This window comes from Faecalibacterium sp. Marseille-Q4164, assembly GCF_017377545.1.
Lineage (GTDB): Bacteria > Bacillota > Clostridia > Oscillospirales > Ruminococcaceae > Faecalibacterium > Faecalibacterium duncaniae.
Map to the genome: position 1 here is coordinate 1 of NZ_JAFREJ010000006.1, position 56,166 is coordinate 56,166.

58 protein-coding genes and 1 tRNA gene are annotated in these 56,166 nt (G+C 57.1%); 32 read left to right on the forward strand and 27 right to left on the reverse strand.

Features of this window, described 5'->3' with window-relative positions; genetic code table 11:
* The 3 genes from J3352_RS07650 to J3352_RS07660 all read right to left on the reverse strand — a co-directional run.
* Positions 1-1,050 (reverse strand): phospholipase D-like domain-containing protein (locus J3352_RS07650; RefSeq protein ID WP_207700497.1); only part of this gene is annotated, 1,050 nt, incomplete at its 3' end.
* A 381-nt stretch (positions 1,051-1,431) separates the two neighbouring features.
* A complete protein-coding gene (locus J3352_RS07655; protein WP_242821978.1) occupies positions 1,432-1,635 on the reverse strand; it encodes a helix-turn-helix transcriptional regulator in 204 nt (67 codons plus the stop codon).
* 19 nt (positions 1,636-1,654) lie between these two features.
* Positions 1,655-2,482, reverse strand: a complete 828-nt coding sequence (locus J3352_RS07660; RefSeq protein ID WP_156066563.1) for a LexA family transcriptional regulator — start codon at positions 2,480-2,482, stop codon at positions 1,655-1,657.
* 208 nt (positions 2,483-2,690) lie between these two features.
* Here J3352_RS07660 and J3352_RS07665 point away from each other — a divergent pair, with 208 nt between their 5' ends.
* The 9 genes from J3352_RS07665 (at position 2,691) to J3352_RS07705 (ending at position 9,091) form a co-directional block, all read left to right on the forward strand.
* The gene (locus tag J3352_RS07665) at positions 2,691-2,888 is read left to right on the forward strand and encodes a hypothetical protein (RefSeq protein ID WP_081027658.1); all 198 of its coding nucleotides are present in this window, start codon (positions 2,691-2,693) and stop codon (positions 2,886-2,888) included.
* Between the two features lie 43 nt (positions 2,889-2,931).
* A complete protein-coding gene (locus J3352_RS07670; RefSeq protein ID WP_156066561.1) occupies positions 2,932-3,213 on the forward strand; it encodes a hypothetical protein in 282 nt (93 codons plus the stop codon).
* A complete protein-coding gene (locus tag J3352_RS07675; protein ID WP_197036535.1) occupies positions 3,213-3,920 on the forward strand; it encodes an ImmA/IrrE family metallo-endopeptidase in 708 nt (235 codons plus the stop codon). Before J3352_RS07670 ends, J3352_RS07675 begins: the two co-directional genes overlap by 1 nt.
* Positions 3,921-4,445: 525 nt before the next feature.
* On the forward strand, positions 4,446-4,919 hold the full coding sequence (locus tag J3352_RS07680; RefSeq protein WP_156066559.1) for a sigma-70 family RNA polymerase sigma factor: 474 nt from the start codon (positions 4,446-4,448) through the stop codon (positions 4,917-4,919).
* A 404-nt stretch (positions 4,920-5,323) separates the two neighbouring features.
* Positions 5,324-5,551 (forward strand): hypothetical protein, encoded by a 228-nt coding sequence (locus tag J3352_RS07685; protein ID WP_005927345.1) that lies wholly within the window; start codon positions 5,324-5,326, stop codon positions 5,549-5,551.
* A gap of 86 nt (positions 5,552-5,637) precedes the next feature.
* Positions 5,638-6,312 carry a type II toxin-antitoxin system PemK/MazF family toxin gene (locus J3352_RS07690; protein WP_097839050.1) on the forward strand — a complete coding sequence of 225 codons (675 nt, stop codon included), beginning with the start codon at positions 5,638-5,640 and terminating at the stop codon, positions 6,310-6,312.
* On the forward strand, positions 6,303-7,112 hold the full coding sequence (locus J3352_RS07695; protein ID WP_156066557.1) for a DUF6551 family protein: 810 nt from the start codon (positions 6,303-6,305) through the stop codon (positions 7,110-7,112). The genes J3352_RS07690 and J3352_RS07695 overlap by 10 nt, the downstream gene beginning before the upstream one ends.
* Before the next feature lie 114 nt (positions 7,113-7,226).
* A complete protein-coding gene (locus J3352_RS07700; protein WP_156066555.1) occupies positions 7,227-7,592 on the forward strand; it encodes a helix-turn-helix domain-containing protein in 366 nt (121 codons plus the stop codon).
* A gap of 2 nt (positions 7,593-7,594) precedes the next feature.
* Positions 7,595-9,091: a tyrosine-type recombinase/integrase gene (locus J3352_RS07705; RefSeq protein WP_156066553.1), complete on the forward strand. Its 1,497-nt coding sequence runs from the start codon at positions 7,595-7,597 to the stop codon at positions 9,089-9,091.
* A gap of 64 nt (positions 9,092-9,155) precedes the next feature.
* Here J3352_RS07705 and J3352_RS07710 read toward each other — a convergent pair.
* A tRNA-Leu gene (locus J3352_RS07710) sits at positions 9,156-9,234 on the reverse strand.
* A gap of 328 nt (positions 9,235-9,562) precedes the next feature.
* On the opposite strand from J3352_RS07710, the gene J3352_RS07715 reads away from it, so the two are divergent.
* Both J3352_RS07715 and J3352_RS07720 read left to right on the forward strand, forming a co-directional pair.
* A complete protein-coding gene (locus J3352_RS07715; protein ID WP_099357287.1) occupies positions 9,563-10,042 on the forward strand; it encodes a hypothetical protein in 480 nt (159 codons plus the stop codon).
* Between the two features lie 185 nt (positions 10,043-10,227).
* A complete protein-coding gene (locus J3352_RS07720) occupies positions 10,228-10,560 on the forward strand; it encodes a DUF6465 family protein (RefSeq protein WP_035393739.1) in 333 nt (110 codons plus the stop codon).
* Between the two features lie 131 nt (positions 10,561-10,691).
* Here J3352_RS07720 and J3352_RS07725 read toward each other — a convergent pair whose 3' ends face one another.
* The 3 genes from J3352_RS07725 to J3352_RS07735 all read right to left on the reverse strand — a co-directional run bounded on the left by J3352_RS07725 (position 10,692) and on the right by J3352_RS07735 (position 13,289).
* Positions 10,692-11,291, reverse strand: coding sequence for an ECF transporter S component (locus tag J3352_RS07725; protein ID WP_005931752.1), 600 nt, complete (start codon positions 11,289-11,291; stop codon positions 10,692-10,694).
* A 102-nt stretch (positions 11,292-11,393) separates the two neighbouring features.
* Positions 11,394-12,377 (reverse strand): Gfo/Idh/MocA family protein, encoded by a 984-nt coding sequence (locus J3352_RS07730; protein ID WP_035393742.1) that lies wholly within the window; start codon positions 12,375-12,377, stop codon positions 11,394-11,396.
* A 24-nt stretch (positions 12,378-12,401) separates the two neighbouring features.
* Positions 12,402-13,289 carry a type III pantothenate kinase gene (locus J3352_RS07735; protein WP_005931758.1) on the reverse strand — a complete coding sequence of 296 codons (888 nt, stop codon included), beginning with the start codon at positions 13,287-13,289 and terminating at the stop codon, positions 12,402-12,404.
* A gap of 251 nt (positions 13,290-13,540) precedes the next feature.
* Between J3352_RS07735 and coaBC the strand changes: the two genes are divergently transcribed.
* The 7 genes from coaBC to J3352_RS07770 all read left to right on the forward strand — a co-directional run bounded on the left by coaBC (position 13,541) and on the right by J3352_RS07770 (position 21,998).
* Positions 13,541-14,737, forward strand: a complete 1,197-nt coding sequence (gene coaBC / locus J3352_RS07740) for a bifunctional phosphopantothenoylcysteine decarboxylase/phosphopantothenate--cysteine ligase CoaBC (RefSeq protein WP_156066551.1) — start codon at positions 13,541-13,543, stop codon at positions 14,735-14,737.
* A 207-nt stretch (positions 14,738-14,944) separates the two neighbouring features.
* Positions 14,945-15,886, forward strand: a complete 942-nt coding sequence (locus tag J3352_RS07745; RefSeq protein ID WP_005931767.1) for an ABC transporter permease — start codon at positions 14,945-14,947, stop codon at positions 15,884-15,886.
* The gene (locus tag J3352_RS07750) at positions 15,886-16,917 is read left to right on the forward strand and encodes an ABC transporter permease (RefSeq protein ID WP_005931769.1); all 1,032 of its coding nucleotides are present in this window, start codon (positions 15,886-15,888) and stop codon (positions 16,915-16,917) included. Before J3352_RS07745 ends, J3352_RS07750 begins: the two co-directional genes overlap by 1 nt.
* A gap of 13 nt (positions 16,918-16,930) precedes the next feature.
* Entirely contained in the window at positions 16,931-17,992 is a 1,062-nt protein-coding gene (locus tag J3352_RS07755) for an ABC transporter ATP-binding protein (protein ID WP_156066549.1), read from the forward strand.
* Positions 17,985-19,010: an ATP-binding cassette domain-containing protein gene (locus J3352_RS07760; protein ID WP_242699914.1), complete on the forward strand. Its 1,026-nt coding sequence runs from the start codon at positions 17,985-17,987 to the stop codon at positions 19,008-19,010. The genes J3352_RS07755 and J3352_RS07760 overlap by 8 nt, the downstream gene beginning before the upstream one ends.
* A gap of 183 nt (positions 19,011-19,193) precedes the next feature.
* Entirely contained in the window at positions 19,194-20,927 is a 1,734-nt protein-coding gene (locus J3352_RS07765) for a class I adenylate-forming enzyme family protein (RefSeq protein WP_156066547.1), read from the forward strand.
* A gap of 39 nt (positions 20,928-20,966) precedes the next feature.
* A complete protein-coding gene (locus J3352_RS07770; protein WP_156066545.1) occupies positions 20,967-21,998 on the forward strand; it encodes a GDSL-type esterase/lipase family protein in 1,032 nt (343 codons plus the stop codon).
* Between the two features lie 166 nt (positions 21,999-22,164).
* Here the strand turns inward: J3352_RS07770 and J3352_RS07775 are convergent, their stop codons facing one another.
* Entirely contained in the window at positions 22,165-23,193 is a 1,029-nt protein-coding gene (locus J3352_RS07775) for an NAD(P)H-dependent glycerol-3-phosphate dehydrogenase (protein WP_156066543.1), read from the reverse strand.
* 316 nt (positions 23,194-23,509) lie between these two features.
* Here J3352_RS07775 and J3352_RS07780 point away from each other — a divergent pair, with 316 nt between their 5' ends.
* From J3352_RS07780 to J3352_RS07790, 3 genes are read left to right on the forward strand one after another with little or no spacing between them, the layout of a single operon-like run.
* A complete protein-coding gene (locus tag J3352_RS07780; protein WP_097773419.1) occupies positions 23,510-24,193 on the forward strand; it encodes an amino acid ABC transporter permease in 684 nt (227 codons plus the stop codon).
* A gap of 16 nt (positions 24,194-24,209) precedes the next feature.
* On the forward strand, positions 24,210-25,025 hold the full coding sequence (locus J3352_RS07785; protein ID WP_097773418.1) for an amino acid ABC transporter ATP-binding protein: 816 nt from the start codon (positions 24,210-24,212) through the stop codon (positions 25,023-25,025).
* Positions 25,026-25,058: 33 nt separating this feature from the next.
* Positions 25,059-25,907 carry a transporter substrate-binding domain-containing protein gene (locus J3352_RS07790; RefSeq protein WP_156066541.1) on the forward strand — a complete coding sequence of 283 codons (849 nt, stop codon included), beginning with the start codon at positions 25,059-25,061 and terminating at the stop codon, positions 25,905-25,907.
* A gap of 54 nt (positions 25,908-25,961) precedes the next feature.
* On the opposite strand, the gene uvrC is transcribed toward J3352_RS07790, so the two are convergent.
* The 8 genes from uvrC to J3352_RS07830 form a co-directional block, all read right to left on the reverse strand.
* Positions 25,962-27,809: an excinuclease ABC subunit UvrC gene (gene uvrC / locus J3352_RS07795; protein WP_156066539.1), complete on the reverse strand. Its 1,848-nt coding sequence runs from the start codon at positions 27,807-27,809 to the stop codon at positions 25,962-25,964.
* Positions 27,810-27,878: 69 nt separating this feature from the next.
* Positions 27,879-28,142, reverse strand: coding sequence for an HPr family phosphocarrier protein (locus tag J3352_RS07800; RefSeq protein ID WP_005920365.1), 264 nt, complete (start codon positions 28,140-28,142; stop codon positions 27,879-27,881).
* Positions 28,143-28,402: 260 nt separating this feature from the next.
* Positions 28,403-29,635, reverse strand: a complete 1,233-nt coding sequence (trmD, locus tag J3352_RS07805) for a tRNA (guanosine(37)-N1)-methyltransferase TrmD (RefSeq protein ID WP_156066537.1) — start codon at positions 29,633-29,635, stop codon at positions 28,403-28,405.
* Positions 29,636-29,638: 3 nt separating this feature from the next.
* Positions 29,639-30,175: a ribosome maturation factor RimM gene (rimM, locus tag J3352_RS07810; protein WP_035393747.1), complete on the reverse strand. Its 537-nt coding sequence runs from the start codon at positions 30,173-30,175 to the stop codon at positions 29,639-29,641.
* 213 nt (positions 30,176-30,388) lie between these two features.
* Complete coding sequence (locus J3352_RS07815; RefSeq protein ID WP_005934928.1) at positions 30,389-30,622, reverse strand: KH domain-containing protein; 234 nt, start codon at positions 30,620-30,622, stop codon at positions 30,389-30,391.
* A 16-nt stretch (positions 30,623-30,638) separates the two neighbouring features.
* A complete protein-coding gene (gene rpsP / locus J3352_RS07820; RefSeq protein WP_035394752.1) occupies positions 30,639-30,881 on the reverse strand; it encodes a 30S ribosomal protein S16 in 243 nt (80 codons plus the stop codon).
* 85 nt (positions 30,882-30,966) lie between these two features.
* Positions 30,967-32,322: a signal recognition particle protein gene (gene ffh / locus J3352_RS07825; protein WP_005934930.1), complete on the reverse strand. Its 1,356-nt coding sequence runs from the start codon at positions 32,320-32,322 to the stop codon at positions 30,967-30,969.
* Positions 32,323-32,353: 31 nt separating this feature from the next.
* Complete coding sequence (locus J3352_RS07830; RefSeq protein WP_035394754.1) at positions 32,354-32,737, reverse strand: sigma factor-like helix-turn-helix DNA-binding protein; 384 nt, start codon at positions 32,735-32,737, stop codon at positions 32,354-32,356.
* Positions 32,738-33,033: 296 nt separating this feature from the next.
* On the opposite strand from J3352_RS07830, the gene J3352_RS07835 reads away from it, so the two are divergent.
* Together J3352_RS07835 and J3352_RS07840 are read left to right on the forward strand one after the other, a co-directional pair.
* Positions 33,034-33,945: a pyridoxal-phosphate dependent enzyme gene (locus tag J3352_RS07835; RefSeq protein ID WP_005934933.1), complete on the forward strand. Its 912-nt coding sequence runs from the start codon at positions 33,034-33,036 to the stop codon at positions 33,943-33,945.
* A 17-nt stretch (positions 33,946-33,962) separates the two neighbouring features.
* Positions 33,963-35,291, forward strand: a complete 1,329-nt coding sequence (locus J3352_RS07840; RefSeq protein WP_156066535.1) for an MATE family efflux transporter — start codon at positions 33,963-33,965, stop codon at positions 35,289-35,291.
* 31 nt (positions 35,292-35,322) lie between these two features.
* Here the strand turns inward: J3352_RS07840 and J3352_RS07845 are convergent, their stop codons facing one another.
* A complete protein-coding gene (locus J3352_RS07845) occupies positions 35,323-36,009 on the reverse strand; it encodes a ClpP family protease (protein WP_156059747.1) in 687 nt (228 codons plus the stop codon).
* 253 nt (positions 36,010-36,262) lie between these two features.
* Here J3352_RS07845 and J3352_RS07850 point away from each other — a divergent pair, with 253 nt between their 5' ends.
* From J3352_RS07850 to J3352_RS07870, 5 genes are all read left to right on the forward strand, one after another.
* On the forward strand, positions 36,263-36,904 hold the full coding sequence (locus J3352_RS07850; RefSeq protein WP_005934937.1) for a redox-sensing transcriptional repressor Rex: 642 nt from the start codon (positions 36,263-36,265) through the stop codon (positions 36,902-36,904).
* 92 nt (positions 36,905-36,996) lie between these two features.
* Complete coding sequence (locus tag J3352_RS07855; protein WP_005934938.1) at positions 36,997-37,605, forward strand: thymidine kinase; 609 nt, start codon at positions 36,997-36,999, stop codon at positions 37,603-37,605.
* 542 nt (positions 37,606-38,147) lie between these two features.
* Entirely contained in the window at positions 38,148-39,518 is a 1,371-nt protein-coding gene (locus J3352_RS07860) for an ABC transporter substrate-binding protein (RefSeq protein WP_005934941.1), read from the forward strand.
* Positions 39,519-39,682: 164 nt separating this feature from the next.
* The gene (locus J3352_RS07865; RefSeq protein ID WP_005934943.1) at positions 39,683-40,609 is read left to right on the forward strand and encodes a carbohydrate ABC transporter permease; all 927 of its coding nucleotides are present in this window, start codon (positions 39,683-39,685) and stop codon (positions 40,607-40,609) included.
* An 11-nt stretch (positions 40,610-40,620) separates the two neighbouring features.
* Positions 40,621-41,478, forward strand: coding sequence for a carbohydrate ABC transporter permease (locus J3352_RS07870; protein WP_005934944.1), 858 nt, complete (start codon positions 40,621-40,623; stop codon positions 41,476-41,478).
* Positions 41,479-41,557: 79 nt separating this feature from the next.
* On the opposite strand, the gene J3352_RS07875 is transcribed toward J3352_RS07870, so the two are convergent.
* Positions 41,558-42,373, reverse strand: coding sequence for a helix-turn-helix domain-containing protein (locus J3352_RS07875; RefSeq protein WP_156064903.1), 816 nt, complete (start codon positions 42,371-42,373; stop codon positions 41,558-41,560).
* 99 nt (positions 42,374-42,472) lie between these two features.
* On the opposite strand from J3352_RS07875, the gene J3352_RS07880 reads away from it, so the two are divergent.
* Positions 42,473-44,029 carry a glycoside hydrolase family 28 protein gene (locus J3352_RS07880; protein WP_156066533.1) on the forward strand — a complete coding sequence of 519 codons (1,557 nt, stop codon included), beginning with the start codon at positions 42,473-42,475 and terminating at the stop codon, positions 44,027-44,029.
* 3 nt (positions 44,030-44,032) lie between these two features.
* Complete coding sequence (locus J3352_RS07885; protein WP_156066531.1) at positions 44,033-45,178, forward strand: glycoside hydrolase family 105 protein; 1,146 nt, start codon at positions 44,033-44,035, stop codon at positions 45,176-45,178.
* 169 nt (positions 45,179-45,347) lie between these two features.
* Here the strand turns inward: J3352_RS07885 and J3352_RS07890 are convergent, their stop codons facing one another.
* The 4 genes from J3352_RS07890 to J3352_RS07905 are packed head-to-tail and all read right to left on the reverse strand — an operon-like array spanning position 45,348 to position 47,606.
* Entirely contained in the window at positions 45,348-45,842 is a 495-nt protein-coding gene (locus tag J3352_RS07890; RefSeq protein WP_156066529.1) for a hypothetical protein, read from the reverse strand.
* Positions 45,823-46,503 carry a hypothetical protein gene (locus J3352_RS07895; RefSeq protein ID WP_156066527.1) on the reverse strand — a complete coding sequence of 227 codons (681 nt, stop codon included), beginning with the start codon at positions 46,501-46,503 and terminating at the stop codon, positions 45,823-45,825. The genes J3352_RS07890 and J3352_RS07895 overlap by 20 nt, the downstream gene beginning before the upstream one ends.
* Before the next feature lie 10 nt (positions 46,504-46,513).
* Positions 46,514-47,092, reverse strand: a complete 579-nt coding sequence (locus tag J3352_RS07900) for a hypothetical protein (RefSeq protein ID WP_156066525.1) — start codon at positions 47,090-47,092, stop codon at positions 46,514-46,516.
* Complete coding sequence (locus tag J3352_RS07905; RefSeq protein WP_227612747.1) at positions 47,076-47,606, reverse strand: RNA polymerase sigma factor; 531 nt, start codon at positions 47,604-47,606, stop codon at positions 47,076-47,078. The genes J3352_RS07900 and J3352_RS07905 overlap by 17 nt, the downstream gene beginning before the upstream one ends.
* Positions 47,607-47,939: 333 nt before the next feature.
* On the opposite strand from J3352_RS07905, the gene J3352_RS07910 reads away from it, so the two are divergent.
* The gene (locus J3352_RS07910) at positions 47,940-48,902 is read left to right on the forward strand and encodes a biotin--[acetyl-CoA-carboxylase] ligase (RefSeq protein ID WP_156066523.1); all 963 of its coding nucleotides are present in this window, start codon (positions 47,940-47,942) and stop codon (positions 48,900-48,902) included.
* Positions 48,903-49,463: 561 nt separating this feature from the next.
* On the opposite strand, the gene J3352_RS07915 is transcribed toward J3352_RS07910, so the two are convergent.
* Positions 49,464-49,736, reverse strand: a complete 273-nt coding sequence (locus tag J3352_RS07915; RefSeq protein WP_156066521.1) for a hypothetical protein — start codon at positions 49,734-49,736, stop codon at positions 49,464-49,466.
* A 54-nt stretch (positions 49,737-49,790) separates the two neighbouring features.
* Between J3352_RS07915 and J3352_RS07920 the strand changes: the two genes are divergently transcribed.
* Positions 49,791-51,056: a hypothetical protein gene (locus J3352_RS07920; RefSeq protein ID WP_156066519.1), complete on the forward strand. Its 1,266-nt coding sequence runs from the start codon at positions 49,791-49,793 to the stop codon at positions 51,054-51,056.
* A 221-nt stretch (positions 51,057-51,277) separates the two neighbouring features.
* On the opposite strand, the gene J3352_RS07925 is transcribed toward J3352_RS07920, so the two are convergent.
* From J3352_RS07925 to J3352_RS07940, 4 genes are all read right to left on the reverse strand, one after another.
* Entirely contained in the window at positions 51,278-52,474 is a 1,197-nt protein-coding gene (locus J3352_RS07925) for a hypothetical protein (protein ID WP_156066517.1), read from the reverse strand.
* Positions 52,475-52,481: 7 nt separating this feature from the next.
* Complete coding sequence (locus J3352_RS07930; protein ID WP_005934955.1) at positions 52,482-52,724, reverse strand: acyl carrier protein; 243 nt, start codon at positions 52,722-52,724, stop codon at positions 52,482-52,484.
* A 182-nt stretch (positions 52,725-52,906) separates the two neighbouring features.
* Positions 52,907-54,379, reverse strand: coding sequence for a class I adenylate-forming enzyme family protein (locus J3352_RS07935; RefSeq protein ID WP_156066515.1), 1,473 nt, complete (start codon positions 54,377-54,379; stop codon positions 52,907-52,909).
* A 28-nt stretch (positions 54,380-54,407) separates the two neighbouring features.
* Positions 54,408-55,916: a class I adenylate-forming enzyme family protein gene (locus tag J3352_RS07940; RefSeq protein ID WP_097773398.1), complete on the reverse strand. Its 1,509-nt coding sequence runs from the start codon at positions 55,914-55,916 to the stop codon at positions 54,408-54,410.
* Positions 55,917-56,166: the final 250 nt, after the last annotated feature.

The following is a 56,166-nucleotide window of genomic DNA, read 5'->3' on the forward strand; positions in this document are numbered from 1 at the left end:
ATCCATAGGACTGTCTGCATAAGGCTGAACAAAACCTGTTTGCTGTGCTTTATAACCGTAATGAATAATGTATTTACTAAAATCAGTATCATTCGTAGCTTTTTCACTAACAGCATTCCACATTTCTAAAAATGTCACTGTAAGCGACTGAACAGCATCTCCTTCTAAACGAATACCTGTATCTTTCCACTGTCCATACGGGTGTGTGTAATTAAAATATTCGTTTGCTAGATTATATCCACCTGTAAATCCGACTTTTCCATCAATAACTGTTATTTTTCTATGATCACGATTGTTCAAAAACAGATTTAAACCTGGCATAAACGGATTGAATACACGGCAATGAATTCCTATTGTCTCCATTTTTTTCACAAAATCTGTGTTAATAAAGCCTATAGAACCCATATCATCGTAGAATACTCTAACTTCCACGCCTGCTTTTACTCGCTCTTCCAGAACATCTTGAATCTTATGCCATGCTTCAGCGTCTTCTATCGCATGATATTCCATAAAGATAAACTTTTGTGCTTTCTCCAAATCCTTAAGCTGTGCCTCTAATCCTTTCACTGCTTCATCAAAATACACAATATCCGTATTCTGATAGATTGGATACTGCGAATTTCTTTGTATGTAACTTGCTATATTTCCTGCTTTCGGAATTGTTTCTTTTATTCTGCTCAAACACTCCTGACTGTCCGGAAGCATTGGTAACAATTTGCTATCAATTTCTGCATACCGCTCACGCATTTTATGTGTGCCACCATTCAAACCAATCAACAAATACAGGCCTACACCCATAATTGGGAAAATTAGAATTAAGATGACCCAAGGCATTTTCATAGAGGATGTCTTATTTGATGCGTACAATCCCAAAACCAAGATCCCACTCAAAATCCTTGTAAATAAATTTATGACTTCTGCATATTCATTCAAGCGTGTTACGATAGTAATAATAAAAATCACTTCCAGAAGAATGCAGATTATGGAAAAACACAGCCGTTTTACCCCATTTTTTGTTTTTGCTTTGCCCTCTAAAGTATCTTGTTTCATATATATTCCGCCTTCCTACTTGCTCAGTTTTCTCCCTAAATTTCGTGGAACATACCAATTTTGTCTTTTATTCTCTGCATTTCATTACACCGGACTGGATAAGTTTGGTGCGGATGTCCTCATACAGTGAAATAATTTGATACTTACAAGTATATTCCAAATAGTCAGAATTGCAATAGGTAACCTGAGCTGTTTTCAACTGCCAAGGCAAATCTTATTCGGTATGCCCGAAGATCGTCGCAAATGTATTCCTTCAATGGTAACAATCATGGAGATTAGTGTTTATCTGGAGATTACCAAAGGATAAATAGAAGCAGTATTAAAGCCGTTCACCACGCAGATTTTCCAGCGTGGCGAACGGCTTTTTTGCTGCCCCTATATTTACAGGTAGGAGGAATCGAAGAAGTCTTTTAATGTAATTCCCAAACCCTGACAAATTCTTTCAATCGTCTCTACGCTTAACTGCCCTCCTCGACGGGCAGTACTTTGGATTGTGGAGTACGATATCCCGCATTTTTTTGTCAACACACATAGATTCATATCACGCTCTTGCATCAAATCCTGAACACGCTTGATCGTATCCACGAAAACCCCTCCCATCTTTTTAGTTCAAAACTTTTCCAACGATCTCAAATCTTTGCTCTGGAGATATAAGGATCGGCGAATATTTGGTGTTAAGAGAGACCAAAACCGGTTGGTTATGCGCCACGCCATAGCTGTCGGTAAGGAACTCTGCTTGGGATTTGTCTGGGGTATGTTCGTCGTATTTTTTCAGATATCCACAGTCATCATATACGAATATCCCGATATCCCCGCATTCAAGTTCTTCGCAGCGCTTCACCCATACAATCTGTCCGTTATGATAACGCGGCTCCATACTATCACCGCTAACGTATATCCCGAACTCGGCACCAGCCGGAACGCTACTGGCAGGCACTTGTATCTGCTGGAACATTTCACCCTCAAGAAAAGCTCCTAGACCTGCCGATACTGGCAACTCTGATACAGGCATCATTATGTAGTCGATTTCCGCGGGCTCTTCTGCGTCTGGCTGGTAGCGCCGGGATGCAATCAAGTCCATTTCGTACTCAGCGACTTTTTTTTGCCCGATGTCATTTAGAAGGGCGGGTTTCTGAAAGTTCTTTGTAAAGTAGGAAGGACCCTCCTTGATGTTCAATGCGTAGCAGATTGCAACTAGTTGATAGATGCTAGGAGTGGTATAGCCTTTTTCCCATTTGCTGATTCCTTTATCACTGACATCGACGCCATAGTGACGGAGAAGTTCAGAGAAAGCTACAAGTGAATAGCCATTCCTTTTTCGTGTGCCTGCGAGAATCTGACCAACCTCATTGCTATCCCTCGCAGCGACTGCATCATAGCGCACTGTGGATGGGGCTATGTGTATTTTGGTGAGCGTGGTTTTCTTTTTCATAACAAGAACACTCCTTTGTGATCCGGTAGCTCTATTATAGTATAGAAAATACAGGAAATCAATAAGAAATCTCTAAAATAGCGACAAATGCGTAATTGACATCTCCATAAAGCAGGTATATAATCGAATCAAATCCACGAATAACAGCTTTTTGGTGTTGATTCTGGACCGAAATCATATTTGTTCGGTGTTTTTAAGAGGTGATATTATGAGAAAAGAAAACGTAAGATGCCCGATGTGCGGAACCATGAACTATGATGTAGATCTTGATGCAACCGATGGCTGGACAAAATGCCGTCTGTGCAAAGCGGTAACCTGCTCTATGGATGAGTGGAAAAAGCATACAGTGTCCGTTCCTCTGTTAAACGAAAAACAGTTCGTGGCACGCAGTATGACTCGCAAGTAATGCACGCTGCATTCTGATAAATCTGCAAAAAGGAGGATTTCTGATGTATGGTGATTACAACCTTCGCCGTGAGAAAAGATACGTCGAAGTGGATGTTCGTTTTACTCCTGACGGTAAGATCCGTCCTCTTGCCATAAACTATGACAAGACTCGCACTTATGGAATTGACCGTGTTTTGGCAGTCAGGCATGGCACATCGCGCCTTGGCGGAAAAGGTCACTGCTTCACCTGTCTAATCTGCGGGCAGAAGCGAAGTCTTTGGCTTGAGCAGGGCAAGTGGTTCGTGGAAGCCTACTGTGCCACATCAGAAGGTAGGGCTTCATAATGGCAAGATACTTATCGCGTGCAGAACTTTCGTGCATGGCAGGCAAATATATTGAAATGTACTATGCACTCTTCGGAATAAGCAAAAATAACCCAGTTCCTATTAACCCAGAGCAGTTTGCAAGTTCTGTTCTTGGACTGAACCTGAAGATGTTGCCGCTGTGTAGCGATGGTCACATCCTTGGATTAACGGTTTTCCAGAGATGTAGCTTCACAGCAACCCTTGGGGATGGGACAAAGCTCCTTGAAGTATTTATGCCGAGAGACATTGTGATTGATTCCTCCCTTGCAGCAGACAGATGCACTGGATGCCGGAATTTTACGATAGCACATGAAACGGCGCACCAGATTCTGGCTGACCAGTTTCCGAATGATTACGGAAAAGCAGCCAACTGTCGCGGGCACATTGCCTATCGAGAGCGAAATGGTCAGCCCTCGTGGGAAGAATGGCAGGCAGATACCCTTGCAGCAGAGCTGCTGATGCCAACATTTCTGATCAATGCCGAAATAGAACGTGTAGCGTTGACTCTGCCAAATGGGATTCTGTACAAATCAGTGTCTGACCCTAACTATGAAAAAATTCTGGAGATGGCTCAACGGATTGGGGTTTCTTGGTCTGCGATCAGGATCAGACTGCAGCAGATGCAGGTTATAAGAGGCAAACCCATCCACTGCCATCCATTGGACATCATGCGATTTGGAGAATGAATATGATTCAGTTAAAGAACCGTCCCTTTGCCGGTAAAGCACCGACTACTACACAGCAGGCAGAATTTAGCATAGGCTGGAGATTTTGCCCTGTTTGTGGAAATAAGTTATACCAGAAAATCGAGGGGTGTTCAGGTATACTACAAGTGAAGTGCAATAGATGCAAAGAAACCCTGAGACTTGATCTGGCCTTTAGATGCCGGTGATTTTCCAGTCATTTTAACAAATACGGGTGCATTGCACCCTGAATATGGACTGTTCGCTCCGAGCAACGGGCCATTGCCGCAAGGCAATGTATGAAACGTGCTCCAAATAGCCGGGCAACAGCTGATTGAGAGATTTTCTTTGAAGATCCCTCAGTTGGTTGTTGTCCGGCTATTTTTTTAGCCTTCAGGTAGCCTGCTCCCGTAAAAAGGAGCAGGCTTTATGTTTGTCCGTTTTTCGTGGATGCCCCAAGCGGCGAAATATCCGTAGCCTTCCAAATTTTCGACTTTTCACGACTTATCGAAAATTTGGAGGTTTAACATGGGCTTTAACTACGGTTTGGAAAAGAAGAATTTTGATAGTCAATGGGCTATGACCCGCAAGCAGTATGAGGATGCTGGTATGAGCAGTGAAGCGATTCACGCAATGTACGATTACGACTGGTCTGTTTTTAACGCTAATCGTTCTTACCAGAACCATACGCAGGAAATGGCAGCGCCGTCCTTTGAACAGAGCGAAGAATCCTACTCGCCCTTGATGGACAAGTATCAGAAAGCTATTTCCGTTACGGATCACTACTGCGAAACCAAGAGCTGCTTCACATGGATCGGCGAAATTGAGAACGAGCGGCTGCTGGCTGCTCTCGAAAATTTATCGGAACTCGACCTCAAAATTCTTACGCTCTATGTCTATGCTGGGTACACCGAGTCCGAGATTGCAATGACCTTGGAATCCAAAAGGATTACGATTCATAAGCGAATCGAACGAATGACTATGTTTTTGAAGAACTTTTGAACCATTTTCTTTTTCAGGTAACAATTTGGCCTTTTTCGATGCCTACCAAGTGAAGGGACAATTTTCCAAGCGGCACTCGCCGCAGGGAAAAACGTCCGACCTCATGAACCTTGAAAACTGAATAGTTCCGTCATCTGGTACTCCGATAATGATACTTCCGTAATTCGCGGCCCGGTCACAAAGCAGACGGGGTGGCTGAAATGCCAATGAAGCGGTACAAGTCCGCTGCCAGATGTTCATGCCCCACTCGCAGGGGGCCGAGGGCGAATATGCGAGACCTTTAATCATATTGATCCGGGAACTGCCGGGTACGTTTTTGCGCATTCGGCAGTTCCCGTTTTTTACGTATCCCAATTTAATCTTTACCCGAATATCCACTTTGATACATATAGGAGGACATTTTTATGGACGAGTTGAACCCCACGGTGCGCGAGCAGGAGATCTACGAGGAGATGGAGCTGACCCCTGAGATGGTCAAGTCCATCCGCACCCTCTGCGGTACCTGTCTGCGGCACTTTGTGGATGCAAAGGCATTCAAGATCGCACTTGTACCCAGCGCAGACCGGAGCATGGACACCTGCACCGTCTGCCAGATGCGGCGCGGCTACGATTATGTGGTCATGCACCGCTGACCCAACCATACCACCATACCGTGAACGAAGCCCGCTGCGGAACATCCGTCAGCGGGCTTTGCACATAACAACATGGAGGTACAATTTTGCAGCAAAACTGGAAATTCCAACGCGGAGACATCTTCTTCACCCATTTTGGGGCGAGCACCGGCTCGGAACAGTGCGGTGACCGTCCGGCGGTCATTCTTCAGAATGACGTGGGCAACTATCACTCTCCGACCCTGATCGTTGCGACCATGACAAGCAAGGCGGAAAAGAAAGTAAACCAGCCGACCCACTGCCTGTTGGAAAACGCAGGGTTGAATATGCCGTCCGTTGTGCAGGCAGAGCAGATCTTCACCATCGACAAGAGCCGGGCGCTGAAGTATCTGGGGCATCTGACCCCAGAGGAGATGCGCAGGGTGGATGATGCAGTGCGTATCAGCCTTGCGCTGAACCCCATGGGCAGCATCCAGCAGATGGAGCCTATCCGGCGCTCTACGGCGCTTTACGCGCCGCCTGAGGTGGTGGATGGCAAACCACCTGTCTACCCCTATACGCCCATCAAATCGTCTTTTGAGAACGCCGGAAGCATCGAGGAAATGATGCTGTACACCGAGTTGCAATCCGCGGTTCATGCCATGATCCAGCGGTTGGAATACAGCTTCACCTTCAATCCCAGCCTGCTCACCAGCCCGAAGCGGAAGCAGCAGGTGGCTGAGATCTTAGAGGAAGCCGAGAAGTACATTTGGAGAATCAAGGAGGAAATGCGATGCGCCTGAACGAAAACAATACTTTCATTGGTATCAACCCGCCGTACCAGCTTTCGGTCATCCACAGCAGCAAGCTGATCTATCCCCGCGAGATCTACCAGCGGGGCGTGGAGCGCAAGCGGGTGGAGCTGATCGCCAGAGACTTCAATGAGTACATCGTTAACGAGCCGAAGGTCAGCTTCCGCAACGGCAGGTACTATGTGATGGACGGGCAGCACACCATCGAGGGCTGCATCCTCCTCAACGGTGGCGCGGACCGCCCGATCCTCTGCAAGGTCTACACCGGCCTGACGATGGAGCAGGAAGCCCTGCTCTTTGCGGAGCAGAACGGTCACGCCGCCCCCCTGTCGGCGGGCATCAAGCTGCGCGCCAAGGTAGTGGGCGGCGATGCGCCTTCCAAGGCGTTTGTCGCAGCCACCAACCGGGTGGGGCTGTCCCTCAACTACGACAGTATGCAGCTGAGCGACTACCGCATCAGCTGCGTGGGCACGGCGCTGAAGCTGTACGACCAGCTGGGCGAAGAGATCTACTGCGAAGCCCTGCGGCACATCGTGGCGGCGTGGGAGGGCAGACCGGATTCCTTCCGGGCGGCTGTCCTGCGGGGCGTGATATACTTTGTACAGCTGTACCACGGGCAGTACAGCGCGGAGCGGCTTGTCCGTGCGCTGAGCGGCGTCCATCCCATGGAGCTCTACCGTATCAGCCGGGATAACCCCGCCAAGCTTCCGGGCTGGCGGCGGTACGTTTATCCCATCTACACCACCTACAACGGCAAGTGCAGGAAAGACGCGCTGCCGATGAAGTTCTAAACTCAAATATCTCCTTTGGCAAGGGCGATGGTACCCGGAAAAGACCATCGTTCTTTACATATAGTGTTTTCTTTCAAATAATTGACATATTGAACTAGAAAGGAGAGGACAGGAATGGGCGAGATCGCAGCCTGCACTTTGATTCAGGAAGAGCCCGACCGCAAGACGGAGCGGTACATGATGATGTTCAAGGATTACCCGGATGTGGTATCCGTAGACATTCTTCAGGAAATGCTTGGCATCTGCCGGAAGAATGCGTATCTGCTGGTCAAGCAGAATAAGATCCACTCGGCGCGTGTAGGACGCAGTTATAAGATACCAAAACTCTGCGTGGTAGAGTACCTGATCGATCAGAATCGGCAACTTGGAGGGATGCGCCTATCAAACTCTCTTGCGCCATCCTTGCAAAACACCCCAGAATCTTCTAAACTTATGATGCCTAAGCAAAGGACATTTGGCTGCGAACAGAAAGGAGCATAACTATGACAAATGTGGCCGGACATTTAAGAGAACAAAACGGTATGTATCAGATGATTCTGAGCTGGAAAGACACAAATGGAAAGCGCAGAACCAAATCCATCAGCACAGGACTTCCGGTTAAAGGAAACAAAAAAAGAGCTGAATCTCTGTTGCGTAAAACACAAAAAGAGTTTAACCCGGAAACGATGCAGCAGGTTTCCGACCTGCCGGTATCGGAATATCTGAACCGCTGGCTTCGGGAAAGTGTGATGAACCTTTCGCCCGAAACCTATGGCAGATATGCTTATGATCTGGGAAGAGTAGTTGTCCCATACTTTGAAAAGAAGCGGCTGTCTTTGAAAGCACTCTCTCCGCGCGATCTGGAAACATTCTTCCGCTATGAGCGTCAGCAGGAGGAGGCCAGTGTACAGCAGCTTCTTGATTGGCACAAGGAGTTGACCGATGCCCTGCAATATGCCGTTGCCAATAATTGGCTGAAGGTCAGCCCCATCAAAGAAGTTGACCCCTGCCTTGATAACTCCCCGGTACTTTTCACCGACTTCATCACGGACTGGTTGAAAATGATGAAGTCACGAGTGGAAATCACAACCTATGCCAGCTATGAAAGAGCAATCATTCACAAGATCGTCCCATATTTTGAACCGCTCCACTATACATTACAGGATATGGAACAGCATCCCAAATACATCCAAGACTTCTACCAGCATGAGTTGGATCGTGGCCTTACGGCAAACACCGTCATTCACTATCACGCCAACATCCGCAAATGCTTACAGTATGCTTTTCAAATCGGCATGATCCGTTCCAACCCGGCAGATCGCGTTGAACGTCCTCGTAAGGAAAAGTTCAAGTCGGAGATTTACAGCGGTGAAGAACTGGAGCAACTTTTCAAGGTGATTCAAGGTGACCCTTCGGAGTTTGGCGTCATCATGGCTGCATTCTACGGGCTGCGGCGCAGTGAAATTGTTGGTTTGAAATGGGATGCCATTGACTTTGAGAACAAGAAAATCAGCATTCAGCATACGGTTGTGACCGCAAAGGTCAACGGAACGGTAACGGAAATCGCACGAGATAAGACAAAAACAAAGTCGAGCTGCCGGACACTTCCCCTAATCCCTGCCTGTGAGCAGATGCTCAATAAAATGAAAAAGGAGCAGGAGCAGAATCGGAAGGTCTGCGGCAAAAGCTATTGCACCGATTATCTTGACTATATCTATGTAGACCCGATGGGAAAGCGGATTAGGCCCGACTTTCTGAGTCAGCATTTCCCGGATTTTCTGGTCGCACACCAGATGAAGCGTATCCGCTTTCACGATCTGCGCCATAGTTGTGCCAGTCTGCTCTATGCCAATGGCGTGAGCCTGAAGGAGATTCAGGAGTGGCTCGGTCACAGTGACATCAGCACAACAAGCAACATTTATACACATCTGGATTTCTCCAGTAAGGTGTCCTCGGCGAATGCAATCGTCAACATCTTCCCAGAAAACACCAAAGTATAAGAAACTGAGCAGAAAAAGAAAAGCAGCCCAAAATCTTTCGATTCTAAGCTGTTTTATGATGGAGTGCCGATGGTGGGACTCGAACCCACATGGTTTCCCGAACGATTTTGAGTCGTTTGCGTCTGCCATTCCGCCACATCGGCTTATATTCAATTTTGGGACATTAGTACCGGTTTCTGAAGATTGGAGGGATGTTCAGGAGGGATGTAAGAAATCCTGCTTCGACAAACTCTCAAAATTCAACGAATACTCGTGAATTTCTCGCACAGACACGAAAAAACACGAAACGGATTTTGAGTCCCCCTCGTCTGCCATTCCGACACACCGGCGTATGTAGAACAGTACTATTATAGCGGATTTTCCGTCCAAAATCAAGACGCTATTCCCTTTTGCAGAAAAAAGAATTTTTCGCCTTCCCTTTCCGGGGATTCCGTGGTATCCTTACAGCAAAAAAAGAGCCTGGAGGTTCCTATGAATCACACGTTTTCTGCTCCCGTTACCGCTGCACAGCGTCAGCGGGACACTCTGCTGGGCGCGCTGGTGGGGCTGGCGCGCTCCACGGTCAATGAATCCAAAACGGAGGACACTGACCGCATACTGGCTGCCGGTCTGCGGCTGGCGGCTGACCCCAAGGCCGCCGAGAGCGCGCTGCTCCGGCTGACTGACATCGTTGAAGCCGAGAAGCACCGGGTGGCTCCCAACTGCGCTGCCTGTGCCATGCCCTGCGGAAACACCAGCAATTATGACCTTGCCCGTTTGTGGGGCGCACCCGCAGAAATTTGTGCCCTGAAAGTTCGACTGCTTTCTGCGGTCTGCGTCCTTGCCGGACAAAAAACGACGGCACAAATCCAGAAGGAGATCTGCGATGATCTATTTGTGCTGGCAGAGGACTGGGATGCTGAACTGCTGCTGTCCATCGTCACACGGGCCGAGGGACTGTGCACCCAGTAACTTTTCCAGAAACAAAAAAGCATTTCCTGCCTGAAAACGAACCTTTTTTCACAAAACCTCTTTACAAATGCGCCGCAAAAAACTATTATATAGTTATATGCTGCTGTTTGATGCAAAGTTTTTCTACCGGTGCATTCCGGTATTATTCCCACACGCAAAACTATATGAGAAAGAAGGTAGAATCCATGTCAGTGAAAAAGCCTGTCGTTCCTGCCGCTGCAGAAGCTCCCGCAGCCGAGGCAAAGCCCGCACGCAAGACCGCAAAGTCCGCTGTCAAAACGGAGAAAGCCCCCAAAACGGAAAAGACCGCCCACAAGGGCCGTCCCCCGCTTTCCCCTGAGATCTACGTTGAATTTGCCGGCAAGCAGTATAACATCACCGATCTTGTGGACCGCGCCAAGGCCGATTACCGCCTGACCCACAAGGTGGGCGTGCAGTCCTGCAAGATCTACGTCAAGCCTGAGGAAGAGGCCGCCTACTATGTCGTCAACAAGGTCGGCGGCAAGCTGCCTCTGTAAAGGCTGTGTTTCTGTTTTTCACCGCACAGAAAAAGACCAGAGCTGTTCTGCCAAGTGGCAGTTCAGTTCTGGTCTTTTGTTTTACAATGTTACAAACCCATACGCTCTTCCCTGACGCGGAACGCGGGGTCTTACTTCAGGAACTTATGCACGGCGCGGGCCACGATGCCGCCCAGGATGCCGGAGACGAGGAACTCAGCCACGCCCTGGACACCAACCAGCAGCACAACGAACATCAGGGGGTTGGCAGCGCCCTTAACGGACACCAGGTTCTGGACATAGTCGCAGTTGTAGAACGCCAGCACGATATAGCCCATGAAGAACAGAGTGTTCAGGGCCGGAGCGCACATGGCGCTGACGATATAGCTCCAGGTGCGGCTCTTATCCAGCTTGCTCAGGCCGTTGAAGATCAGGCCCACACACACGCCCATCAGCACACGCATGCCCACGCAGAGGATAAAGGTGTTGACAGGGCTGACCTGGAACAGAGCGCCGGTCATAGCGGAAGCACCGGTAATGGCATCATAGAAGCTCACCGCGCCGAACACGCCGCCCAGCACAGCACCGGCCACAGGGCCCATGGTGATGGCACCCACCGCAATGGGCAGGGTCAGGAAGCTCATGTAAAGCGGGCCCATGGGCACACTGCCCAGGCCGATGGCCTTCATTACAAGCTCGATGGCGACCAGCAGTGCCAGTCGGGTGAGAGTGCGAAGATCGTTGTTTTTCATAATTCAGTTTTCCTCCTGCTGCCGTTCCGCCCTATACGTCGGATACGGCGCAAATCTGGTTTTTTCTGTCAGGGAATCTATAAATAAGCGGGCAAGCCCACCTTATTTATCACAGGGAAATTTGATGTCGGCGCTCCGCCGGGCCACGGTCAGCACACGGCTGACGGCCACGGAGGTATCCAGCATCCGGCTGCACAGCTCCTGGTCACCGCCCTCGATGGCCCTGGCAAAGGCGTGGAACTCCGCCGCCTGCCGGGGTCTGCCGCCGTTCAGGTTGAAGTGCTCTTCCTTGCCCTGATTGGGGTGGAAGGTCACGCCACCGCACCAGTTGGCCGTGGATTTCTGCAGGATATAGCCCTTTGTGCCCTGGATGACATACCGGGCAGGCGCACCGCAGTCCTTGGCGGCCATGCTGACTGCCTTGAAGCTGTTGTACTCCATGGTCAGGATACCACTGGTGTCGATGCCGCGCTCCATGTTGGCCAGGTAGTGCACCTGGTTCGGCTCACCGAACAGGCCCACGATATAGCTGATGTTGTAGACGTTCAGATCCATCAGGGCACCGCCCGCACACTCCGGGTCAAAGGAGACCGGCGTTTCCCCGGCACAGAAGGCATCGTAGCGGCTGGAATACTGGCTGAAATTGCACTGCACCAGCTTCACCCTGCCAATGCGGGGCAGCAGCTCCCGGATCTTGTTGTAGTTTTCGAGGTACTGGGTGGTCATGGCCTCAAACAGGAACACCTTTTTGCGGCGGGCCAACGCCGCCAGCTCCTCGGTCTGGGCAGCGGTGCAGGCCATGGGCTTTTCCACAATGACATGCTTCCCCGCTTCCAGCGCCACCTTGGCATAGCGGTAATGCTGCAGGTTGGGCACGGCCAGATAGATCACGTCCACCCACTGCAATAATTCAAAATAGTTCGTGGTGTGCTGGGGAATGCCGTACTGTTCGCACATCTCGTCGGCCACCGGCGCACTGCGCTGGGTGCTGCAGAGCGCCTGCACCGTAAAGGGGCAGTCCGGCCCTGCCAGCCAGGGCAGAAACTCCCGCACGATCATCCCCGTGCCCAGGATCCCTAGTTTCATTGTTCTCTCCATCCTGTTTCGTCGTCAGCCGTTTTTGTTCTTCTCCTCGCGGCGTTCCCGGCGCTGGGAGCGGGGACGGCGGCCCCGGCGGAAATTGTTGTTCGGGTTCCGCCGCCTGCCCCCGGCGGCATAGTGCGGCTGAGGTGCGTTCATCTGGTACAGCAGTGCCAGCCCCTTCAGCAGCAGCTCCGGGTCGTAGGTCAGCGGATGGCGGCAGAGCGGCGTGACATACTTTGCCAGCCCGCCCGTGACCACCAGGGTGGCCGGACGGCCCAGCTCTTCCTCAATGCGCTGGGTGATGCCGTCCAGCAGGACTGCCGTGCCCAGCACAGAGCCCGAAAGCATACAGCTCTCAGTGTTCACACCAATGGCTGCTTTGGGGGAGCTCAGCCGCACCTGCGGCAGCTGGGCACAGCGCTCCCCCAGAGCCCGCAGGCCGGTGGAAAGCCCCGGGCAGATCACACCGCCCCGGAATACCCGGTTCTCATCCACAACATTAAATGTAGTGGCAGTGCCCAGATCCACGGTGATGACCGGCAGCGGGAAGTTCGCCGCAGCGTAAGCGGCATCCACCAGCCGGTCCTTGCCCACGGCATGGGGGTCAGGCACCCCCATGGTCAGGCCTGTGCGGATCTCCGGCGAAACGATGACCGGCTTTTTGCCGGTGTAATAGCGGGCGCACTCAGCCAGTGCCCCGGTGATCTGGGGCACTACGCTGGTCAGCACCGCGCCCTCGAACCGGATGGGCTTTTCCGGGTGGCGGCGGTGGGCAAACACCTTTTCCATTTCAATGCGGTATTCCGCGGCGGTACGGGTGCGCACCGTATCCATGTGGGCCACAAAGCATACACGTCCGTCCTTGATGCCGCCCAGGGCGACGGTGGTGTTGCCTATATCAATGGCTAAGATCATATTTTACCTTTCCTGCAAAACCTCTCAGGCGCTTTGCTCCGGCTCCCCTGCCAGAGGAGCCGGTTGGCTTGCCTCTCCCGGCAGGAGAGGCGGCAAAGACGCAGACCTTGACGGAGAGGTTTTATTCTAAGTCAAGCTATTTTACCGCATTTTTGCGCTGGATACAAGACCCAACCGAAAGATTTTGTTGTGCTGGCGGTGATTTTGGATTATACTAAAGAGGCAAACCCGCAAAACAGGAGGTTTTTTGGATGGATCTGCAGGGCAAATGCGTCCTTTTGGGCGTTACCGGCGGCATTGCCGCCTATAAAATGGCAAATGTGGCCAGCGCACTCAAAAAGCTGGGGGCGGACGTGGAGGTCATTATGACCGAGAACGCCACCCATTTCATCACCCCTCTCGTCTTTGAGACGCTGACCGGCCACAAATGCATGGTGGATACCTTCGACCGTGATTTCAAGTTCGAGGTCACTCACATCTCGCTGGCCAAAAAGGCGGATGTCGTTCTGGTGGCACCGGCCACGGCCAACGTCATTGCCAAAATGGCCCACGGCATTGCCGATGATATGCTCACCACCGTGGTGCTTGCGGCCAGGTGCCCCAAGTTGGTCAGCCCGGCCATGAACACCGGGATGCTGGAAAACCCCATCACGCAGGACAACCTCAGAACGCTGGAGCACTACGGCTTCACGGTCATCCCCTCTGAGAGCGGGGTGCTGGCCTGCAAGGATGTGGGCAGCGGCCGCCTGCCCAAGGAGGATGTGCTCATCGAGTACATCCTGCACACCATCGCCCGGCCCAAGGATCTGGCCGGTGTCCGCATCGCTGTGACCGCCGGGCCCACGCAGGAGCCGCTGGACCCCGTGCGCTACCTGACCAACCACTCCACCGGCAAGATGGGCTATGCCATCGCCCGGGCCGCCGCCATGCGGGGAGCAGAGGTCACCCTCATCCACGGCCACACCGACCTGCCGCCGGTCCGCTTCACCACCGATGTTCCCATTACCACGGCGCAGGATATGTACGATGCCGTGACCAGCCGCTTTGAGGAGATGGACGTGCTGGTGATGGCTGCCGCCGTGGCCGACTACCGCCCCATGACGGTGGCAAGCGACAAGATCAAGAAAAAGGACGGCGACCTCTCCATCCCTGTGGAGCGCACCGCCGACATTCTGGGCACCATCGGCCCGAAAAAGACCCACCAGTTCCTCTGCGGTTTTTCCATGGAGACCCGGGATATGGTGGAAAACTCCACGGCCAAGCTGACCCGGAAGAATCTGGATATGGTGGTGGCCAACAACCTGAAGGTCGCCGGAGCCGGTTTTGGGGTGGACACCAACGTGGTCACCTTCATCACCCCCGACGGTACCCGGGAGCTGCCCCTGATGAGCAAGGCTGATGTGGCCGATGCCATTCTGGATGAGATTTTGAAGCGCAGAGGTTTATAAAAACTTTTATCCCTCTCCGTCAACCCGGCGGAGAGGGTTGTTTTTGTAAGAAAAAACGTTCACTTTACCCTGCTTTTACAAAAACATTTTTCAAAATCCGGGCAAATCACTTTCCAAAAGTGCAATTTTGATGTATTCTATTCCTATCCGCTGTTCAGGTCCACTGTCCGCGGAGGAACCACAAACGAAAGAGGGGTGCGCACAGATATGCTGAAATATCTGGCAAAACGCATCGGGCGTTCCATCCTGACGCTGTTCGTCATTGTAACGCTCGTGTTCTGCCTGCTGCGGCTGATGCCGGTGGAAGGCTACTTTGCAAACTACGAAAAAATGACCGAGGCCCAGATCCAGGCGGGCCTGCAGTCCATGGGCCTGCTGGACCCGCTGCCGGTGCAGATCGGCCGCTTCTGGTGGAATGCCCTCCACGGCGACCTGGGCGTGAGCCATATTTATAAGGTAAACGCCTCGGTCACCGGCATCTTGGCCAAGAAGCTGCCCATCTCCATCCAGATGGGCGTGTTTGCCATGCTGCTGAGCCTGGTCATCGGCATTCCCATGGGCCTGCTGATGGGCCGGTTCAAGAACCGCTGGCCGGATAAGATCGGCACCGCCATCATCGTGCTCATTCAGGCTGTGCCTGCCGCCGTGTATTACCTCTATATTCAGATGTACGGCACCACCGCCCTGGGCGTGGGCCTGCTGTTTGATGCCTCCGACTGGCGGTACTGGGTGCTGCCGGTCTGCTCCATGAGCCTGGGCAACGTGGCATTCTACGCCATGTGGCTGCGCCGCTACATGGTGGACGAGAGCAACAAGGATTACGTCCGGCTGGCGCTGGCCAAGGGCGTGAGCGAGAGCAACATCGCCCTGCGCCACATCTTCCGCAATGCCATGGTGCCGCTGGTGCAGTATATTCCCTCTGCCTTCCTGAACACTGTGGTCGGCTCCATCTACATCGAGAGCCTGTATTCCATCCCCGGCATGGGCGGCCTGCTGGTCACCTGCGTCCAGCGCCACGACAACACCATGGTGCAGGGCATCGTGCTGCTGTACGCCTGCGTGGGCATCATCGGCCTGATCCTGGGCGATCTGCTCATGGTGCTCATCGATCCCCGCATCAGCTTTGGCAAGAAAGAAGGTGGCCGATAATGCTGTTCCACATGAAAGATCACAAGGCAGCTGTTCTGGAAAACGACCTGAACAAGCTGCAGAAGGACGGCCCCGCCGCTTGGGCCGACCTGCCCGAGGACGAGCTGTTCACCCCCGCCGGGTTCAGCGAGGAGCGCGCCGAGGCCACCTCCTACTCCAATTACAGCTATTGGGGCAGCACCTTCCGTGCTTTCTTCAAGAATAAGATCGCCGTGGCCCTGCTCATTGCACTGGTGTTCGTGGTGGGCTTTGCCTTTTTGCAGCCTTATCTGCCCGGTCAGGCAGATCCCAATCTCTGCCAGGTAGACTCTACCACCGGCATCCAGTTCCGCAATATCGCCCCCGGGGAAGAGGGCTTTATCTGGGGTTCCAACGCCATCGGCCAGGACCTGTGGGCCCGCATCTGGGCCGGTGCACGCACCAGTCTGACCATCGCCTTCTTCGTGGCCCTCATCGAGGCCGTGGTGGGCATCACGGTGGGCGTGCTCTGGGGCTATGTCCGCCAGCTCGATTTCTTCTTCACCGAGCTGTACAACATCTGCGATAACATCCCCTCCACCATCATCCTGATCCTGATCTCCTATGTCGCATCCCCCAGCATCCAGACCCTGATCCTGGGCATGTCCATCACGGGCTGGATTGCCATGGCGCGCTTTATCCGCAACCAGATCCTGATCATCCGCGACCGTGATTACAACGTGGCTTCTCGCTGCATCGGCACCCCCATCCGCCGCATCGTGCTGCGCAACCTGCTGCCCTATCTGGTATCGGTCATCATGCTGCGCATGGCCCTGACCATCCCCGCCGCCATCGGCAGCGAGGTGTTCATCACCTATATCGGCCTGGGCCTTTCTGTGGAAACGCCCTCTCTGGGCAACCTGATCAACGACGGCCGCAAGGTGATGATGCAGGCGGGCCTGCGGTACCAGCTGCTCTACCCCACCATCATCCTGAGCTTTGTCACCATTGCGTTCTACCTCATCGGCAACGCCTTCTCGGACGCTGCCGACCCGAAGAACCACCTGCAGTAAGGAGGGACAGAAGATGAAAAAAAATCAGCTCATCCTTTCTGTAAAGGACCTCAACATCAAATTCAACCTGCGCGGCAAGGTGCTGCATGCCATCCGCGGCATCGACCTGGACATCTACCACGGCGAAGTCCTTGCCATCGTGGGCGAATCCGGCTCCGGCAAGAGCGTGTTCACCAAGAGCTTCATGGGCCTGCTGGATGCCAACGGCTCCATCACCTCGGGCACCATTGATTATTACGGTGCCGATGACGGCAAGCCCATCCGCCTTTCCGACCTGAAAAAGGAGAAGGACTGGCTGAAGGTCCGGGGCCATGAGATCGCCATGATCATGCAGGACCCCATGACCAGCCTGAACCCCCTGAAGACCATCGGCGACCAGATCATGGAAGCCGTGGAGCTGCACCAGCATCTCAAGGGCAAGGCCGCCCGGGAAAAGACCCTTGAATACCTGCGGGACGTGGGCATTGCCGACCCCGAGGTGCGCTTTGCGCAGTATCCCCACGAGTTTTCGGGCGGTATGCGCCAGCGCGTTGTCATTGCCATTGCGGTGGCCTGCAACCCGCAGATCCTGATCTGCGACGAGCCCACCACCGCACTGGATGTAACCATTCAGGCCCAGATCCTGCAGCTGCTCAAGGAGATGCAGGTCAAGTACAACCTGACCATCGTCCTCATCACCCACGATCTGGGCGTGGTGGCCAACATCGCCGACCGGGTGGCCGTCATGTACGCAGGTGACATCGTGGAGATCGGCACCTCCGATGAGATCTACTACGATCCCCGCCACCCCTACACCTGGGCGCTGCTGTCCAGTATGCCCCAGATGGGCATCAAAGGCGAGGATCTGTTCAACATTCAGGGTACACCCCCGAACCTGTTCACCGAGATCCACGGCGATGCCTTTGCCCCCCGCAACCCCCAGGCGCTGAAGATCGACTTTGTCAAGCGCCCGCCCTACTTTACGGTCAGCCCCACCCACAAGGCCAAGACCTGGCTGCTGGACCCCCGGGCCCCCAAGGTGGAACCGCCTGCCGCCGTCAAACTGTTGAAAGAGGAGGGGATGCAGGATGCCTGAAAATCGTGACATTCGCGTTTGCGAAGCAGCGAACACCCCAGTGGAGTGTTCGAGCGAAAAAACGGTCTTGCGCCAGCAAGATGGAGAGGCCTCGCCCCGGCAGGTCCTGCTTGAGGTCAAGGACCTCGAGGTGACCTACGGCTCCGGCCGCAAGGCCTTCAAGGCCGTGAACCGTGCCAACTTTGAAATTTACAAGGGTGAGACCTTTGGTCTGGTGGGCGAATCCGGCTCCGGCAAAACCACCATCGGCCGCGCCATCATGCGCATCCTGCCCACCTCGGGCGGCGAGATCCTGTACAAGGGTCAGAAGATCAACGGCAAGATTTCCCGCCAGCTGGACCAGCAGGTCATCAAGGAGATCCAGATGATCTTCCAGGACCCGCAGTCCTCCCTGAACGAGCGTGCCAAGGTCAGCTACATCGTGGGCGAGGGCCTGCAGAATGTCCGGCCCGACCTGACCGCCGCCCAGCGGGAGGAGAAGGTCCGGCAGGCACTGCTGGATGTGGGCCTGCTGCCTGAATTCGCTTCCCGTTTCCCGCATGAGTTCTCCGGCGGCCAGCGCCAGCGCATCGGCATTGCCCGTGCCCTGATCGTGGAGCCAGAGTTCATCATTGCCGACGAACCCATCTCGGCTCTGGATATGTCCATCCGCGCCCAGGTGCTCAACCTGCTGCGCCATCTGCAGAAGGAGCGCGGCATCACCTACCTGTTCATCGCCCACGACCTCTCGGTCATGCGGTACATTTCGGACCGCATCGCCGTCATCCACAAGGGCGATATCGTGGAGCTGGCCGATGCGGAAGAGCTGGTGACCCATGCCATCCACCCCTACACCCGCAGCCTGCTTTCCGCCATCCCCATGCCCAACCCCAGGCTGGAGCGGAAGAAAAAGCTGCTGGTCTACGACCCCGCCATGCACGATTACACGCAGGAGGCTCCCCAGTGGCGGGAGCTGCGCCCCAGCCACTGGGTGCTCTGCAGCGAGCAGGAGGCCAAAGACTGGCTGGCTGAAATGTAAACTTTCTCTTGCGTTTTTTGACAAAGTTCGCCCTTTGTTTCTTGACATTTCCACCCTGCTCTACTACAATAGCTCTTGTACGTATTGTGTTGTTTTTGACAAACGGACGAAATTTAAGACCCCATTGAATCCAGCTGCCCCGGCTGCGGGTGCAGTGACTGCTCAAAGGACAAAGGACAATTTATGACAACATCCAACACCCCGATCTATGCTTCCCAGGCACGTCCCTGGCTGAAATTCTACGATCAGAAGTACATTGACCAGACCATGCCCGCCTGCACGGCGTTTGAGCTCGTCTGCCGGCAGAACAAGAACCGGCTGGGCGAGACCGCACTGGAATACTATGGCCGCAAGTTCACCTACGCTGATTTTATTGTCAACGTCAAAAAGACGGCAGCAGCCCTGCGGGCCGCGGGCCTGAAAAAGGGCGATATCGCCACGGTGGTCAGCGTGATGACCCCGGAGATCATCTTTGCGTTCTATGCCGCCGACATGATCGGCGCGACTCTGAACCTGGTGGATCCCCGTTACAGTGTGGAGGGCATCCGCGAGTACATTGAAGAGGTGGATTCCCACCTGCTGATCTGCCTGAATGTGGTGTATGAGCGCTGCCATCAGGCTGCCAAGCGCACCCATGTGGAGCATGTGGTGGTGCTCTCCCCGGCCGATTCCTTGCCGCTGCCTCTGGCGCTGGGCTACAAGGTCAAGAATCTCGACAAGAACAAGTATCACTCCAATGTCATCCACTGGAAGCAGTTCCTTGCTGCCGGGAAGGACGAGAGCATTGCCGCGGAGCCCTATGACCCGGAGCACGCCTGCGTGGTGGTGCACACCGGCGGCACCACTGGCTCCCCCAAGGGCGTGATGCTGACCGATAACAACTTCAACGGCATCGCCATGCAGTTCTCTGCCTGCGACACGCTGTTCTCCAAGGGCCAGTCCCTGCTGAACATCATGCCCCCCTTCATTGCCTACGGCTTTGCCTGCGGCGTACATCTGCCGCTGACGCTGGGCATCAAGGTGGTCATCATCCCCAACCTCGACCCCAATAAGCTGGGCAGCCTGATCTGGAAGTACAAGCCCGAACACATGTTCGGTGTGCCCTCCCACTACCAGCAGCTGGCTGTTGACCCCAAGCTGCAGAACAAGGATCTCTCCTTCATCCGCAACTATGCCGCGGGCGGCGATGCCATCGCCCGGGGTGCCGAGCAGACGGTCAACGACTTCCTGGCCGCTCACAACGTGGAATTCCCCATCGCCAAGGGCTACGGCATGACCGAGGCATCCTCTGCTGCCACCGCTGCTGCCGGCCGGAACAACAAGCCCGGCAGCGTGGGCCTGCCACTGGTCAACACGCTGGTGTCCGCCTTTGAGCCGGGCACCGACACGGAGCTGCCCATCGGCCAGCGGGGCGAGCTGTGCATCTCCGGCCCCGGCGTTATGAAGGGTTACTACAACAAGCCTGCCGAGACCGCCGCCATCCTGCGCACCCATGCAGATGGCCGGGTCTGGGTGCATACCGGTGACATCGGCTATCTGGACGAGGACGGCTTTGTCTATCTGGACAGCCGGATCAAGCGGCTCATCATCCGCCACGATGGCTTCAAGGTGTTCCCCTCCATGATCGAAAATGTGGTCAGCCAGCATCCCGCCGTGCATCAGTGCTCTGTGGTGGGCTGCGCCGACAAAGAGCATGTGCAGGGCCGCCTGCCTTTTGTCTATCTGGTGCTTGACCCTGCGGTTCCCGCCGCCAAGCGCAAGCAGATCATCAAGGAGCTGCGCCAGCTCTGCATCGAAGAGCTGCCCGAATATGTCCAGCCCGTGGGGTACAAGATCATCCCCGAAATGCCCCTGACACTGGCCGCTAAATTTGATTATCGCAAGCTGGAAGAAGAGATCACTCCCCGCGATTATTAAGCAGAATAATACACATTGGAAAGGATTCGTGACGACACCATGAAAAAGAAACTGATTGGCCTGGCCCTTTCGGCCGCCATGCTGTTCTCTGTCCTGAGCGTTCCGGCCTTTGCAGCCGCCCCGGAAGAGAGCGCAGACCCCGCTCCGGCCACTGAACAGACCGCCGCAGAGGAGGAGAACTGTTTCTTCACCTCCAGCAGCACCGAAGAAGAGAAGGAGCCCAACTCCATCACCTATGTTGCCCTGGGCGACAGCATCTGCGCCGGTATCGGCTTGACTACCGTTCAATATGCACATAACTTGATGGGCGTGGACGTTTCCTTCAACTTCAAGGGTTACCCCGAGGCCTGCTATGTGGGTCAGGTGGGCAAAAGCCTGAATCTCGACCGGGATCATGCCATCAACCTTGGCCTGCCCGGCGTGATGAGCAAGGATATGCTGGAGCTGGTCAAGACCGGCACCATGGCCGAGATGAACACCCTCTCCGGCTGCCAGTACAATTACCCCGAGTTTGTAGATTACATCAAAAGTGCCGATGTTATCTCCATCCAGCTGGGCTCCAATGATGCTTTTGTGCCCACCGTGGTCTCTTTTGGTGAGGCCACCAACTGGAAAAGTGAGGACCTGGCTTCCATCGTGCTCAGCGGCAACCTGCGCGGCAGCAGCAAGGAAACCGAGGACGCACTGAACGAGAGCCTGAAAAAGCTCAGCCTGACCCGCAGCGAGAAGGATGCCGTCTGGAACCTGTTCTTCTCTGGCATGAACAAGATCTGCGAGAACGCTTATCCTGAAAGCAGCAGCAACCTGCGCCAGATCGTGGCGACTGTCAAGGAACTGAACCCTGATGCTCAGATCCTGATCATCGGTGCCACCAACCCTGTGCCCCTGCTGCCCAGCTGGAGCAACTACTTCAGCAAGCTGAACAACTACGAAAAGCAGCTGGCCGATGTTTACGGTGCCACCTACGTTTCCATCCCCTTTGCTCAGACTGAGCTGGATGGCCACCCCACCGTCTCCGGCCACAAGTACATCGCCGACAAGATCGTCAAGGCAATCGAAGCCCAGCAGTAAAATGAAAGAGGAACAACCCTCTCAGTCAAAGCCTGCGGCTTTGCCAGCTCCCCCAAAAGGGGGAGCTTTTTTGATGCCGTAAAGTACAGCACCAAACCTCTCCCCTCGGGAGAGGTGGCATTGCGAGGCAATGACGGAGAGGGTCGTCCCTCTCGATGAAAAAATATTACTTTTCGTAACTCTGGGGCAGTTCGTTCTTGGGGTCCCGGTCCATCAGGGAGCGCACCGCCTCGGCGGCGCTCATGCCCTTGTTCACAACAGCGTTCACGGTCTGGACGATGGGCATTTCCACCTGATACTTGGCGGCAAGCTCCAGCGCGGCGGGCAGGGCGTTCATGCCCTCGACCACCATACCCACCTCCTTCACGGCCTGCTCCGGGGTCTCACCCTTGCCGATGAGGATGCCGACCCGGTTGTTGCGGCTGTGCATACTGGTGGCGGTCACGATCAGGTCACCGATGCCGGCCAGACCGGCAAAGGTATGGACATTGCAGCCCATGGCCACGCCCAGCCGGGCAAGCTCGGCAATGCCGCGGGTGATGAGGGCGGCACGGGCGTTGTCGCCATAGCCCAGGCCGTTGGAGATGCCCACGCCCAGCGCAATGACATTCTTCATGGCACCGCTGAGTTCCACGCCCTTGATGTCCTCATTGGTGTACACACGCATGACGTTGTTGGTGAACACCGTCTGCACGAATCTGGCCGCTTCCATATCCTTGCTGGCCGAAACGATGGTGGTGGGCAGGTCGATCGCCACCTCCTCAGCGTGGGTGGGACCGCTCAGGGCCACCAGACGCACCCCCTTGGGGCCGCCCTCTTTGCCCAGCTCATCGGCCAGGATCTCCGTCATGGTGAACAGGGTATCCTTTTCAATGCCCTTGGCAACGTCCACAATGATCTGACCGTCCGGCACAAAGGGCCGGGCCTTGGCGGCGGTGGAGCGCACGAACACCGACGGCACCGCGAACAGCAGGATCTCCTTGTCCGTGCACACCTCTTCCACGCTCTTGGTGAACTTCATCTCTGCCGGAATGGTCATGCCGGGCAGATTGGGGTGGACCCGGGTGGTGGAAAGGTTGTCGATCTCCTGTTCCAGCGCCGACCACACGGTCACGTCATTGCCGCTCACCGTCAGCATCCGCGCCAGAGCCATGCCCCAGGTGCCTGCACCCAGAATACCAATTTTATGCTTCATTGTGTTTTGTCCTCCGTATGCGCCGGGCTGCTTGTGTGCCCGGCCTGTTCCCCGCGCTTCCTGCACGGGGCCTGTCTGATTCCATTTTACACGAAACATCGTACCGCGTCAACTCCTTGCCAGTCTGCACAAAGTTAACCGGTGTTTTCTTTTGTTTTTGGCCAGAGTGAAAGATTTTCGCCAATGGATTGCACTTGTCGCCATTTCATGCTATAGTATTTTGGTAGGAATTGTAGGATATGCTCTTGACCTGAACCATAGTTTAAGGTGTATCCTAAAGATATTCCACCGTTTTTTATCAATAAGGAAGAAAAATATGTTTGAAGCACTTCTTACCAACCGCACGGTCAGCGTGCTGTGGGAGGCCCTGCCCCGCATCCTGACGGCAGGCTTGACCATGACCATTCCCCTGACCCTGATCTCCTTCAACCTTGCCATGGTCATTGCAGTGGCTGTTGCGCTGGTGCAGTACGCCAATGTTCCGGTGCTGCGCCAGATCGCCCGGTTTTACATCTGGGTCATCCGGGGCACGCCGCTGCTGGTGCAGCTGTTCATCATCTTCTACGGCCTGCCCAGCCTAGGCATCATGCTGGATGCTTTTCCGGCAGCCGTCATCGCCTTTGCTTTCAACGAGGGTGCCTACTGCGCCGAGACCATGCGCGGCGCGCTGGAAAGCGTGCCCCAGGGCCAGCTGGAGGCCGGTTCCTGCGTGGGCATGACCTGGTGGCAGATCATGCGCCGCATCGTTCTGCCGCAGGCCCTGCGCACCGCCGTGCCCTCCCTGTCCAACTCCCTCATCAGCATGATCAAGGACACCTCTCTGGCCTCCAACATCACGGTGGCAGAGTTGTTCATGGCAGGCCAGCGTGTGGCAGCCCGCACCTACATTTTCCTGCCCATCTACTGCGAGGTGGCTGTGGTCTACCTGCTGTTCTGCACCATCATCACCAAGCTGCAGGCGCTGGTGGAGCGGCAGCTGAACGCACACGGCTTCCAGTGAGAAAGGGGTGGACGGTATGGCCATGTTAGAGATCAAAGACATCCACAAAACATTTTACACCTATGATGACAAGCCCCGCTTCCACATCGGGCCTTTCCCGCGCGGCAATGCCCGCCGGGTGCGCAGCGCACTGCACGTCCTGAACGGCGTGGACCTGAATGTGGAAAAGGGAGATGTTGTTGCCATTCTGGGCCCTTCCGGCTCCGGCAAGACCACCCTGCTGCGTTGCCTGAACTTTCTGGAGACCGCTGACAGCGGCACTCTGGTGTTCGACGGCGAATCCTTCGATCTTGGCAGGATCTCCCGGGCCGACATTGCCCGCCTGCGCAAAAAAACGGCCTTTGTGTTCCAGAACTACAACCTGTTCCGGAACAAGACCGCCCTGCAGAATGTGACCGAGGGCCTGATCGTTGCCCGCAGGATGCCCAAAGAGCAGGCGGATGAGATCGGCAGACGGATGCTGGAAAAGGTCGGTCTGGCCGACCGGGCCGACTACTATCCCCGCCAGCTTTCCGGCGGACAGCAGCAGCGCGTTGCCATTGCCCGCGCCCTTGCCACCGACCCGGAGATCATTTACTTTGACGAGCCCACCAGTGCCCTTGACCCGGAGCTGACCGGCGAGGTGCTCTCGGTCATGCGGAAGCTGGCCGAAGAGGGCATGACCATGCTGGTGGTCACCCACGAGATGGGCTTTGCCCGCAACGTCTCCTCCAAGACGGTATTCATGGAGAACGGCGTGGTGGTGGAGCAGGCCCCTTCCCACGAATTCTTTGCCCACCCCCGCGAGGAGCGGACCCGGGAGTTCCTGCGGAAGATCGAGCACACAGCATAAGGATACAGCTTTTTCTATGAAAGGATCTTAACTATGAAGCGCAGAACTTTTATTTCGATGATGAGTGTCATGGCCGCCGCCGGCGTTCTGACCCTGTCCGGCTGCTCCAACAGCAGCACCTCCACCGCCGCAAGCTCCGGTGCATCCTCTGCTGCCGGTTCCTCTGCTGACCAGTTGGCTGCCATTCAGGCCAGTGGCAAGCTGATCGTGGCACTGGAGGGCGCATGGCAGCCCTGGAGCTACCATGACGAGAGCGACACTCTGGTGGGCTACGACGTAGAGGTGTCCCGCGCCATTGCCGAAAAGCTGGGCGTGGAGCCGGAGTACGTGGAGAGCGACTGGGACAGCCTGTTCGCCGGTCTGGACGCTGGACGCTTTGACATGGTCTGCAACGGCGTGGAGGTCACCGACGAGCGCGCCCTGACTTATGATTTCACCACCCCCTACGGTTACATCCACACCGCTCTGGCCGTCCGCAAGGACAACGACGAGATCAAGACCTTTGAGGACCTGAAGGGCAAGACCACTGCCAACAGCCTGGCTTCCACCTACATGGAGCTGGCTGAGAGCTACGGTGCCACCGTGCAGGGCATCGACACCCTGGAGGAGACCATCCAGCTGCTGACCGCAGGCCGCATTGATGCCACCCTGAATGCGGATGTCTCCTTCTACGATTACCTGAACGTCCATCCGGATGCCGACTTTAAGATCGTGGCCCAGACTGAGGATGCCTCTCACGTTGCCATCCCCCTGCGCAAGGGCGACAACAGCGCCACCCTGCTGGAAGCCGTCAACAACGCCATCGATGAGCTGCGCGCCGACGGCACCCTGAAGGAGCTGAGCGAGAAGTACTTCGGTCAGGATATCTCCTCCGAGAATTGATTTTTCCCTGAATACGCCAGGAGGGCGGCTGCCGATGCAGCCGCCCTCCTTTTGTTATGCGTGAAAATAATCATAGATGGTCTGTGCCAGCTGGGGGCCAACGCCGGGGGTATTTTCCAGCTGGTCGGGGGTGGCCTCCCGCACAGCACCCACGCTCTTGAACTGTGTCATCAGGGCCTTGGCCGTTTTGGGGCCCACGCCGGGCACCTCGGTCAGGGTGGAGGAATAGCTCTTCTTCCGCATCTGCTGCTTGCGGTAAGCATTGGCAAAGCGGTGGGTCTCGTCCTGGATGGCCGTGATAAAGGTGAATGTCCCCCGGTTCATATTGATGGCGATCTCCCGGCCCTCACTGTCCACGATGGCTCGGGTGCGGTGATGGTCATCCTTGACCATGCCGTAAAGGGGCACATCGGCCAGCGAAGTGCCTGCCAGTGCCTCCTTGGCCGCGCTGACCTGTCCCCGGCCGCCGTCCATCAGCAGCAGGTCCGGCTTCTGCCCGAAATAATTATCGCTGCCCTGCCCCTGTGCGGCCAGCGCGGCGTATTTCTCATACTCTGCCGCCCGCCGGGACACCGTCTCGGCCAGCGAAGCGTAGTCGTCCGTCCCCAGCACGGTCTTCATCCGGAACTTCCGATATCCGGCTTTGTAGGGCTTGCCATCCCGGAAGGTGACCATGCCGCAGACGCTGGTGCCATCGCCCCAGTTGGAGATATCGTAGCTCTCAATGGTGCGCGGCGGCTTGGAAAGCCCCAGCACCTGCGCCATCTCATCCAGCAGCTTTTCCTCACGGGCGTAGCGGCCGCTCTCCCGGGCCAGCCGTTCCACCGCGTTGGTGTGGGCCATCTCCACCAGATGGGCCTTATCGCCCCGCTGGGGCACATAGAGCTGCACCTCATTGCCCCGCTTTTCGTTCAAGGCCTGTTGCAGCGCTTCGCTGTCCGGCGGCAGCTCGTCCACGGCAATGATCTTTGGGATCTGCTCATCATCCAGGTAGTACCGGGGCAGAAACTCCTCCCGCACGGCAGCAATATCCGCCGTATCGTGGAAAAGGAACTCCCGCTTATCGGTCAGCCGCCCCTCCCGGAAGCGCAGGACTGCCGCGCAGACACTGCTGGGGGTACCGGCCAGCGCCACCACATCCATCTCCACCTCCGGGTCCACCACGACCTTCTGGCCCGCTGTCACCTTGGTGATGGCGTTGATCTGGTCCCGGAGGAGGGCCGCTGTCTCAAATTCCAGCCGGTCAGAGGCTTCCAGCATCCGCTCGTTCAGGGTCTTGAGAATGTCCTTTTTGCCGTACCGGATCAGATGCACCGCGTTTTTCACGGCCTGATTGTAGTCCTCGCAGCTGATCTTGCCGCTGCACACGGCCATGCACTTGCCGATATGGGCATTCAGGCAGGGCCGCCCCTTGCCGATATCCTGGGGGAACCGCTTGCTGCACCGGGGCAGCAAAAAGGCATCCAGCGCAGTCTCGGCCATCTGCCGGGCCGCAAAGGATGAGGTATAGGGGCCGATGTATTCGGCATCGTCCTCCTCCTTTTGCAGCACGAAGGAAAGGCGGGGCCAGGCTTCCCGGGTCACCTTGATATAGCTGTAACCCTTGTCATCCTTCAGCAGGATATTGTATTTGGGGGTGTGCGCCTTGATCTGGCTGGCTTCCAGCACCAGCGCCTCGAACTCGCTCTGGCAGACGATAACATCAAACGCATAGGCGTGGGCGATCATCTGGCTGACCTTGTTGTCGTGGGGCACCCCCTCGCGGAAATACTGGCTCACCCGGATGCGCAAGCGCTTGGCTTTGCCGATATAAATGATGGTATCGCTTTTGTCCCGGATGATATACACACCGGGCAAAAGCGGCAGCATACAGGCTTTCTGATACAGTTCTGCTTTGGTCATGGCAGCTCCTTGGTAAAACAAAAAGCGGCAGGAAAAACATCCCGCCGCCTCAAAAATCAAAGGCTCGAATTACTCTGCAAAGCCAGACTCGACCAGCTTGATCAGGCCATCAACAGCAGCCTGCTCGTCTGCGCCGTCAGCGATGATGCGGATGGTGGTGCCGCCCACGATGCCCAGAGACAGAACGCCCAGCAGGCTCTTAGCGTTCACGCGGCGCTCTTCCTTCTCGACCCAGATGGAAGACTTGAACTCGTTAGCCTTCTGGATAAAGAAGGTAGCCGGACGAGCGTGCAGACCAACCTGATTTTCAACGGTAACTTCTTTGACGTACATAGTAAAACGCTCCTATCTATTATCGTTCTCGGGAATTCGATTTGTTTCTTGCCTGTTGCGTTGTACCTATTTTAGCGCAAGCCGAAACCAATGTACAGCCCCAGAACGCATTTTTGGCGGTTTTCCCAATGATGAGGGGGGTCTTTTTCACCTTTTATACAAAGATAACAAAATTATTCCCCCAGTGTTGGCCGGGTAATACAAAAGTTTTCAACATTTTTTCGACCTTCGACAGTTTCCCGGCCCGTTCGACCCTGTTTTCAGCCCTGATAGCGCATTTCCAGCACCTGACTGGGGCGCACCACCAGCGGGTCTTTGGCCGGGTCGAATTTCTCCTTTGCGCCCACTACCTGCCAGCCCATGCGGCAGTAAAGGGCCAGTGCCCGGGTGTTGGTGTTCAGCACCGTAAGCACCGGGTGCTCATGCTCCGGCAGCTTCTTCCGGGCGAAATCCAACATCTTCTGGCCGATGCCCCTGCCCCGGGCGCTCTCCGTCACAAAAAGGTGCTCCACCTGCCCGGTCTTATGGTGTACGCTGACCGTGGCATCCGGCACATCCTTGGTATAGTGGAGGTAGCAGACCCAGCCTTCCTGCTTTTCCTGCTGCAGCTGCGGCAGGAACATCTCCGGGGTCAGGGCATCCAGCGCTTCCTGCACCCAGCCCCCGGCACAAATGCTCCGGCGGCCCTCCGCAAACAGCTTTGCGGCAGCCTCCATCTGCTCGGCGGTCTTGACCAGCCGGACATTCTCGCCCCGCTTCCACTTGGGGATCTCGGTCAGGGGATGGGTCTCACACCACTGCTCGTAGAGCTCCGGGCGGCGCAGACGGGTGCGCTCCCGGCTCTGCTGCCCCCGCCAGGCATCGATCTTCTGGTGGTTGCCCTCCAGCAGGACAGGCGGCACAGCACGGCCCTCCCAGACCTCGGGCCGGGTGTACTGGGGGTACTCCAGCAGGCCGTCCCAGTAGCTCTCCTCCTCGTAGCCCTTCTGCTCAGCCAGAACGCCGGGTTTCAGGCGGAGGACGCTGTCTGCCACCACCAGGCTGGCCAGCTCGCCGCCGGTGAGGATATAATCGCCGATGGAGATCTCCTCGTCCGCAAAGGCATCGATCACGCGCTCATCAATGCCCTCGTAGTGGCCGCAGACCAGGGTCAGGTTGTCGTACTGGGCCAGCCGCCGGGCGTGCTCCTCGGTATAGCGCTGCCCACCTGCCGTCAGGAATACTATATGCGGCGCAGGCCGTCCCTGTTCCTGCACTTCCTTCTGGACTGCCCGCAGGCAGTCGGCAATGGGCTGGGCATAGAGCACCATGCCGCAGCCGCCGCCATAGGGATAGTCGTCGGTCTGCTTCTGCTTATTCAGGGTGTAGTCCCGGATCTGGTGGCAGTGGGTCTCAATATATCCCTTTTTGGCAGCGCGGCCGATGATGCTGGAATCCAGCACCTGCTGGCACATCTCCGGAAAAAGGGTCACGATGTCCACACGCATCCCCATGGCTCACTCCTCCTCCCGCTCACTGTCAAAATCGTCATCCAGCAGGCCCGGGATGGGGGTGACAAGGAGATAGCCCTCCGGCGGGTTGCGCTCTTTCAAAAAGGCATCCACCCCGGGGAACATATATTCCTTGCCGCTGGGGGCCTTAACGGTGTAGATATCCTGTGCGCCGGGGTGGTCCACGCTGGTCACCACGCCGTACACCTTGCCGGTATCGGCATCCCGCACTTCGCACCCGATGAGGTCGGCCACATACCACTTGCCCGCAGGCAGGGTGGCATCATCACGGTCAAAGTAGAACACCTGCCCCCGCAGGGCACGGGCGGCATCCATGTCGCTGACCCCTTCCAGCTGGAGCAGGGCCATCTGCCCCTGGGGGCGGATGGAGGTGATCTTGTAGCACCTGCCGCCCTGGGGGGTGGTGTACAGGCGGCCCACCTTTTTCAGAAAGGCCACGCCGTCACACCACAGCTCCAGCTTCATCTCGCCGCGCACACCGTGGGTGGTCACCACCTTGCCGGCTTCCAAGTATTTCTGCATTGCTTTTACTCCTTTAGCATCCTCACCCTCTCCGTCATTGCTACGCAATGCCACCTCTCCCGAGGGGAGAGGCCTTGGCAGTCACCACAAAGTTTCTGGTTTTGCCAAGGGCTCCCCCTTTGGGGGAGCTGGACGCGAAGCGGCCTGAGAGGGCGAGCTGCCTAATAAATACAAAAAGGCCCCTTGCCTTGCGGCAAAGGGCCCGTAGGGTGCTCAGTCGATCTCAACAAGGACCTTTTCATCGACCCGCACAGCAGCCGCGCGCATCACCACACGAATGGCTTTTGCGATCCGGCCCTGCTTGCCGATGACACGGCCCATATCTCCCTCTGCCACACTCAGGTGGTAGACGATGGTGCCGTCCTCGCGGGGCTCGTCCACCGTGACCTTGACGGCTTCCTTGTCCTCCACGAGACCGCGGGCAACTGCCAGCAACAGCTCCTGCATGAGTCAGCCCTCCTACTTACAGAATGTTGGACTTCTTCAGCAGAACGCGGACGGTATCGGTGGGCTGTGCGCCGTTGGCGATCCAAGCCTTGGCCTTCTCAGCGTCGATCTTCACCTCAGAGGGCTCCTGGTTGGGATCGTAGGTGCCGATCTCCTCGATGAAACGGCCGTCGCGGGGGAAGCGGCTGTCAGCAACAACAACACGATAGAAGGGAGCCTTCTTAGCGCCAACGCGGCGCAGACGAATCTTAACTGCCATGGTAAATATCCTCCAAAAATGTTTGTGCCCCGTTTGGGGTTTGATTAAATCTATCTGTACAACCCCTGCGGGGTGTATACCATTGTTATTTGAAGCCGCGGAAGGCATTGGGGTTGCCCATCATGCCGCCCAGGCGGCGGGCAAAGCCCTTGGGGCTCTTCTTGAACTGCTTCATCATCTTCTGCATCATCTCAAACTGCTTGAGCAGCTTGTTGACATCCTCCACCCGGGTGCCGCTGCCCGCTGCAATGCGGCGCTTGCGCTTGGGGTTGATGATGGAGGGCTTTTCACGCTCTTCCTTGGTCATGGAATAGATCATGGCCTCGATGCGGTCAAAGGCTTTTTCGTCGATCTGGCTGGCATCAATGCCGGACATGCCGGGCATCATGCTCAGCATGGCACCTGCACCGCCCATCTTGCGGATCTGCGCAAACTGGGCCAGCATGTCGTTCATATCGAACTTGTTTTCCATCATCCGCCGGGCGGTCTCTTCTGCGGCCTTTTCATCGGCGGCATCCTGCGCCTTCTCAATGAGGCTCAGCACATCGCCCATGCCCAGGATGCGGCTGGCCATGCGGGAGGGATGGAACACTTCCAGATCGTCCAGCTTTTCGCCGGTGCCCTGGAACTTGATGGGCTTGCCGGTGACGCTCAGCACCGAAAGTGCCGCGCCGCCGCGGGTATCACCATCGGTCTTGGTCAGGATGATGCCGTCGATGCCCACCGTCTCGTTGAAGGTCTTGGCAACATTCACAGCGTCCTGACCTGCCATGGCATCCACCACCAGCAGCGTCTCGTCCACGGGGACAGCTTCCTTGATCTGCACGAGCTCCTGCATCAGGACCTCGTCGATCTGCAGACGGCCGGCGGTATCCAGGATCACGATGTCGTTGCCGTAATCCCTGGCGTGGGCCAGCGCCTTGCGGGCGATCTCCGGGGGCTTGGCACCCGGCAGCGTGAACACGGGTGCACCTGCCTGCCCGCCCACCACCTGCAGCTGGTCAATGGCGGCGGGGCGGTAGATATCGCAGGCCACCAGCATGGGGCGGCGGCCCTGCTTGATGAAGTATTTGGCAAGCTTGGCTGCGTGGGTCGTTTTACCGTTGCCCTGCAGGCCGCAGAGCATGATGATGGTCTGACCCTTGTTCTTGACGATCAGGCGGGGGGCTTCCTCGCCGCCCATCAGGGCAACGAGCTCCTCGTTGACGATCTTGACCACCTGCTGGGCGGGGGTCAGGCTCTCCATGACCTCCTGACCCATGGCACGCTCGGAGACCTTGGCACAGAAATCCTTGGCAACCTTGTAGTTGACATCGGCTTCCAGCAGGGCCATCCGCACCTCGCGCATGGCGGCTTTGATGTCGGCCTCGGTCAGCTTGCCGTGGCCGCGCAGCTTTTTGAACACACCGGCAAGGCGGTCGGTCAAAGATTCAAATGCCATGTTCGGTGCTCCTCTCAAAATAGTAATGGTGTCAGCTCTCGTTGACTTCGTCGATGGAGCGGATCAGCCCCAGCATCTTGTTCAGCGTCGCTGCATACTCAGTGGTGGTGAGCCTGGCATAAGGGCCGGTGCACTCGAACCGCGCGTCAATGACCAGCTGTTCCAGCTCCTCCAGCTTTTCCTGCACCCGGCGGTAGCGGCCTGCAAAGCCGACCTTGGCTTCCAGCTCTTTCAGAGTGGTCTCGCCATGCTTGATGGCATCCCGTGCGCCCTGACGGGTGATCCCGAAGTTTTCCCCGATTTCACTGAGGGAGAGGTCGTCGTTGTAATACTGGTTCAGCATCTCGCGCTGCTTGGGCGTGAGCACCTCGCCATAAAAATCGAGCAGATAGCCCATTTCAAAGTCTTTTGCCATGATGCGTTCTGCCCTGACCTCCGTTTGTTGTAAAGTTCATTTGCTTTACATACGGAGTATAGCAGACATTCTTTTCCTTGTCAAGGCTTTTTTCCATCACTCTGCTGATTTTTCGGCAGTTTTTTCTCCATTTTGTCCAATTGCGGCTTGACGCTGGGCACAGGATGCGCTACCTTATAGATATTAAACCTCTCAGTCTAGGCCTGATGGCTTTGCCAGCTCCCCTAACAGGGGAGCCCTTGGCATGGCAGACAGTTCTGTGCTGACTGCTCAGGTTTGCGTAAGGGAGGAATTTCGTGGCAATCTATCCAAACATCTACCAGACCCTGGTCCCCTGTCCGATCGTGGAGCTGCGGGGCTATCTTGCCGCCTGCGGGCTCAAAGGGCGGCTGTATGCTTACCTTGATTATAATGGGCCCACCGGCACGTCCCGCGATTCGGTGGCCGAGGGGATGCTGGCCCTTGCGGCGGAAAAGCACAAGCTGCTCCCGGGCCAGCCCATCATTGAAGCGGCCTCCGGCTCCTTTGCCATGGCGCTGGCCCTTGCCGGGCGGACGGCGGGACACCCTGTGGTTCTGACCATGCCGGAGGATGCCCCGGCCCTGCGGCAGGAATACCTGCTCCGGCTGGGGGCACAGATCCTGCATTCCCCCGCACAGCGGGGCCTTGCGGGGGCCCGGGCGCTGGCAGAGACCACCGCCGCCGAAAAGGGCTGGTACTATATGAACTGGCTCGCCAACGACGATAACCCCGAATACCATCGCCGGGTGACCGGCCCCGCCATCGTGCAGGCCATCTCCCGGGAGGGCCGCAGTCTCGTGGACACCATCACGGTCGGCGTGGGCAGCGCGGGCACCATCACCGGCGTAGGCGAGACCATCAAGGCCTGGACCAACGATGTCCGCATCGTGGCCGTGGAGCCCTTTGAGAATCAGGCTCTGGGCGGCGGCTTCACCGGCGGGCACGGCATCCCGGATATCGGCTACGGCATCGTGCCGGGCAATTACAACGCCTATGTTGTGGATAATGTAGCCGCCGTTACCAGCACCGATGCCAACCGCGCTGCACAGCGGGTCCTCGCCACCGATGCCATTCCCGCCTCCCCTGCCGCCGGTGCAGCCCTCCACGCCGCCGCACAGCTGATTGCCACCGGCACCAGCCGCTCGGCGCTGGCTATCTTCAGCGGACGGCAGGCATTTAATCTATAAAGAAAAGAGAGTTCCAAATGACCAAGGATATGACGACCGGCCCGATCACACCGCTGCTGGTCAATTTCACCATTCCCCTTGTGCTGGGCAACCTGTTTCAGCTGACCTATAACGCCGTAGACAGCATCATTGTCGGCAAATTCGTGGGCGAGGATGCCCTTGCCGCCGTGGGCACCTCCAACCCGCTGATGACGCTGGCGATTTTGTTCATCAACGGTGTCTGCCTGGGTGCAGGCATCCTTGTCAGCCTGGCGTTCGGGGCAGGCAACACCGAGCTGGTGGAGCGTCAGGTCTCCACCACCGCCATTGCAGGCTCCGTCTTTTCTCTGGTGTTCTCGCTGACCTGTGTGATTTTGGCAAATCCGCTGCTCCGTCTGCTGCAGGTGCCGGAAGAGATCCTTCCCATCGCTGTGAACTACCTGCGCATCGTGTTCGGCGGGCTGCTGTTCACCTTCTTCTATAATTTCCTCGCCGCCACCATGCGCGCGCTGGGCGACAGCAAAAGCGCGCTGTACTTCCTGATGATCAGTTCGGTGCTGAACATCGGCGGCGACCTGTTCTTTGTTGAGGTGCTGAATTGGGGCTCCGAGGGCTGTGCCCTTTCCACCGTGCTGAGCGAAGCGCTCTGCTGCGTGTTCTGCCTGATCTATATCCGCTGGAAGGTCCCTGTGTTGCAGCTGGGCAGGCGCTGGTTCATTTTTGACTCCTCGCTGCTGAAAAAGACCATCAGCTACGGCTGGACCAGCGCCATGCAGCAGGCCACCGTTCAGCTGGGCAAGATCGCCATTCAGGCCATCGTGAACACCATGGGGGTCAACGCCATGGCAGCCTTTGCCGCCGCAGGCCGCATCGATGACTTTGCCTATGTGCCCCAGCAGAACATCGGCCATGCCACCACCACCCTGATGGCCCAGAACCGCGGTGCAAGCAAAAAAGAGCGTGTCCGCGCCAGCTTCTTCTGCGGCCTGAAGCTGGAGTTCCTCTACGCCATTTTTATCACCGCTGTCTGCTTCTTCTTTGCCGAGCCCATCATCCGGCTCTTCGTCACCGATGCCGCCGTGGTACATCTGGGAGTGCGCTTTTTGAAGCTGGTCTCCCTGTTCTACCTGATGCCCTCGCTGACCAACGGCATCCAGGGCGGCTTCCGCGGCCTGGGCGACCTTAAGATCACCCTGAACAGCAGCACGCTCAACATGGCAGGCCGTGTGGCGGCCGCTGCCGTCTTTGTGCTGCTGATGAAAATGGATATCGAGGCCCTGCCGTACAGCTATGTTGTGGGCTGGATCCTCATGCTGGTCTATGAAGCCCCCATGATGGTGAAGTATCTGCGGAAGGGCGAACTGTAAGCCTGACACCGCCCCGGGCAGACTCGTGCTCTCACTCTGCCCGCTCGATCTCCCGGTACAGCCAGTCCAGTGCATCAGAGATGCCGCCCAGCTGATCGATGAGCTTCTCCTTTACGGCCTTTTTGCCGTCCAGCATGGTGCCCACGTCCATCACCAGCTCACCGGTGCGGAGCATCAGCTCCGAGTAGCGCGCTGCCGTAATGCCGCTGTGGCCCGCCACAAAGCCGGTGATGCGCTCCTGCATCTGCTCGAACCACCGCATGGTCTGGGGCACGCCCAAAATCATGCCAGAGTGGCGGACCGGGTGCACCGTCATGGTCGCCGTGGGCACGATAAAGCTGCGCCGGGCGCTGACTGCCAGCGGGATGCCGATGGAGTGGCCCCCGCCCAGCACGACCGTGGCACTGGGCTTTGAGATGCTGGCAATGAGTTCTGCCAGCGCCAACCCGGCCTCCACGTCCCCGCCCACAGTATTGATGAGCACCAGCAGGCCCTCCACAGCGGGGTCCTCCTGCACTGCCACCAGCTGCGGGATCACATGCTCATACTTGGTGGTCTTCTGGCCCTGCGGGGCCTCCACATGGCCCTCGATCTGGCCGATCACGGTCAGGCAGTGGATGGCATGGGGGCCGCGGGTGCGCCACACCGTGCCCAGATCTTCCAGCTGCTCTTTCTCCAGCCGCTGCTGTTCGGTGGTTTCCTTTTCATATTCCGGCATGTTGGCTCCTCCTCAGGGTGTTTTTTTCAGTGTTCCCGGGGATCGAAGCAATATGCGGCGGCTAAGATTTCTTTACTTTGAAAAAAATTGGCCCAGAGGATTTGACATTCTGTCTCATTGCAGTATACTTTATACTAAGAATAAGATTGACAAGTATATATCATTATTGTTCAGAAACTGTCTTAATCGCCGGTGCACCTTGCAGGGTGCAAAGAGACCGGCATTCCCTTTGGATGAAAGGAGAACCATTTCCATGAACAATCCCGGCAAAGCTTCCCTTCCGGTGATCAAGCGCCTGCCCAAGTACTACCGCTACCTGCGGACGCTGAAGAACGACGGCATCACCAGCATCTCCTCCCGCGAGCTGGCCGCCCAGATGGGCACCACGGCCTCTCAGGTGCGGCAGGATTTCAACTGCATCGGCGACGTGAACGGCCGCCAGGGCATCGGCTACTCGGTGGAGAACCTGCTTTCCATCCTGGAGCATCTGCTGTTCGGCAACGGTGACCTGCTGCCCACCATCCTCATCGGCTGCGGCCGGTTGGGCAAGGCAGTCAGCCGCTTCATCACCACCGACACCAACGGCTACAAGCTGATCGCCGCCTTTGACAATTCCCCCAGCGAGGTGGGCAAAGAGATCAACGGCATCCAGATCTTACACGTTGACGAGCTGGAGGCCTTCTGCGCAGAGCATAAGCCTGAGGTGGCTGTGTTCTGTGTGCCCCGCAGCGGTGCGGAGGAGCTCAGCGGCCGGCTGGTCGAGCTGGGCATCAAAGGCTTCTGGAACTTCTCCCACTATGACCTGTCGGTGCCCTACCCCGAAGTGGTGGTGGAGAACGTCCACCTGGGCGACAGCCTGATGAGCCTGGGTTACCGCCTGCGCAATCAGGACTGATCTAACATCTATTCATAACATATCACAGAAAACAGGCAGCCCTCTCCCCCCGAACGAGCAGAGAGGGTTGCCTTTTTATGAGGAGAGCAACTATGGCGAAGCTATACTTCCGATACGGTGCCATGAACAGCGGCAAAAGCACCGCGCTGATGCAGGTGGCCCACAACTACGAAGAGCAGGGGATGCGGGTGCTGATCCTGAAGCCCCAGGTGGACACCAAGGGCGGCGGCGAGCTGGTCAGCCGCCTGGGCGTGCGCCGCAGGGCCGACCTGCTCATCCCGCCCGAGGTGGATGTGTTCGAGGCCGTGCGCGCCGCTTCTGCCGGGGAACAGCCGCTGGCCTGTGTTCTCTGCGACGAGAGCCAGTTCTTTACCCCGGCACAGGCCGAGCAGCTGTTCATGGTCACGGTAGACCTGAACATCCCGGTCATCTGCTACGGCCTGCGGTCAGACTTCTCCCTCAAGGGCTTCCCCGGCTCCACCCGTCTGCTGGAGCTGGCCCACACCATTGAGGAGATGAAGACCATCTGCACCTGCGGGCGCAAGGCCACCTGCAACTGCCGCAGGGTCAATGGGGAGTTCGTCTTTGAGGGCGAGCAGGTCGCCATCGATCTGGAAAACGATGTGCAGTACGTCAGCATGTGCCCCCAGTGCTATTTCAAGGCACGGCGGGCGTTTTACGCCAAACGGAACGCACAGTAAGTGTCGATCTCCGGCAGGCACAGGAGCCCTCTCCTGCGTGAGATCCCAGATCTCCCAAAAGATTTTTACAGTTTTCAGAGCGCTGCCCAGCCGGGCAGCGCTCTTTTTTGCTCGTCCTCTTTTGAAGTGATATATCAGTTGTATCCCACTGCGAACGTTTTTTGCGCAATTGATATATCAGTTTATAAAATAGCGATATCGTCACTTTTTTCACACGTTGTATACAACATTATACCGTCAATTTCGCAACAAGTTACAATACTATTGCAATTTTAGAGGTTCTGCTACACTCTCTCGGCCCGTTTCTATGCAATCTATCCAATTATGCAGATTGCATATTTTTTCGCTCCAAGTTTATTCATTTCGGCAATGCCGTCAAATCGCTGCAAATCACGAGAGCAATATTTGTTCGTTTTTTGTCCGTATCACTTCAATTTACATCTTTCTTTTTCCCATCCCTTTTGTTATCATATTTGTATACAACGAGCCTTGTGCAGAAAGGCCCGCTCGATGTTTTTTGATTTATTAGGAGGAGAACAACAATGAGCAAGGCAATTTCCCGTCGTGATTTCCTGAAGGTCACCGGTGCTGTTGGTGCAGCTGGTCTGCTGGCTGCCTGCGGCGGCAATGGCGGCGCTGCTTCCAGCACCGCTTCTTCCGCAGCCGAGGCTGCTTCTGTGGCTGGCCTGAGCAGCGATCCCGTTACCCTGACCATGAGCTGGTGGGGCGGCGAGTCCCGCCACAACGCTTATCAGGAGGCCCTGAAGGCTTTCTCTGCTGAGCACACCACCATCACCGTCAACCCCACCTTCGCTGCATGGTCCGGCTGGGAGGACACCATGTCCACCAAGTTTGCAGGCGGCGTGGCTGAGGATGTCTGCCAGATCAACTGGAACTGGCTGTACAACTACTCCGGCAACGGCCAGACCTTCCTGGATCTGAACAGCGTCACCGATTACCTGGATATGTCCCAGTGGGACGACGCAAAGCTGGGTGCCTGCAACGTTGCAAATGCACAGCAGTGCGTGCCCATCTCCATGACCGGCCGTATCTTCTACTGGAACATGACCACCTTTAACAAGGCTGGCATCACCGAGGTTCCCGCCACTGAGGATGACCTGTTTGCAGCAGGCAAGGCTTTCCAGGAGAAGTTGGGCGATGATTACTATCCCCTGCACCTGGGCGCATACGACCGTATGATCCTGATGGTGTTCTACCTCGAGTCCAAGTACGGCAAGGACTGGGCAGATCCCACCACCTCTACCCTGAACTACACCGCTGACGAGATCGCCGAGGGCATCGACTTCATCAAGAGCCTGGTCGACGGCCACGTCATCATGCCGCTGCCCACCTACTACGGTGCAAACGGCGACGGTGCTACCCACCAGTCCAACGAGTGGATCACCGGCAAGATCGCCGGCATCTTCGAGTGGGATTCCGCTGCTTCCAAGTACCAGGACGCTCTGGACGAGGAGAACAAGCCCGGCTTCACCGTTGGTGAGGAGATCAAGTTCGGCGATTACAACGGCGGCTTCTCCAAGGTCTCCATGGGCATGGCCATCACCAAGACCTGCAAGAACCCCGCTGAGGCTGCTACCCTGATCGAGTACCTGTGGAACGGCGACGGCGCTGCCATCATGGGTTCCGAGTGCGGCATCCCCGCTTCCAAGGCTGGTCTGGCTACCGCTCAGGCTGCCGGTAAGATCAACGAGCTGGTCGCTGAGGCAAACGGCAAGGTCATGAGCTTTGTTTCCTGCCAGCTGGATCCCCTGTTCGAGTCTTCCGATTTGAAGGCTACCGGCACCGGCACCTATCAGGAAGTGTTCGATACCGTTGACTACGACAACAAGAGCGGCGCAGATGTTGTTGACGTTCTGCTGGACGGCATGTCTGCTGTTGGCTACACTGTCTGATCTTCTTTGCTGACCTGAGTCAAATTACATATCAGGGGCATCGTCCACCCGTAGGCCCGATGCCCCTTTTTTCTCAGGCACAGGTTACAATTTTCTGACAAATCTGTTGCCAAAGTGTGACATAAGGTTTGTTGCACTGATTTTCACCAAAGGAGGATCCCCGGATGAAAGAAAGCAAAGCGCCCTCTCTCGGGCGTACCCCCGCACAGAAGTTCCTGGATAAGTGGCAGGGTCTGATCTACCTGATCCCCTGGATCATCGGCTTTATCGTGTTCAAGGCCATCCCCTTCGGTCAGTCGCTGTATTACAGTTTCACCGACATGAACTTCTTCAATGGCATCCACCAGTACGGCGTGATGAACTACGTCACCGCCTTCTCTGATGCCAAGGTCACCAAGGCTCTGGTCACCACCTTCAAGTACGCCTTCATCACCGTGCCCCTGAAGCTGATCTTTGCTCTGTTCATCGCATACATCCTGAACTTCAAGATCGCCTGCGTGAACCTGTTCCGTACCGTTTACTACATCCCGTCCATTCTGGGTGGCTCCGTTGCCATCGCCGTGCTGTGGAAGGCTGTTTTCCGTGATGATGGTCTGGTCAACACCATCATCCGCGCCATCACCTTCGGCCACGCACAGGGCCCCTCCTGGCTGAGCGACCCCAACTATGCGCTGTGGATCATCTGCTTCCTGCGCATCTGGCAGTTCGGCTCCGCCATGGTGCTGTTCCTGGCCGCCCTGAAGGGCGTGCCTGCAGACCTGTACGAGGCTGCCACCATCGATGGTGCCGGTAAGTGGAAGCAGTTCTTCTCCATCACTGTTCCCATGATCACCCCCATCATCTTCTACAACCTGGTCACTCAGATCTGCCAGGCTTTCCAGGAGTTCAACGGCCCCTTCATCATCACCAACGGCGGCCCGCGCAACTCCACCACCCTGATCTCCATTCTGGTTTACAACTACGCCTTCAAGTCCAACCAGATGGGCATGGCTTCCGCTCTGGCCTGGATCATGTTCGTGATCGTCTGCATCCTCACGATCATCGCCTTCACCAGCCAGAAGAAGTGGGTCTACTACTCGGATGAAAGGTAAGGTGTGACAGTATGGGAATGAAAGCATCCAACGCCATTGCGACGTTTTTTAAGTATCTTGTCCTGATCCTGGTGGGCCTGATCATGATCTATCCCCTGCTGTGGATGGTCAGCGCTACCTTTAAGGACAACAGCGAGATCTTTGCAGGCATCGGCCTGTGGATCAAGAACCCCACCCTGGAGGGCTACAAGAACGCGCTGAACAACTTCGGCGGTTCCATCAACATCCTGCAGGCCATGCTGAACACTTATTCTTATGTTCTGCCCAAGGTCATCTGCACGGTGGTCTCCTCCTGCATTGCAGCCTACGGCTTTGGCCGTTTCGACTTCCCGGGCCGGAAGATCCTGTTCAGCATCATGCTGGCCACCCTGTTCCTGCCTCAGGTCGTTCTGAACGTTCCTCAGTTCCTGCTATACACCAAGTTCGGCTGGGTCAACAGCCCGTTCTATCTGGCCATCTGGGTCCACACTGCATTTGCAACTGAGACCTACTTTGTTTACCAGCTGGTGCAGTTCATGCGCAATGTCCCGCGCGATCTGGACGAGGCTGCCGCCATTGATGGCTGCAACTCCTTCCAGACCCTGTACAAGGTCATTGTCCCCATGCTGATGCCCGCTCTGGTGTCCTGCGCACTGTTCCAGTTCATGTGGAGCTGCAACGACTTCATGGGCCCCCTGCTTTACGTGCAGACCCCTGCAAAGTACCCCATGTCCCTGTTCGTCAAGCTGTCCATGGACGGTGATACCGGCTTTGCCTGGAACCGTATCCTGGCCCTGTCCCTGATCTCCATCCTGCCGCAGCTGATTGTTTTCTTCTGTGCACAGGATCAGTTCGTCGAAGGTATCTCCGCCGGTGCTGTCAAGGGCTAAGCACCCCCTCTGCGGACAGAACCATTGACTTTCGATGAATAAGCAACGCCCCCTGTGCGCAGCACAGGGGGCGTTGCTCTTATCCGCGGTGACTTTTGCGGTATTGCAGCGGCCCCGTTCCCATCGTCTCGCGGAACACGCGGCGGAAATGGGCGGCGGAGGCAAAGCCGGTCTGCTCGGCCACAGCGCTGATGTTCAGGTCGGTGCTCTCCAGCAGGCGCTGGGCAGCCTCAATGCGGCGGCCATTGATGTAATCCACAATGGACTGGCCCGTGACCCGCCGGAACAGCCGACTCAGGTAATAGGGCGACAGGTAGAACCGCGCAGCCACATCTGTCAGGGAAAATTTCTGCTGGTAGTTGGCTGCAAGGTAAGCGCAGATCTGCTCCACCGTCTCGTTGCGGGGGCGGATGTCCTGCTTTTCACTGCGGCACTCCTGCTCCACATAGTGCAGGATGAGGGCCAGATAGATCATACCGGGGCTTTCCGGCTCGCTCTCGGCGCTTTGCATCATGCCCAACAGGGTGCGCAGGCGGCCTGACCACTGCACCGGGCCGTACAGGGCCGTTTGTTCTCCCGGCTCAAACAGCGCCATGAAATCCCGCTGCATCAGGTTCTTGAGCACCGGGAGAACGCCCGCCGGAAACCGGCAGCCGATGAGCTCAGGGGCAATGTGGCCCGCCTGCTGCAGCAGGCCCCCGCCGGGGCCCAGCAGCAACACACAGCCCGGGTTCACCAGCAGGCTCTCGCCGCCCCGCACCAGCGTAAAGCTGCCGCCGGACACCAGAATGATCCGGCAGATTTCCTCCTCCTCAGCCAGCTCATACTGGCCGGTCTGGAACCGCAGCGCCTTTGCCGTTACCCGGCCGCTCCATTTTTCCCGTTCCGCTTTCATCCGCACACCCCATTCAACAGTTTCTTTTCCTCAGTGTACCATGCCCGCCACCTGCGGGCAACCCATAAATCTTTCAACATCCAAGGAGGCATCCTGTTTATGAAGCTTTCCCTGATCCGTTCCATGACCCGCAGTGCCGTGTTCGAGCTGGAAAACGGCCTGTGCTATCGTCCGGCGCATCCCTTCACCGTTCAGCTGAACGGTGAGACCGTTTACACCGCCTGCGAGACCAACGTGTTCTCCCTGTTCAGCCTGCTGCCCGGCACCCCCTACACGGTTGCCGTACAGGCTGAGGGCGAGACCCTGACCCTCGATTTCACCACCGAGACCGAGACCTTCTTTGTGGACGCATCCCGCTACGGCCTGGTGGCCGATGGCACCACCGACAACACCGGCAAGCTGCAGGCCGCCCTTTCCACCTGCCCCAAGGGCGGCACGGTCTATGTGCCTGCCGGGCGCTACCGCACCTCCAGCCTGTTTATGAAGAGCTGCACCACCCTCTACCTGGAAAAGGGCGCTGTGCTGCTGGGCGACAACGACCGCACCCACTACCCCATCCTGCCCGGTGTCATCCCCAGTGAGAACGAGGTGGATGAATATTATCTGACCGGCTGGGAGGGCAACCCGCTGGACAGCTTTGCCGGCCTGCTGAACATCACGCAGGTGCACGACGTGGTGGTGACCGGCGAGGGCACCCTGGACTGCGATGCCCAGAACGGCGACTGGTGGATCAACCAGAAGGTCAAGCGGATCGCATGGCGGCCCCGCGCGGTGGCCGCGGTGGACAGTGAGAACGTCTGCCTGCACGGCATCACGGTGCAGAACAGCTACTCCTGGACCATCCACCCCATCTTCGTCAAGCATCTGGATCTGCTGAACTTCAACATCAACAATCCCTACAACGCCCCCAACACCGACGGCATCGACCCCGAGAGCTGCGAGTACATCCGCATCATCGGTGCGAACATCCACGTGGGTGACGACTGCATTGCCATGAAAGCCAGCAAAGTGTTCCTGGGCATGAAGCTGAAAAAGAGCTGTGCGCACACTGTGATCCGGAACTGCCTGCTGGACAAAGGCCATGGCGGCATCGTCATCGGCAGCGAGATGAGCGGCGGCGTGAAGGATATGGTGGTGACCCAGTGCCTGATGGACCACACCGACCGCGGCCTGCGGGTCAAGACCCGGCGCGGCCGCGGCAACACCGCCGTCATCGACGGGCTGGTGTTCCGTAACGTGGAGATGCGCGGTGTCAAGGCTCCCTTTGTCATCAACATGTTCTATTTCTGTGACCCGGACGGTCACAGCCCCTATGTCCAGTGCCGCGATGCCATGCCGGTGGATGAGTACACCCCCAAGCTGGGCAGCCTGACCATGGAGGATATCGTGGCCACCGACGCACAGTTCGCGGGCTGCTACTTCGACGGCCTGCCTGAGCAGCCCATCGAGCGCGTCTCCATGAAGAATGTCACCATCACCTTTGACCCCAACGCCGAAGCCGGTCAGGCCGCCATGGCGGACAACCGCCCCAACGTGAAAAAGCTGGCCATCTACGCGGAGAACGTCAAGGAGATCGACCTGCACAACGTCAAGATCACCGGCTACGAGGGCGAGCGCCTGCGCTTTGCCAATGTCGGCCATTTCGAGGAGGACTGACCCATGACCCATGAAGAAATTCTCACCCTGCTGGGCGACTATGTGGACTACCTGATCGCCAATTCCAGCGCCGAGGCCCCCATGTGGAACATTGAAAAGGTGCGCAGCGGCAAGCCCAACAAGTGGAACTACATCGACGGCTGCATGATCACGGCCTGCCTGAGCCTGTACAAGACCACCGGGGACGAGAAGTACCTGAGCTTCTCCAAGGATTTCATCGACTTCTTTGTGCAGGAGGATGGTTCCATCAAGACTTATGACCCCAAGGAGTATAACCTGGACAACGTGAACCAAGGTAAGAACCTGTTCACCCTGTACGACATCTTCGGGGAGGAGAAGTACCGCCGGGCCATTGACACCATCCGCAGCCAGCTGCTCACCCAGCCCCGCACCAAGGAGGGCAACTTCTGGCACAAGGATATCTACCCCTGGCAGGTCTGGCTGGACGGCACCTACATGGCCCAGCCCTTCTACATGGAGTACGAGACCCGCTACAACAAGATGCAGGGCTGCATTGACAGCTACAAGCAGTTTATGAACATCAAAAAGCACATGCGGGACGAAAAGACCGGCCTGTACTACCACGGCTACGACGAGAGCCGCCAAATGTACTGGGCTGACCCCGTGACCGGCTGCAGCCCCAACTTCTGGCTGCGGGCCATGGGCTGGTTCATGGTGGCCATGGTGGATGTGCTGGAGCGGATGGACGAGCAGCTGTACAACGAGTACCGCGGCATCATGGCACAGCTCCGCCAGACCATTGAGGATGTGCACAAGTTCCAGGACGAGGAGACCGGCATGTTCTGGCAGGTGATGGATCACCCCGGCGTGGAGGGCAACTACCTTGAGACCAGCGGCACTGCCCTGTTCGCCTATGCGGTGCTCAAGGGCGTGCGCCTGGGCTACCTGCCCAAGCGGATGGCTGCCTGGGCTGAGAAAGCCTTCTACGGCACCTGTGACAGGTACCTCTCCAAGAACCCGGACGGCAGCCTGCAGCTGGATGGCATCTGCCTGGTGGCAGGTCTGGGCGGCAAGGACCACCGCGACGGCTCCCTGGCCTACTACTTCAGTGAGCCTGTGGTCTGCAACGATGCCAAGGGCGTAGGCCCCCTGGTGCTGGCCTACACCGAGATGATCGCCCGCAAGTAATACACGACACAGCAAAAAGCGAACCGCCATGGTGACAGATGCCATGGCGGTTCGTTTTTACACTTTTTTCTTCGAGCACCCATCGTCCGGGTGCACATTCAGTATACCCGGACAGGTGCCCCCTGTAAAAGGTATCTTTTGTATTGCTGTGATATGTTTTTTGTATGGCTCACACTTCCGTGTGGGAGGCCGCGCTGCTGTCCTCATTTTCCGCATCGAGGTCAGGGCCGGTGCCCTCGTCCAGATCCAGGCGCAGGCGGTCGCTTTCCGCATCATTCAGGACCCGCTCCTGCCGGGCATCGTATTCGATCCAGAACTCCCCCCGGTGCAGGGCAAAATCAAAGGCTGCCATCAGGCAGGCCCCGCCAAAGGCGCTGACCATCAGCACGATGCAGAGGAGCACCGAGAGGAAATCGTACTTCCAGCGCTGAGGCCTTGCGGCAAAATACAGTACCTCGCACCCCAGCAGGATCAGCCCTGCCGCCGGGGCGATTTTCAGCGCAAGATCCCAGTTGAAATGCGGCACAAAGAAATAGCAGAGGAACAGCACGCCGCAGGCGATCAGGCAGACTCCCAGCGTCAGGGTGCCCACCCGGCGCACCGGGGCGCTCTCCGGGGCTTTGGGGGCCGGGCGCTCTGCTGTGTTATTCTTCTTCTCGTCCATCGTCCTCATCCTCCGGGTCAAGGGTCACCTCACCGGTCGCATCCGGCTCTGCCTTGCGGGCAAAGTGATCCAGCAGGCTGGGCATCTTCTTTTCGGGCTGATACTCCTGAAAATCGGTCTCCTCCGGGGCGGCGGCTTCCGGGGCAGCCTTCTTTGCCCTGGGCCCACGCACCAGCCAGATGCCGCACAGGATCAGCGCCACGCAGAGCACAACCTCGGGCAGTTGATCCATCACCAGATAGATGGCCCGCCACACCGGAGCTTTCTGGCCCCAGCGCCACAGGATATCGCCCAGCGTGTTCATAATGATCTGCTCGTAAGCGATCAGCGCACCGATGGCGATCAGGCACCAGCCCACCAGCTTGTGGCTGTCCATCATCATCCGTGCAAGGCGCTTGTCCTGCGGGTCGAAGTGGACCAGATAATCGTCCTCCGGGGCGGTGCCCATGCTGATCTGGGCACGCAGGTTGAAGGTGTCGAAAAAGCTGTACATGAACACCACCAGCAGCGCAAACGCGACGGGCGGGATCAGCATGGCTGCCATGCTGATGGCAGCCGCCATCAGCACCAGCGAAAGGCCGCGCTTCATATATCCCTGATACATCTGGCCCGCGCCCGGGATAAAGGCGAACAGCAGGGTCAGGATGCCATTTTTCTTCATAATCGTTCCCTCATTTCTCTGTATTCGGGGTGTTGCCCGCGATCTTATCGGTCACATCCGTGAACAGCTTGTGGAGCACAGAGGAGCCTTCGCCGGCATAGCGGCGGTCCTGTTTTGTCTCCATGGGTCTCCCCAGCTGTTCCGGCGCGGCCTGCGGCCGGTCGTCCTCAATGGGGCGGTATTGCGGGGTGTTCTCCGGGGCCGGGTCATTCTGGCCGGGTTCCCAGAGCTGGCTCTGGTCGGTCTCCAGCACGGTTTCCCGCCCGGCACCATACTGGATGATCTGCTGCAGCGCCCCGCTCCGCCACAGGGTCAGGGCCAGCACAGCGGCCACACCGGCCACGGCAGCCCTGCCATAGGTATTCTGCATCAGGCGGGCCCAGATCGTGCCCATCACCGCGCCCTGCACGCTCCTTGGCGGTTTTTCCAGCGCGTCGGCGGTCAAAAGGGCCGTGTAACGATCCATGCACTGGTCACAATAGGAGAGGTGTTCGGCGGCTTCCAGCCTGCCCAGTTCATCCAACTGGCCGTCCATCATGGCCCGGAAGCCCGCGTCGGTCATGCAGCCATCTTCACGAAACAATTCCATCTTCGCTCCTCCTTTCCTGACGGATCTGCTCCGCCAGCATTTTCTTTGCCCGGTAGATCTGCGCCTCCACCGTCTTTTGGGGCCTGCCGCAGAGGGCTGCCGCCTCGGCGGCGGTGCGGCCCTCCAGCAGCATCAGGCGGCAGGGGGTGCGGTACGGCTCCCGCATCCCCAGGATCTTCTCGGTCAGGGTCTCCTCGCTCATGGCATCCAGCACCTGCTGCTCCGGGTCGGAGCCGGGCGGCGCGCCTTCCAGTGCAAGGATATCATCTCCCGGGGTGTTCACCCGGCGCACCCACGCACTGCGCAGGTAGTCCTTGGCTTTGTTGGAAGCGATACGCGCCAGCCACTGCTTTTCGTACCCGGGCGGGCAGCGGTCAATGGCCCGCCATGCGGCCAGAAAAGTCTCCTGTGCCAGATCCTGGGCATCGCCCTCGTCCGGCACCAGCTGGTGGCAGACCGTGTAGACCAGACCCTGATACTGCCGCACCAGCGCATTGAATTCCAGTGTTGTCAACGGTCCGCATCCCTCCTTTCCTGCCGCTCTGTAATTGAATACGAAACAGAGCGCGGTTTTCCTGCAAAAATTTTGAAAAATAAAAACGGATAAACCTCTCAGGCGCTTCGCGCCAGTACGGGTTGCGGCTCCCAGCATCCACTTCGTGCTGTAAACAGCACTCGTATCTTGCTGGCCGCGGCCCCAACAGCAACGCCCTTCATCCGCCACTGGCGGCGGTTGTTGCTGTTGCTCCTAGTAGGGGAGCCCTTGGCATAATGGGCAAGTCTCTTTTGCAATGCCTCAAGTTATGCTATACTATTACTACTATAGCACAAGAAGGAGGCGGTTTCCATGGGGGGAAGCACCAAACAGGCCCTGCTGCAGGCGCTTTCGGCGGCAGAGGGAGCCTATATCTCAGGCCAGCAGCTGGCCGAAGCGCTGGGCGTGAGCCGCGCGGCTGTCCACAAGGCGGCACAGGCGCTTTCGGCTCAGGGATACGCGCTGGATTCCGCCCCGCGCCGGGGCTACCGGCTGGCAGGCGGTGACCCCTTCTGCGCCGAAGCGGTGGGCCCCTACCCCGCCCCCATTCACATCTACGACACACTGCAAAGCTCCAACCTGACGGCCAAGCAGCTGGCACTGGGCGGTGCACCCCACGGCACGCTGGTGCTCACGGCCCACCAGCAGGCGGGGCGCGGGCGGCTGGGGCGGCGGTTTGAGAGCCCTGCCGGGAAGGGGGTCTACCTCTCCCTCATCCTGCGGCCCACCCTCTCTGCCGCCGATGCCCAGAGCGCGACCATCAGTGCAGCGGTGGCCGTGGCCCGGGCTGTCAGGGCCCTGTGCGGGCTGGAACTGGGCATCAAATGGGTGAACGACCTTTACTATCAGGGCCGCAAGGTCTGCGGCATCCTGACCGAAGCCGGAACTGACATGGAGAGCGGCCAGCTGGAATGGCTGGTGGTGGGCATCGGCCTCAACCTGACCACCTCCCCTGCCGATTGGCCCGAGGAGCTGGCCCGCACGGCAGGCAGCCTTTACCCCGGCGGGCCCGCACCCGTGAGCCGGGCAGTGCTGGCCGGGGCCATTGCCCGGGAGCTGCTCTCCCTCTGCCCGGCCTTCGACTGTCTGGACGAGTACCGGGCCCGCTGTTTTGTGCCGGGCCACTGGGTCACCGTCTGCACCGGGGCCGAGACCTATGCCGCAAAGGCCCTTTCCATTGACGATGCGGGCCGTCTGGTGGTGGAGCGCGAGGGCAGCAGGCAGATTGCCCTGCAGCACGGCGAGGTCAGCATCCGGCCGACAAGGACAGGGTGAGGTGGATTGTCAAGGAGGAGAGGTCGTCCTCAAAAAAAAAAAAAAAAAAAAATTTCCCAGTCAGGTGAAAGGATTCCTCTTTTTCTGCATTATAGGAAGTAGAAGAGTATAAGCCCCCATACCACCCAGCCGGGAGACCGGCCCAAAGAAAGTGAGGGACCCCCTATGAAGAAACGACTTATCAGCCTTCTGGTGGCGCTGTGCATGGCGGTAACGCTCCTGCCTGTGTCGGCACTTACAGCGTGGGCGGAGAAAGGCGGCCAATTAAAAATTGTAGATGGATATCCCGAAGGTTCTATCGATGCTAACGGTACCCATACTACAAGTTGTTCTGGCGATGGCTGGAGCTATGACGGTTCTACACAAACGCTTACTCTCGATCCCTCAACTCCTACTACCTATGATTTGAAAGAGTGCGGAAACATCCGTCTGGATCCAAAGAGTATTTTATGTTCTGCCATCATAAGGAAAAACGCAGAGATTGTAAATGGTAAATTTTGGAACGCCAAAAATCCTGGTTCCAGTATTACCAATGATGGCACTATAACGAGTGGCGTTTACTCAATGCCCGTTATAAATCATGGTACAATTACCGGCGGCACGTTTAAATCTACCGTTACCAACAATGGCACCATAAAGGGCGGCATTTTTCATAAAAAACCAGAGGATGGCCAAGTCGCTGACGGCTATACCTTGAAAGTGAATTCCCAGCAGAATGGTAGCTATGAGAGTTTCGATATAGAAATCAGTTATTTCGGCAACAGCGGTTATGTCATTCCCAATTCCAACCATAATACCAGCATCACCATCTATATTTCTCTTAAAAACAGTCAAGCAATATTATTTCCTATTGATGTTACATTCGGAGACACAAACGACACACATTGTTTGTTAGAAGATTGGGCACCAAGTCCAAGATATTCCGATGATGGTCATGGTTCTTTTTCTGTCACTTTTACCGCACCACCCGCCAATGCGGACACCGTTACCCTGAGCAAGCTGACCCGGCTGGTGATCGACGAAAACGGCTACCCCGTTGGCACTAAGGGCGGCACCCAGAATTACAGCGGCAACGGCTGGAAGTTTAAAAACGGCACCCTGATTTTGGAGCCTGCTACTGAGAAAAGCTATGACTTTAACGGCACCGACCTGAACCCCCATGGGGTGGCGGGGAACTGCCCGGTTACGGTGGACAGCAACACCACCATCACCAACGGCATTTTCCTGAAAGAAGTCACCGGCAGCGCCCTGAACGGCGTGTTCCTGAATGTTCCCACCGGCTGCGAAAACAGCGCCAAGAAAATTACCGTTTCTGATAACGGAAAAATCACTGCGCTGAAAATGAGCGGTGAAGCTACTGCGCTGGACAGCGCCGCCAATGAACTTTATGTGGTCGGCCAGCCCACCGGTACCCTGTATGTGACCCTGAGCAGCGGCAAGGTACGGGAAGTACAGCTGCCTCTTACGGCTGACCTTGAGCTGCGATTGAACGACCCGGCACCCAAACCCGAGCCGGAACCGGAACCGGAGACCTACACCCTGAAAGTGGTGGGCGGCAGCTTTACGACCGGCGAAAGGGATGCGCTGACCAGCGGCACCGTGCCGGTGGATGCAGAAGCAAAGGTGACCCTTGACCCGGATGCCGTGCCGGAGGGCATGGTGTTCGACCAGTGGACCATCAGCGAGGAAAGCCTGCTGGGCAACCCCAATGTGGCCTACAACGCCGAAAGCTTTACCATCCCGGCCAATGCAGTGGAAAACGGCAAGACCGTTACCGTGGAAGCCCAGTACCGGGAAGCCAGCATCGAAGATGACGGCCCCGGCATTCTGGAAACGGCTGCCATGATCGGCGTTGCCGGTACTGGCGCTGCCGTGCTGGGCTACACCGGCTACATGATCGGCACCGAGCTGTACCTGAATACCGTTCTGCCTGCCGGTGCGGCCATCCCCAACAACGCTGGGGAGCTGGCCCTGCTGCTGTGGGAAGCCGCCGGGACTCCGGCCCCCGCTGCTCTTCTCCCTGCCGATGCTGCCCCGGTCCAGCAGGCCCTTGCATGGGCCATCGAGAACCAGCTCCTCGCCCCGGATGCGTCTGCGGAGGATTCCGTCAGCCGCTGGGAGGTTATTCGGAGCTGGAATCAGCTGAAGGGGTAAGTGGCGAACCCTCTCAGTCAAAGCTTTCGGCTTTGCCAGCTCCCCCAAAGGGGGAGCCAAGGGCAATCCCAGATTTAGCAGCATCTGCCCTCTGTGATGTCTTGCCTCTCCCTTCGGGAGAGGTGGCATTGCGCAAGCAATGACGGAGAGGGTGAGGATGCTAACTAAACAGCGAACCCCCCGGTGCGATCTGCACTAGGGGGTTCGCTGTTATTGTTGCTTCAGGAAATATGTACCGCTTCCAGCACCCTGATGCCCTCCTGCTCCATCACATCGCGCAGGGCCTCGAGGTAGCCGGGCTTGTCCACCTTGTTCTCAATGCAGCAGGTCAGCACGCCGTGCAGGCTGGTGACCTCCATTGCAAGGGACGCGCCGTCCGGCAGCACCCAGGTCTGGAAATCGGTCAGGTACGCTTCCAGCTCCGGGCTGTGCGGCAGCAGCGGGCTGCCGATGTAGCTGACCCAGAAATCTGCCGGGAAGCCGCTGATGTACTCGCCCATCTGGAACACACGCTTCTTGATCTTGAGCGCGGCCTTCTGCCGGAACACCTGATACACCCAGCCCATCTGTTCGGCCATGCGGAACAGGCGGCGCTCCGGGGTCAGGGTTTCCCGGATCTCATGGTCGAGCCGCTTTGCAAAGCTGTGGAGCCGGGCCTTCGGTTCCAGCTGCAGGGACAGCTGAAAGGACGCAATGCAGTTGTACAGGGCATGCGGCACCCCCAGCGCCGCGCGGGTGTCGGCGGCATAGCTGTACACAAGGTCGTTCTTTTCCAGATACCGCTGCGCTGCCTGGCAGGTCAGCCCCATGAGGACGCTGAAGGGCTTCACGCCCTCCTTCTGCGCCAGATCCACAAGGCTCTGCCTGTCCAGCCGCAGCCGCTGGAAATGGGGCGTGCCCTCGTGGATCTGCAGCACGTCCTTCTGCATGTCGTTGGCCACCTGGCTCTCCGGGCAGCGGGCCAGCAGCTGTTCCACATCATAGGGCGGGTCAGAAGCAAGGGCCTCGCACACAAAACCAGCGTTGGAGCGCAGGTTGCAGTAGAGCTTGAGCAGCAGGGTGAAAAAGGGCGCGCCGCCCCGGCCATCGGCTAGGAAGTGGAACCAGTCCAGATAGACCGTGTTCCCCTCATAGCCCAGCGAGAAGAGATAATCGTTCGTCTCCTCGGGGATCTTTGGCTGGGTGCTGCCCTGCCGCACACGGCAGGGGGCAGTGTTGGGCTCCAGACGGGCCTCCCGCTTTTCCCACACCACATGGCAGAAATAATACTCTGCCAGCGGGCGGGCCGCATCCAGTGCCTGTTGCAGAAGAGCCGGGTCAACGGCCTCCTTCAGCGTGGCCTGATAGCGGCAGAGGACCTGATTTTCACGGTAGTAGTAGACGATGCCCTGAAACACCGCACGCTGCTCTGCATTCATCCGGAATTTACCCCGCGTTCTCGGCCAGATAATCGGCCAGATCGCCGATGGTCACAAAGTTGCGCAGCTCCTTTTCGGGGATGCGCAGACCAAAGGTCTCTTCCAGATCGGCCACGACGGTCAGGATCTCCATAGAGGACAGATCCAGATCATCCATCATCACGCTGTTTTCGTTGACATCCTCGGGCGAGATCTCTGCCACATCCTCCAGAATTGCCAGGATCTGAGACATGATTTCTGCTCTTTCCATCAAAAAATCTTCCTTTCCGTGAGGGATTTTTTATCGCCTGCAAGGGCGCAGTTTCAGTATGCCACGCGCCGGGCCGGTTTAGCCAGCCGGCGGGGCATTCCTGTGTTTTATAATACCTGTTTTATGGAGGAAATGCAACACACCGACCGCCCGGTTTTGCGCTTTTTTTACAATTTCCGCGCTTACCTGCGCAGCAGCTTGCCCATGGCGTTGCGGGGCAGGGGTTCGGCGCTGAACTCCACCGCCGTGATCCGCTGGTACAGCGGCAGGGTACGGTTCAACCCGGTGAGGAAAGCCCGGACCTCCGCCTGCTTTTCCTCGGCACAGCAGATCAGCGCGCCGATCTTTTTGCCCATCTCCTTGACCACGCACTCCTGCACCTCAGGGCAGGCGTTGAGCCTTCTTTCCAGCTCCTCGGGACTGACGTTCTCGCCGGTGCCCAGAATGATTAAGTTCTTCTTCCGGCCCACCATGTAGTAATAGCCGTCCTCGTCCTCACGGGCCAGGTCGCCGGTGTGGAGCCAGCCGTCTTTGTCGATGATCTCAGCAGTGGCCTCGGGGTCTTTATAGTAGCCCAGCATCACACAGCCGCCCCGGATGCAGATCTCGCCGGTCTCATCCAGCTTGTACTCACAGTGGCCGTCCGGCTTGCCCAGCGCCCGGATATGGGGCTCTGCCTGGGCGTAGTTCACCAGACCATCGCCGCAGGTCTCGGTCATGCCGTAGCACTGGGTGATGTACATGCCGTTTTCCACCAGACCCAGCAGCAGCTCGCTGTCGAACATGGCAGAGCTGCCGCAGGGGTTCCACAGGCCGTTCAGCTTATCGGCGCGGCCGCGCTTGACATCCTTGTAGATGCTCTCCATCAGCACCGGGGCCACGGCAATGGAATCGCTGTGCATCAGGCCCAGATCCCGGTAGAAATTCCGCAGGTCACTGCAAAGGTTCAGAGCCCAGCCCTTGAAGGGCCAGGAGAACAGGCAGATAAAGGTGCCCAGATGGAACAGGGGCAGGATGGCAAAGTTGCTCAGGACATCGTTTTTGTCCTCGGGCAGCTGCCGGTGCTTGAAGTCCAGCATGTGGTCGCCCATGGCAACGTGCATCTGCATCACGGTAAAGAAGTTCCGCTCTGCCAGCATCACGGCCTTGCTGCGGCCGGTGGTGCCGGAGGTGAACAGCATGACCATCAGGGCATTGGGGTCGATCTTCTTTTCCAGCCCGCCGGGCGCGGTGTCCTTCCAGACATCCATCGGCCGCAGGCGCTCCCCATACGCAGCCTCCAGCTGCTCACGGCAGCCATAGTCCACCCCATCGTTCAGGATGAGGGCAGGCTCTGCCAGCTCCAGCTCCCAGCTCAGCTCATCCCAGGTCTTTTTCTGGTTCATCGTTACCAGAACAGCCCCGGCCAGCACAGCGCCAAAGGTATTCACGCCGTACTCATAGCAGTTCCGGCTCAGCAGGACCACCCGCTTGCCCTCCACCTCCGGGATGTTCCGGGCAAACCAGGCAGCGGCGCGGCGGATATCCTGTGCATACTCGGCATAGGTCTTTTCCTTCACGGTGCCGGTGGCATCCTCTACCCAGCGGAACGCCACCCGCCCGGGGAATTCCTGCTCCATTGTCCGGGTGACAAGATCATAGACATTGTTTACCATGGTCTGCTCCTTTTTCTCCCGTTTGATTTTACTTGCGCAGCAGCTTGCCCAGCGCGTTGCGGGGCAGGGGCTCGGCGCTGCATTCTACAACGGAGATGCGCTTGTACATGGGCAGGGTGCGGTTCAGTTCGGTGACAAAAGCCTTCACCTGCTGCTGCTTGTCATCCTCACAGCAGACCACGGTGCCGATCTTCTTGCCCATCTCCTTGACGATGCACTCCTTGATGGCATCGCACTTGCCCAGCAGCTTTTCCAGCTCCTCGGGGCTGACGTTCTCGCCGCTGTCCAGAATGATGAGGTTCTTCTTGCGGCCGGTCATATAGTAGTAGCCTTCCTCGTCCACGCGGGCCAGGTCGCCGGTGTGGAGCCAGCCGTCCTTGTCGATGGTCTCGGCAGTGGCCTCGGGGTCCTTATAGTAGCCCAGCATCACGCAGCCGCCGCGGACGCAGATTTCGCCGGTCTCGTCCACCTTGACCTCACAGAAGCCGTCCGGCTTGCCCAGGGCACGCAGGTGGTCGCCCTCCTGGGTCACGTTCAGCAGGCCATAGCCGGCCAGCTCGGTCATGGAGTAGCACTGATTGATGTAGAAGCCATTCTTCACCAGATCGCTCAGAATGGCGGGATCAAGGATGGCAGAGCTGCAGCTCAGGTTCCACAGCCCGTTCAGGCGGTCGGCATGGCCGCGCTTGACCTCGTTGCAGATCATCTCCACCAGCACCGGAGGGGTAGACATGGCATCGCTGTGCATCAGGCTCATATCCCGGCGCAGGTCGCGGGCATCACAGCAGAGATTCAAGGTCCAGCCCTGTATGCCATAGACAAAGTAGCAGATGAAACCGGCCAGATGGAACATGGGCACCAGCGTAAAGTGGCTGAAGGTCTGGTCGAGGTACTGGGGTACCAGCCGCTCCTCATAATCAAGGACGGACTTCAGGCCATCGATGTACATCTGGCAGGCGGTGAAGTAGTTCTTCTCGCTCAGCATCACGCCCTTGCTGCGGCCGGTGGTGCCGGAGGTGAACATCAGCATCAGCAGACCCTCGTGGTCGATGCGGTTGACCATCTCAGCCTCAGGGGCAGCGGTCCAGGCATCCATGGGGCGGAGCCGAGCGCCGTAGAGTGCTTCCAGCTGGGCGCGGTAGCCGTAATCGATGCCGTCATTGAAGATGAGGTCCGGCTCCACCATGCCCAGCTCATACTCCAGCTCGGCCCAGGTCTTGCCCTGGTTCAGGGTCACGATGACAGCGCCTGCCATCATGGTGCCGAAAACGACCGCGCCGTACTCATAGTTGGTGCGGCTCAGGATGACGATCTTCTTGCCCTTGGGCTCGCCCAGCTCCTGCTGCAGGTAGCCGGTCGCTTTGCGGATATCCTGCACATACTGAGCGTAGGTCTTTTCCACCACCGTGTCCTTGCCCTCCACATAGCGGAACGCCACACGGTCAGCATACTTATTCTGCATCGCAGAGATCATATCAAAAACGGTCATCGGCATATTTGCCACGGTCACAACTTCGTTACAAGCCTTGTTTGCCATTATTTTACACTCCCTGTTTATTTTTGTTAAATTATTCCCTTTTGTTTCCGCCAAATGGAATCTTCTGGGCACTCTAGCCTAGAGTATACCGCATAGAGGGCTCAAATGCAAGATTTAATTGCACAAATATGCAACTTAAACTTGCAGTCAATCTGTGCACCCGGATGTAAATCCTGCCTTTTGTTGCGGGCAGGCCGTGAGTGTGGTACACTTTTCCCGGTATCCGCCCATCGTGCTTTCTCCCTGCGTT

Coding starts and splice junctions, on each gene's coding strand:
- J3352_RS07665 (WP_081027658.1), top strand. CDS start 2,691: ATGAGAAAAGAAAACGTAAGATGCCCGATGTGCGGAACCATGAACTAT.
- J3352_RS07670 (WP_156066561.1), top strand. CDS start 2,932: ATGTATGGTGATTACAACCTTCGCCGTGAGAAAAGATACGTCGAAGTG.
- J3352_RS07865 (WP_005934943.1), top strand. CDS start 39,683: ATGAAAGAAAGCAAAGCGCCCTCTCTCGGGCGTACCCCCGCACAGAAG.
- J3352_RS07925 (WP_156066517.1), bottom strand. CDS start 52,474: ATGAATGCAGAGCAGCGTGCGGTGTTTCAGGGCATCGTCTACTACTAC.
- J3352_RS07760 (WP_242699914.1), top strand. CDS start 17,985: ATGCCTGAAAATCGTGACATTCGCGTTTGCGAAGCAGCGAACACCCCA.
- trmD (WP_156066537.1), bottom strand. CDS start 29,635: ATGGGGATGCGTGTGGACATCGTGACCCTTTTTCCGGAGATGTGCCAG.
- J3352_RS07675 (WP_197036535.1), top strand. CDS start 3,213: ATGGCAAGATACTTATCGCGTGCAGAACTTTCGTGCATGGCAGGCAAA.
- J3352_RS07785 (WP_097773418.1), top strand. CDS start 24,210: ATGGCCATGTTAGAGATCAAAGACATCCACAAAACATTTTACACCTAT.
- J3352_RS07935 (WP_156066515.1), bottom strand. CDS start 54,379: ATGGTAAACAATGTCTATGATCTTGTCACCCGGACAATGGAGCAGGAA.
- J3352_RS07735 (WP_005931758.1), bottom strand. CDS start 13,289: ATGATCTTAGCCATTGATATAGGCAACACCACCGTCGCCCTGGGCGGC.
- J3352_RS07860 (WP_005934941.1), top strand. CDS start 38,148: ATGAGCAAGGCAATTTCCCGTCGTGATTTCCTGAAGGTCACCGGTGCT.
- J3352_RS07870 (WP_005934944.1), top strand. CDS start 40,621: ATGGGAATGAAAGCATCCAACGCCATTGCGACGTTTTTTAAGTATCTT.
- J3352_RS07900 (WP_156066525.1), bottom strand. CDS start 47,092: ATGGAATTGTTTCGTGAAGATGGCTGCATGACCGACGCGGGCTTCCGG.
- J3352_RS07695 (WP_156066557.1), top strand. CDS start 6,303: ATGCGCCTGAACGAAAACAATACTTTCATTGGTATCAACCCGCCGTAC.
- rpsP (WP_035394752.1), bottom strand. CDS start 30,881: ATGGCAGTTAAGATTCGTCTGCGCCGCGTTGGCGCTAAGAAGGCTCCC.
- J3352_RS07850 (WP_005934937.1), top strand. CDS start 36,263: ATGAACAATCCCGGCAAAGCTTCCCTTCCGGTGATCAAGCGCCTGCCC.
- J3352_RS07890 (WP_156066529.1), bottom strand. CDS start 45,842: ATGGACGAGAAGAAGAATAACACAGCAGAGCGCCCGGCCCCCAAAGCC.
- J3352_RS07840 (WP_156066535.1), top strand. CDS start 33,963: ATGACCAAGGATATGACGACCGGCCCGATCACACCGCTGCTGGTCAAT.
- J3352_RS07830 (WP_035394754.1), bottom strand. CDS start 32,737: ATGGCAAAAGACTTTGAAATGGGCTATCTGCTCGATTTTTATGGCGAG.
- J3352_RS07880 (WP_156066533.1), top strand. CDS start 42,473: ATGAAGCTTTCCCTGATCCGTTCCATGACCCGCAGTGCCGTGTTCGAG.
- J3352_RS07715 (WP_099357287.1), top strand. CDS start 9,563: ATGAATCACACGTTTTCTGCTCCCGTTACCGCTGCACAGCGTCAGCGG.
- J3352_RS07780 (WP_097773419.1), top strand. CDS start 23,510: ATGTTTGAAGCACTTCTTACCAACCGCACGGTCAGCGTGCTGTGGGAG.
- J3352_RS07845 (WP_156059747.1), bottom strand. CDS start 36,009: ATGCCGGAATATGAAAAGGAAACCACCGAACAGCAGCGGCTGGAGAAA.
- J3352_RS07705 (WP_156066553.1), top strand. CDS start 7,595: ATGACAAATGTGGCCGGACATTTAAGAGAACAAAACGGTATGTATCAG.
- J3352_RS07815 (WP_005934928.1), bottom strand. CDS start 30,622: ATGCAGGAGCTGTTGCTGGCAGTTGCCCGCGGTCTCGTGGAGGACAAG.
- J3352_RS07750 (WP_005931769.1), top strand. CDS start 15,886: ATGCTGTTCCACATGAAAGATCACAAGGCAGCTGTTCTGGAAAACGAC.
- J3352_RS07940 (WP_097773398.1), bottom strand. CDS start 55,916: ATGGCAAACAAGGCTTGTAACGAAGTTGTGACCGTGGCAAATATGCCG.
- J3352_RS07730 (WP_035393742.1), bottom strand. CDS start 12,377: ATGAAACTAGGGATCCTGGGCACGGGGATGATCGTGCGGGAGTTTCTG.
- J3352_RS07720 (WP_035393739.1), top strand. CDS start 10,228: ATGTCAGTGAAAAAGCCTGTCGTTCCTGCCGCTGCAGAAGCTCCCGCA.
- J3352_RS07745 (WP_005931767.1), top strand. CDS start 14,945: ATGCTGAAATATCTGGCAAAACGCATCGGGCGTTCCATCCTGACGCTG.
- rimM (WP_035393747.1), bottom strand. CDS start 30,175: ATGCAGAAATACTTGGAAGCCGGCAAGGTGGTGACCACCCACGGTGTG.
- uvrC (WP_156066539.1), bottom strand. CDS start 27,809: ATGACCAAAGCAGAACTGTATCAGAAAGCCTGTATGCTGCCGCTTTTG.
- J3352_RS07875 (WP_156064903.1), bottom strand. CDS start 42,373: ATGAAAGCGGAACGGGAAAAATGGAGCGGCCGGGTAACGGCAAAGGCG.
- J3352_RS07685 (WP_005927345.1), top strand. CDS start 5,324: ATGGACGAGTTGAACCCCACGGTGCGCGAGCAGGAGATCTACGAGGAG.
- J3352_RS07765 (WP_156066547.1), top strand. CDS start 19,194: ATGACAACATCCAACACCCCGATCTATGCTTCCCAGGCACGTCCCTGG.
- J3352_RS07800 (WP_005920365.1), bottom strand. CDS start 28,142: ATGTACGTCAAAGAAGTTACCGTTGAAAATCAGGTTGGTCTGCACGCT.
- J3352_RS07755 (WP_156066549.1), top strand. CDS start 16,931: ATGAAAAAAAATCAGCTCATCCTTTCTGTAAAGGACCTCAACATCAAA.
- ffh (WP_005934930.1), bottom strand. CDS start 32,322: ATGGCATTTGAATCTTTGACCGACCGCCTTGCCGGTGTGTTCAAAAAG.
- J3352_RS07930 (WP_005934955.1), bottom strand. CDS start 52,724: ATGGAAAGAGCAGAAATCATGTCTCAGATCCTGGCAATTCTGGAGGAT.
- J3352_RS07910 (WP_156066523.1), top strand. CDS start 47,940: ATGGGGGGAAGCACCAAACAGGCCCTGCTGCAGGCGCTTTCGGCGGCA.
- J3352_RS07775 (WP_156066543.1), bottom strand. CDS start 23,193: ATGAAGCATAAAATTGGTATTCTGGGTGCAGGCACCTGGGGCATGGCT.
- J3352_RS07660 (WP_156066563.1), bottom strand. CDS start 2,482: ATGAAAAAGAAAACCACGCTCACCAAAATACACATAGCCCCATCCACA.
- J3352_RS07700 (WP_156066555.1), top strand. CDS start 7,227: ATGGGCGAGATCGCAGCCTGCACTTTGATTCAGGAAGAGCCCGACCGC.
- J3352_RS07770 (WP_156066545.1), top strand. CDS start 20,967: ATGAAAAAGAAACTGATTGGCCTGGCCCTTTCGGCCGCCATGCTGTTC.
- J3352_RS07725 (WP_005931752.1), bottom strand. CDS start 11,291: ATGAAAAACAACGATCTTCGCACTCTCACCCGACTGGCACTGCTGGTC.
- J3352_RS07855 (WP_005934938.1), top strand. CDS start 36,997: ATGGCGAAGCTATACTTCCGATACGGTGCCATGAACAGCGGCAAAAGC.
- J3352_RS07680 (WP_156066559.1), top strand. CDS start 4,446: ATGGGCTTTAACTACGGTTTGGAAAAGAAGAATTTTGATAGTCAATGG.
- J3352_RS07895 (WP_156066527.1), bottom strand. CDS start 46,503: ATGAAGAAAAATGGCATCCTGACCCTGCTGTTCGCCTTTATCCCGGGC.
- J3352_RS07885 (WP_156066531.1), top strand. CDS start 44,033: ATGACCCATGAAGAAATTCTCACCCTGCTGGGCGACTATGTGGACTAC.
- J3352_RS07790 (WP_156066541.1), top strand. CDS start 25,059: ATGAAGCGCAGAACTTTTATTTCGATGATGAGTGTCATGGCCGCCGCC.
- coaBC (WP_156066551.1), top strand. CDS start 13,541: ATGGATCTGCAGGGCAAATGCGTCCTTTTGGGCGTTACCGGCGGCATT.